42 protein-coding genes (1 of these 42 running past the window's edge) are annotated in these 57,671 nt (G+C 34.7%); 31 read left to right on the plus strand and 11 right to left on the minus strand.

Translation table 11 applies throughout. From position 1 onward, the window contains the following. The 5 genes from J3U66_RS01435 to J3U66_RS01455 form a co-directional block, all read left to right on the plus strand. On the plus strand, nucleotides 1-1,684 hold a 1,684-nt coding region (locus J3U66_RS01435; RefSeq protein WP_267347660.1), incomplete at its 5' end, for a hypothetical protein. A 763-nt stretch (nucleotides 1,685-2,447) separates the two neighbouring features. Next, on the plus strand, nucleotides 2,448-3,839 hold the full coding sequence (locus J3U66_RS01440; protein WP_267347662.1) for a hypothetical protein: 1,392 nt from the start codon (nucleotides 2,448-2,450) through the stop codon (nucleotides 3,837-3,839). 1,479 nt (nucleotides 3,840-5,318) lie between these two features. Continuing rightward, nucleotides 5,319-6,707 carry a hypothetical protein gene (locus tag J3U66_RS01445; protein ID WP_267344076.1) on the plus strand — a complete coding sequence of 463 codons (1,389 nt, stop codon included), beginning with the start codon at nucleotides 5,319-5,321 and terminating at the stop codon, nucleotides 6,705-6,707. Nucleotides 6,708-7,657: 950 nt separating this feature from the next. After that, nucleotides 7,658-9,139, plus strand: a complete 1,482-nt coding sequence (locus tag J3U66_RS01450) for a hypothetical protein (RefSeq protein ID WP_267347664.1) — start codon at nucleotides 7,658-7,660, stop codon at nucleotides 9,137-9,139. Between the two features lie 1,470 nt (nucleotides 9,140-10,609). Beyond that, nucleotides 10,610-11,989, plus strand: a complete 1,380-nt coding sequence (locus J3U66_RS01455; RefSeq protein WP_267347665.1) for a hypothetical protein — start codon at nucleotides 10,610-10,612, stop codon at nucleotides 11,987-11,989. A 542-nt stretch (nucleotides 11,990-12,531) separates the two neighbouring features. On the opposite strand, the gene J3U66_RS01460 is transcribed toward J3U66_RS01455, so the two are convergent. Continuing rightward, nucleotides 12,532-13,413, minus strand: coding sequence for a LysR family transcriptional regulator (locus J3U66_RS01460; RefSeq protein ID WP_267332890.1), 882 nt, complete (start codon nucleotides 13,411-13,413; stop codon nucleotides 12,532-12,534). 204 nt (nucleotides 13,414-13,617) lie between these two features. Between J3U66_RS01460 and J3U66_RS01465 the strand changes: the two genes are divergently transcribed. The 8 genes from J3U66_RS01465 to J3U66_RS01500 all read left to right on the plus strand — a co-directional run bounded on the left by J3U66_RS01465 (nucleotide 13,618) and on the right by J3U66_RS01500 (nucleotide 22,078). Then, on the plus strand, nucleotides 13,618-14,580 hold the full coding sequence (locus J3U66_RS01465; RefSeq protein ID WP_267332889.1) for an aldo/keto reductase: 963 nt from the start codon (nucleotides 13,618-13,620) through the stop codon (nucleotides 14,578-14,580). Nucleotides 14,581-14,666: 86 nt separating this feature from the next. Next, entirely contained in the window at nucleotides 14,667-15,368 is a 702-nt protein-coding gene (locus tag J3U66_RS01470) for a hypothetical protein (protein ID WP_267347667.1), read from the plus strand. Nucleotides 15,369-15,571: 203 nt separating this feature from the next. Beyond that, nucleotides 15,572-16,399, plus strand: coding sequence for a MetQ/NlpA family ABC transporter substrate-binding protein (locus J3U66_RS01475; protein WP_267332887.1), 828 nt, complete (start codon nucleotides 15,572-15,574; stop codon nucleotides 16,397-16,399). A 233-nt stretch (nucleotides 16,400-16,632) separates the two neighbouring features. Further along, the gene (locus J3U66_RS01480; protein ID WP_267344081.1) at nucleotides 16,633-17,568 is read left to right on the plus strand and encodes a hypothetical protein; all 936 of its coding nucleotides are present in this window, start codon (nucleotides 16,633-16,635) and stop codon (nucleotides 17,566-17,568) included. 337 nt (nucleotides 17,569-17,905) lie between these two features. After that, nucleotides 17,906-18,694, plus strand: coding sequence for an acid phosphatase (locus J3U66_RS01485; protein ID WP_267344082.1), 789 nt, complete (start codon nucleotides 17,906-17,908; stop codon nucleotides 18,692-18,694). 173 nt (nucleotides 18,695-18,867) lie between these two features. Then, nucleotides 18,868-19,794, plus strand: coding sequence for a hypothetical protein (locus tag J3U66_RS01490; protein WP_267347668.1), 927 nt, complete (start codon nucleotides 18,868-18,870; stop codon nucleotides 19,792-19,794). A gap of 280 nt (nucleotides 19,795-20,074) precedes the next feature. After that, nucleotides 20,075-20,974 carry an endonuclease/exonuclease/phosphatase family protein gene (locus J3U66_RS01495; RefSeq protein ID WP_267332883.1) on the plus strand — a complete coding sequence of 300 codons (900 nt, stop codon included), beginning with the start codon at nucleotides 20,075-20,077 and terminating at the stop codon, nucleotides 20,972-20,974. 198 nt (nucleotides 20,975-21,172) lie between these two features. Beyond that, the gene (locus J3U66_RS01500; protein WP_267347669.1) at nucleotides 21,173-22,078 is read left to right on the plus strand and encodes an endonuclease/exonuclease/phosphatase family protein; all 906 of its coding nucleotides are present in this window, start codon (nucleotides 21,173-21,175) and stop codon (nucleotides 22,076-22,078) included. A gap of 22 nt (nucleotides 22,079-22,100) precedes the next feature. On the opposite strand, the gene J3U66_RS01505 is transcribed toward J3U66_RS01500, so the two are convergent. Then, on the minus strand, nucleotides 22,101-23,063 hold the full coding sequence (locus J3U66_RS01505; RefSeq protein ID WP_267347670.1) for a hypothetical protein: 963 nt from the start codon (nucleotides 23,061-23,063) through the stop codon (nucleotides 22,101-22,103). Between the two features lie 508 nt (nucleotides 23,064-23,571). On the opposite strand from J3U66_RS01505, the gene J3U66_RS01510 reads away from it, so the two are divergent. The 5 genes from J3U66_RS01510 to J3U66_RS01530 all read left to right on the plus strand — a co-directional run bounded on the left by J3U66_RS01510 (nucleotide 23,572) and on the right by J3U66_RS01530 (nucleotide 32,861). Continuing rightward, nucleotides 23,572-25,086 (plus strand): hypothetical protein, encoded by a 1,515-nt coding sequence (locus tag J3U66_RS01510; protein ID WP_267347672.1) that lies wholly within the window; start codon nucleotides 23,572-23,574, stop codon nucleotides 25,084-25,086. 939 nt (nucleotides 25,087-26,025) lie between these two features. Further along, entirely contained in the window at nucleotides 26,026-27,939 is a 1,914-nt protein-coding gene (locus J3U66_RS01515; protein ID WP_323849534.1) for an enterotoxin, read from the plus strand. 513 nt (nucleotides 27,940-28,452) lie between these two features. Next, the gene (locus tag J3U66_RS01520; RefSeq protein ID WP_267347674.1) at nucleotides 28,453-29,541 is read left to right on the plus strand and encodes an RNA ligase RtcB family protein; all 1,089 of its coding nucleotides are present in this window, start codon (nucleotides 28,453-28,455) and stop codon (nucleotides 29,539-29,541) included. Further along, complete coding sequence (gene prfH / locus J3U66_RS01525) at nucleotides 29,541-30,155, plus strand: peptide chain release factor H (RefSeq protein WP_267347676.1); 615 nt, start codon at nucleotides 29,541-29,543, stop codon at nucleotides 30,153-30,155. The genes J3U66_RS01520 and prfH overlap by 1 nt, the downstream gene beginning before the upstream one ends. A 357-nt stretch (nucleotides 30,156-30,512) precedes the next feature. Further along, nucleotides 30,513-32,861, plus strand: coding sequence for a TonB-dependent hemoglobin/transferrin/lactoferrin family receptor (locus J3U66_RS01530; protein ID WP_267347677.1), 2,349 nt, complete (start codon nucleotides 30,513-30,515; stop codon nucleotides 32,859-32,861). 65 nt (nucleotides 32,862-32,926) lie between these two features. Here the strand turns inward: J3U66_RS01530 and J3U66_RS01535 are convergent, their stop codons facing one another. Next, nucleotides 32,927-33,670, minus strand: coding sequence for an SDR family NAD(P)-dependent oxidoreductase (locus tag J3U66_RS01535; RefSeq protein ID WP_267347679.1), 744 nt, complete (start codon nucleotides 33,668-33,670; stop codon nucleotides 32,927-32,929). Nucleotides 33,671-33,812: 142 nt separating this feature from the next. Beyond that, the gene (locus tag J3U66_RS01540) at nucleotides 33,813-35,132 is read right to left on the minus strand and encodes an MATE family efflux transporter (protein WP_267347681.1); all 1,320 of its coding nucleotides are present in this window, start codon (nucleotides 35,130-35,132) and stop codon (nucleotides 33,813-33,815) included. Between the two features lie 1,152 nt (nucleotides 35,133-36,284). Here J3U66_RS01540 and rhlE point away from each other — a divergent pair. Both rhlE and J3U66_RS01550 read left to right on the plus strand, forming a co-directional pair. Beyond that, nucleotides 36,285-37,589 (plus strand): ATP-dependent RNA helicase RhlE, encoded by a 1,305-nt coding sequence (gene rhlE / locus J3U66_RS01545; RefSeq protein ID WP_267344091.1) that lies wholly within the window; start codon nucleotides 36,285-36,287, stop codon nucleotides 37,587-37,589. Between the two features lie 26 nt (nucleotides 37,590-37,615). Next, entirely contained in the window at nucleotides 37,616-37,957 is a 342-nt protein-coding gene (locus J3U66_RS01550) for a YggL family protein (RefSeq protein WP_267347683.1), read from the plus strand. A gap of 67 nt (nucleotides 37,958-38,024) precedes the next feature. Here J3U66_RS01550 and J3U66_RS01555 read toward each other — a convergent pair whose 3' ends face one another. Beyond that, nucleotides 38,025-39,617: an ABC-F family ATPase gene (locus J3U66_RS01555; RefSeq protein WP_267347685.1), complete on the minus strand. Its 1,593-nt coding sequence runs from the start codon at nucleotides 39,615-39,617 to the stop codon at nucleotides 38,025-38,027. Nucleotides 39,618-39,866: 249 nt separating this feature from the next. Between J3U66_RS01555 and J3U66_RS01560 the strand changes: the two genes are divergently transcribed. Beyond that, complete coding sequence (locus tag J3U66_RS01560; protein WP_267332872.1) at nucleotides 39,867-40,724, plus strand: carboxylate/amino acid/amine transporter; 858 nt, start codon at nucleotides 39,867-39,869, stop codon at nucleotides 40,722-40,724. Nucleotides 40,725-40,729: 5 nt separating this feature from the next. On the opposite strand, the gene J3U66_RS01565 is transcribed toward J3U66_RS01560, so the two are convergent. Further along, on the minus strand, nucleotides 40,730-41,683 hold the full coding sequence (locus J3U66_RS01565; protein ID WP_267332871.1) for an AEC family transporter: 954 nt from the start codon (nucleotides 41,681-41,683) through the stop codon (nucleotides 40,730-40,732). Between the two features lie 19 nt (nucleotides 41,684-41,702). After that, on the minus strand, nucleotides 41,703-42,473 hold the full coding sequence (gene yaaA, locus J3U66_RS01570; protein WP_267347687.1) for a peroxide stress protein YaaA: 771 nt from the start codon (nucleotides 42,471-42,473) through the stop codon (nucleotides 41,703-41,705). A gap of 75 nt (nucleotides 42,474-42,548) precedes the next feature. Here yaaA and J3U66_RS01575 point away from each other — a divergent pair, with 75 nt between their 5' ends. The 3 genes from J3U66_RS01575 to rnz all read left to right on the plus strand — a co-directional run bounded on the left by J3U66_RS01575 (nucleotide 42,549) and on the right by rnz (nucleotide 44,349). Then, the gene (locus tag J3U66_RS01575; RefSeq protein ID WP_065633582.1) at nucleotides 42,549-42,776 is read left to right on the plus strand and encodes a YccJ family protein; all 228 of its coding nucleotides are present in this window, start codon (nucleotides 42,549-42,551) and stop codon (nucleotides 42,774-42,776) included. A 115-nt stretch (nucleotides 42,777-42,891) separates the two neighbouring features. Next, nucleotides 42,892-43,344, plus strand: a complete 453-nt coding sequence (locus J3U66_RS01580; protein WP_267347689.1) for a lysozyme inhibitor LprI family protein — start codon at nucleotides 42,892-42,894, stop codon at nucleotides 43,342-43,344. 87 nt (nucleotides 43,345-43,431) lie between these two features. Continuing rightward, nucleotides 43,432-44,349, plus strand: a complete 918-nt coding sequence (gene rnz, locus J3U66_RS01585) for a ribonuclease Z (RefSeq protein ID WP_267347691.1) — start codon at nucleotides 43,432-43,434, stop codon at nucleotides 44,347-44,349. A gap of 253 nt (nucleotides 44,350-44,602) precedes the next feature. Here the strand turns inward: rnz and J3U66_RS01590 are convergent, their stop codons facing one another. After that, on the minus strand, nucleotides 44,603-45,163 hold the full coding sequence (locus J3U66_RS01590) for an NAD(P)H-dependent oxidoreductase (protein WP_267347692.1): 561 nt from the start codon (nucleotides 45,161-45,163) through the stop codon (nucleotides 44,603-44,605). A 107-nt stretch (nucleotides 45,164-45,270) separates the two neighbouring features. Here J3U66_RS01590 and J3U66_RS01595 point away from each other — a divergent pair, with 107 nt between their 5' ends. Continuing rightward, the gene (locus J3U66_RS01595) at nucleotides 45,271-45,618 is read left to right on the plus strand and encodes a winged helix-turn-helix transcriptional regulator (protein WP_267347693.1); all 348 of its coding nucleotides are present in this window, start codon (nucleotides 45,271-45,273) and stop codon (nucleotides 45,616-45,618) included. Between the two features lie 45 nt (nucleotides 45,619-45,663). Here the strand turns inward: J3U66_RS01595 and argE are convergent, their stop codons facing one another. After that, complete coding sequence (argE, locus tag J3U66_RS01600; RefSeq protein WP_416379705.1) at nucleotides 45,664-46,821, minus strand: acetylornithine deacetylase; 1,158 nt, start codon at nucleotides 46,819-46,821, stop codon at nucleotides 45,664-45,666. A 538-nt stretch (nucleotides 46,822-47,359) separates the two neighbouring features. Between argE and J3U66_RS01605 the strand changes: the two genes are divergently transcribed. The 5 genes from J3U66_RS01605 to J3U66_RS01625 all read left to right on the plus strand — a co-directional run bounded on the left by J3U66_RS01605 (nucleotide 47,360) and on the right by J3U66_RS01625 (nucleotide 54,322). Beyond that, nucleotides 47,360-48,433, plus strand: coding sequence for an HlyD family secretion protein (locus J3U66_RS01605; protein ID WP_267344098.1), 1,074 nt, complete (start codon nucleotides 47,360-47,362; stop codon nucleotides 48,431-48,433). Between the two features lie 13 nt (nucleotides 48,434-48,446). Beyond that, complete coding sequence (gene rbbA / locus J3U66_RS01610) at nucleotides 48,447-51,245, plus strand: ribosome-associated ATPase/putative transporter RbbA (RefSeq protein WP_267347695.1); 2,799 nt, start codon at nucleotides 48,447-48,449, stop codon at nucleotides 51,243-51,245. A 5-nt stretch (nucleotides 51,246-51,250) separates the two neighbouring features. Beyond that, complete coding sequence (locus J3U66_RS01615) at nucleotides 51,251-52,381, plus strand: ABC transporter permease (RefSeq protein WP_267347696.1); 1,131 nt, start codon at nucleotides 51,251-51,253, stop codon at nucleotides 52,379-52,381. Nucleotides 52,382-52,649: 268 nt separating this feature from the next. Further along, a complete protein-coding gene (locus J3U66_RS01620; protein ID WP_267344100.1) occupies nucleotides 52,650-52,847 on the plus strand; it encodes a hypothetical protein in 198 nt (65 codons plus the stop codon). 80 nt (nucleotides 52,848-52,927) lie between these two features. Continuing rightward, complete coding sequence (locus J3U66_RS01625; protein ID WP_267347697.1) at nucleotides 52,928-54,322, plus strand: hypothetical protein; 1,395 nt, start codon at nucleotides 52,928-52,930, stop codon at nucleotides 54,320-54,322. A 532-nt stretch (nucleotides 54,323-54,854) separates the two neighbouring features. Here J3U66_RS01625 and J3U66_RS01630 read toward each other — a convergent pair. Both J3U66_RS01630 and J3U66_RS01635 read right to left on the minus strand, forming a co-directional pair. Beyond that, complete coding sequence (locus tag J3U66_RS01630) at nucleotides 54,855-56,120, minus strand: Y-family DNA polymerase (RefSeq protein WP_267347699.1); 1,266 nt, start codon at nucleotides 56,118-56,120, stop codon at nucleotides 54,855-54,857. Continuing rightward, complete coding sequence (locus J3U66_RS01635; protein ID WP_267332860.1) at nucleotides 56,117-56,566, minus strand: LexA family protein; 450 nt, start codon at nucleotides 56,564-56,566, stop codon at nucleotides 56,117-56,119. Before J3U66_RS01635 ends, J3U66_RS01630 begins: the two co-directional genes overlap by 4 nt. An 899-nt stretch (nucleotides 56,567-57,465) precedes the next feature. Between J3U66_RS01635 and J3U66_RS01640 the strand changes: the two genes are divergently transcribed. Next, nucleotides 57,466-57,671: the 5' end (the start) of an AEC family transporter gene (locus tag J3U66_RS01640; RefSeq protein ID WP_267332859.1), read on the plus strand. 778 nt of this gene lie beyond the right edge of the window; 206 of the gene's 984 nt are visible here — the first part of the coding sequence; its start codon is at nucleotides 57,466-57,468; its stop codon lies off the right edge, out of view.

Here is a 57,671-nt window from a genome sequence, read left to right on the forward strand (position 1 = left end):
GACACAAGACACAAGACATTGGCAGCCTTACGTCAAAAATCTATATCAACACACTTTAGCTGATTTATTACACCTAAAGCTTAATATAAAACTTAGTTTAGTATTCGATTTAGTCTCTCGTTTTTTGCTCAAATTAAAGTGTGATTGCGTATCTAATTTAAGGCAGAAGTTGCTATCTGGTTTAGTATCGCACGTTCGCCAACCCAGCTCCCAACATCATTGTCGACGACAGCTATTATTGGTTAATTGTCCGCCATATATTGTTTTCAATATAAAACGCTATTTAGCTTTAATACCTTTGTTATTATTACCTTATGCCACTACGACTCAAGCATTGTCGGCAACGACGGCGAAAGTCATTCATGGTAGCGAACCCTATTTAACTTTTGACAATGGTAAGACTAAAGTTAACACGACTGAAGGGTTGTTCGGTATTACGTTATCCGATGGTACCCGCATTACTCCACAAAATAATATTTCAACCTTCGATAATCCAATAGTGTTACCTAAAGAAAACCAAAGCTTTATTGATATTGCTATGTTGGTGCCCCCCACTGCTGATGCTATCGCTTTGAACACCTTAATTGGGGAGCCTTACAATTATTGGGGAGATGATGATGGTGATGGTCAGGGTACTAATGGTGTTACTGCTAGCGGTAATTTAAGCGTACGTATTACCGATAAAGCCAATCATGCTGTGAATCGTAGTGCTACTTTAGATATCTGTGATGCGCCTTATAAAGTGGAATTAACCACTACTGCTGGTAGTTTAACCACCCAGTATGGGCTACCAAATAGTCGTAATTTCAGCAGTGGTACTGCCGCCTATTATATCAATCCTAAAGCCGCACCAAAAATCTGTTATGCCAAACCGAATCTGAGTATGGGCAACGACACCTACGCCGGTCCCGCTAATATCTGGAATCCGAGTAAAGGCTTCCTGGTGCAGTCCACTGAGCCATCACAGTACATGCTCAACTTCCCGACTACCGGTGCTAATAATCTGTATTTTGATTTAGACATAGGTGGTATTAGCGGTTCAGCATTGACATGGCCAACAGTCAGCCAAGGCGGTATTACCGCCACCGTGACGCCATCGCCCGATAATACTAATAACATTCGCGTCACCCTCACAGGTCCGGCGGCAACAGCATCGCAACAAGAATCAGCCACATCGGGTAGTGTCGCTACTCCTACCTTGCCGCAGACTTTTGTGATAGAGGGGAAAGATAGTCGTAATAAAACGGTATTAAGTTATGGCTTTGAGTTAAAGCAGTGGTTCGTCAACCGCGGAGATAAATTTGATACTTATCCTAACACCTCATCCTGGTGTAGTAGTTTAGGCGGTGGTTACCGCCTGCCGCAGGTCAAAGACTTAACTAACGCGGTGTGTTCGGGAGCTAATTCAAACATTTTTTGCGAAGGAGCAGTGGGCGCCACGCCGTCATCGAATTGGAATGGTTACCAGCGTAATATTGGTGTGGGTTTGTTTACCGAATGGGGCATGATGAGTGATTATACCGCTGCCAGCTTCGTCAAACTCATCTACTGGACAAGTGACTGGACAAGTCGCCGATACGGTTCGATACTGTTGCAGTACCAGTTCGTTGTCTTTGCGGTCTACGGCAACATTAATAGCAACCAACCTAGAAACGACGCCTACGGGCTTTGCGCCTATCCTTAGTTCTTAATCCTGAAGTCGCGGGCATTTAATAAGGCGTAATAAAGTTTTTAAGCAACAAAAGGTCAGTTGCAGCGGCAGGGCAGCCCAGGCCGACTGAATCGGTGAGCAAAAATGGACGGTACGAGTAATTTGGGGGAAGGGCACATAAACCCCTCTTTACTCGGGCGTTTTCACCGAAAATAAAACGTTACAAACCAAGCAACGTCCGAAATTTTATCCCATTTAAATTCCATAAAATCTATTCAGAACTTTAATAAACAAGCGGGTGATATATTTTTGAATAGAAAAATATTCCGTTATATTTCAAAGATATCTGACTATTTAAAGGCTATTAGCGCTTATTATTTATGGTATTAATTTACATTTCTTTACAAATAATTCGGCTGAATGAGTGGCTTTTTTTTATCATAACCTTATAATTTCAAAAAATTAAGCTTATTTAAGCTTGATTTATAGCCATTTAACATAAAAAAATCAAATAAAATAACAGATTAGTTGACGGATGGAACGCCATGCAGTATAATTATAGACACCAGACACCAGACACCAGCGCTGGCAAAACAATGTTTTAAAAACTCCCCAATCTCTCTTTAGGCTGAAGCTTAATTCAACTCTTACTTCTACACCTAACTTATTTCATCAAAGCAAGGTAACTTACCCTCGTTTTTTAGCAATTAGTGTAAGCAAAAGATGCACATTTAATTTAGCGTTATGCTATCGCTTACTTAAAGCGATAAATTTAAGGTTAATCTTACGTCCAACCTTGTTTTTTACGCAAACTCAAGCATCAGGCCCGTTATCTAAACTGGCTTTAGCATCGATGCCATGGTTACTATTGCTGTATGCCACTACGACTCAAGCGTTATCGGCAACGACGGCGCAAGTCATTCATGGTAGTGCGCCCTATTTAACTTTTGATAATGGTAAGACTAAAGTCACCACGACTGAGGGACTGTTAAGTATTACTTTATCCGACGGTACACAATACACACCTTCAACCAACCCTTCAACTGTAACACCAATCGTCTTACCTGATGCAGATCAGAGTTTTGCTGATATAGGGATGTTGGTTCCTACTGATACTAATTCCGTCGATTTAAATACTCTTATTGATTCAAATTATAATTATTGGGGAGATGATGATGGTGATTCTGATGTTACAGCTACAGGCAGTCTAAGTTTGTCTATTGTTGATAAAAATAATAGAACTGTATCACGAAATACTGTACCAATGTATTGTAACGCGCCTTATAAAGCTACATTAACTAGTACCGAAAGCACATTGACCACTCGTTATGGCTTTCCTAATAGCATTAAGTTCGGTGCAGGTAATGTTAGCTATTATTTTAATCCTAAAGAATCACCAGGGGTTTGTTTTGCTAAACCGAGTATTTGGGTATATAACATAGGTATCTATGCAGGTCCCGAAAATATCTGGCATTATAATAAAGGTTTCCTAACTCAAACAGCTACACCATCATCTTATGGTTCAAATTTCCCGACTACTGGAGCTAATGGTTTGTTCTTTGATTTAGAAATTAGCAATACTGATCAGGCATTAACTTGGGAGCCGGTTTCTCATAGTGGAATTACAGCGACGATGACTAATTCAACGAATACTAGTGTTCGCGTTACCTTAACTGGTCCTGCTGCAACCTCATCACAATGGAATTCTCGAGTGCCGGATAAAATAGCTAAACCATCTTTACCCCAGACATTCGAGTTAGTTGGTCGTGACAGTAGTGGTAACGCTGTCGCTAAATATGGATTTGAATTAAAGCAGTGGTTTGTCAATCGTGGAACCGTTATGGGAAATTACAACGACCAACTATCTTGGTGTAAAAATATAGGTTATGAACTTCCTAATATAAGGGATTTAACCAATGCTGTTTATCCAACAGATGACGATATAATTACTGCTACGCCTGTATCATCGGGTAATTATTTCCAACGTCAAATTGGGGCTGGTTTTTTTTCTGAGTGGGGCTATATGCTATATTACACTAATGCTAACTTTTATTGGTATTATTGGACTAACGACAAATACTCCCATGGTGACTACTGGTATTATGCGCACGCCGACTACGGACTTATTCATTGGGTAACGCCTGCAGGTTTCTACTACGGGATTTGTGCTTCAGAACTCAAACCTTAGTTCTTATTTTGGGGGAGAGAGTAAAATAGCGTAGGTTTTTGTAACAAATTTATAGTGTCGAAACTTAAACCATTCGCCTTGATTGAGGCGAATGGTTTGTGTGTTTATCGCAAAAAAGTTGAGTAGCGGGGTTTTGAGGTCCTAAATTCCGCTTAAAAATTATTAAATGATCAAAACCACGATTTTAAAGACTAAAATAAATTTTTTAGGAAAAATAATCTTAATTTTAAAGATTTATAATGGAAATATATTCATTTAAAACAGTAACTAACTGATTATATTTTAGATCTTCCTTACAAACGTTAACGTTATTGAGTGAAAAAAGTGTTGCATTGTGTTTCTTCAGTTATTTTACTTTTTACATCGTTTTAGATGAACGACTAAAAATCAACCTGAATCAATAAAATTAATAAATTAATCAAATGATTAATTGATAGAGTTGTCACATGGGGATTATAATTTTCTACAGATCAAAACGATAATTTAAATTTGTTAAAGTTAAGATCACAAAATACATTTTCCACAGAATTCTATTTTTACACGAAGATAAGTAAAATATCACGAGCTTTCGTGCGATCGTTTTTCCTATTCTTGCGTCAATCTTTTTATCAAACCAAATTATCCTGACAGATCTTTTTAGTGCTATTGCTTGTTTTTTTGCTTGTAACTTCCTATTTTAGCCAAGCGTTAACGTCTAGAACATCAAATTAATTCTTAAATTATGGATAGTACATAAGAGGTAATAAAGGCTAAGCTGCTAATATAAAATTGCTGCGGAAAGGGTAACCCGAACCGACAGAGTTAGTTAGCAAAAATGGATGGTGCGAGTAATTTGGGGAAGGGCACATAAACCCCTCTTTACTCGGGTGTTTTCACCGAAAATAAAACGTTACAAAACAAGCAACGTCTGAAATTTCAACCCATCTAAATTCCATAAAATCTATTCAGAACTTTAATAAACAAGCGAATGATATATTTTCGAATAGAAAATAATCCGTTATATTTCAGAGATATCTGGCTATTTAAAGGCAATGAGAGTTTATCATTTATATTATTCTTTACATTTCTTTACAAATAATCCGGCTGAATGAGTGGTTTTTTTTTATCATAACCTTATAATTCCAAAAATTAAGCTTATTTAAGCTTTATTTAAGTTTCATTTAAGTTCATTAAGCTTAAATTATGACCATTTAACATAAAAAAATAAAATAAAATAACGGATTAGTTTACTAATGGAGCACCATGAAATATAATTATAGCCCCCGGCGATGGGAAAACAATGTTTTAAAAACTCACCAATCTCTCTTTAGGTTGAAGCTTAATTCAATTCTGACTTCTACTCTTAACTTATTTCATCAAAGTAAGGTAACTCACCCTCGTTTTTTAGCAGTCAGTGTAAGCAAAAGATGCACATTTAGTTTAGCGTTATGCTATCGCTTACTTAAAGCGATAAATTTAAGGTTAATCTTACGTCCAACATTGATTTATACGCAAACTCAAGCATCAGGCCAGTTATCTAAACTGGCTTTAGCATCGATGCCATGGTTATTATTGCTGTATGCCACTACCACTCAAGCGTTATCGGTGACTACGGTACATGTCATTCATGGTAGTGAACCCTATTTAACTTTTGATAATGGGGTAACTAAAGTCACCACGACTGAGGGGCTGTTAGGTATTACTTTATCCGACGGTACACAATATACACCTTCAACCAATCCTTCAACTGTAACACCAATCGTCTTACCTGATGTAGATCAGAGTTTTGCTGATATAGGGATGTTGGTTCCTACTGATACTAATTCCGTCGATTTAAATACTCTTATTGATTCAAATTATAATTATTGGGGAGATGATGATGGTGATTCTGATGTTACAGCTACAGGCAGTCTAAGTTTGTCTATTGTTGATAAAAATAATAGAACTGTATCACGAAATACCGTACCAATGTATTGTAACGCGCCTTATAAAGCTACATTAACTAGTACCGAAAGCACATTAACCACTCGTTATGGCTTTCCTAATAGCATTAAGTTCGGTGCAGATAATGTTAGCTATTATTTTAATCCTAAAGAATCACCAGGGGTTTGTTTTGCTAAACCGAGTAATTTGGTATATAACATAGGTATCTATGCAGGTCCCGAAAATATCTGGCATTATAGTAAAGGTTTCCTAACTCAAACAGCTACACCATCATCTTATAGTTCAAATTTCCCGACTACTGGAGCTAATGGTTTGTTCTTTGATTTAGATATTAGCAATACTGATCAGGCATTAACTTGGGAGCCGGTTTCTCATAGTGGAATTACAGCGACGATGACTAATTCAACAAAAACTAGTGTTCGCGTTACCTTAACTGGTCCTGCTGCAACCTCATCACAATGGAATTCTCGAGTGCCGGATAAAATAGCTAAACCATCTTTACCCCAGACATTCGAGTTAGTTGGTCGTGACAGTAGTGGTAACGCTGTCGCTAAATATGGATTTGAATTAAAGCAGTGGTTTGTCAATCGTGGAACCGTTATGGGAAATTACAACGACCAACTATCTTGGTGTAAAAATATAGGTTATCAGCTTCCTAATGTAAGGGATTTAACCAATGCTGTTTATCCATATGACGATATAATTACTGCTACACCTGTATCATCGGGTAATTATTTCCAACGTCACATCGGGGCTGGTCTTTTTTCTGAGTGGGGTTATATGCTATATTACACTAATGCTAACTTTTATTGGTATTATTGGACTAATGACAAATACTCCCATGGTGACTACTGGTATTATGCGCACGGCGACTACGGACTTATTCATTGGGTAACGCCTGCAGGTTTGTACTATGGGATTTGTGCTTCAGAACTCAAACCTTAGTTGTTATTTTTTGGTGGAGAGAGAGTAAAATAGCGTAGGTTTTTGTAAAAAATTTATGATGTCGAAACTTAAACCATTCGCCTCGATTGAGGCGAATGGGTTGTGTGTTTATCGCAAAAAAGTTGAGTAGCGGGGATAGAAGGTCCTAAATTCCGCTTAAAAATTATTAAATGAGCAAAACCACGATTTTAAAGACTAAAATAAATTTTTTAGGAAAAATAATCTTAATTTTAAAGATTTATAATGGAAATATATTCATTTAAAACAGTAACCAACTGATTATATTTTAGATCTTCCTTACAAACGTTAACGTTATTGAGTGAAAAAGGTGTTGCATTGTGTTTCTTCAGTTATTTTACTTTTTACATCGTTTTAGATGAACGACTTAAAATCAACAATCTTAACCCATCTAAATTCCATAAAATCTATTCAGAAATTTAATAAACAAGCGGGTGATATATTATTTGAATAAAAAAATAATCCGCTATATTTTAACTATATTTGACTATTTAAAGGCTATTAACATTTATTATTTATGGTGTTATTTACATTTCTTTACAAATAATTCAGCTTAATGAGTGACTTTTTTTTATCATAGCCTTATAATTCCGAAAATTAAGCTTAATTTAAGCTTGATTTATAGCCATTTAGCATAAAAAAATCAAATAAAATAACAGATTAGTTGACGGATGGAACGCCATGCAGTATAATTATAGACACCAGACACCAGACACCAGCGCTGGCAAAACAATGTTTTAAAAACTCACCAATCTCTCTTTAGGCTAAAATTTAATTCAACTCTTACTTCTACACTTAACTTATTTCATCGAAGCAAGGTAACTCACCCTCGTTTTTCAGCAATCAATGTAAGCAAAAGATGCACATTTAGTTTAGCGTTATGTTATCGCTTACTTAAAGCGATAAATTTAAGGTTAATCTTACGTCCAACCTTGTTTTTTACGCAAACTCAAGTATCAGGTCAATTATCTAAACTGACTTTAACATCGATACCATGGTTATTATTGCTGTATGCCACTACGACTCAAGCATTGTCGGCAACGACGGCGCAAGTCATTCATGGTAGTGCGCCGTATTTAACCTTTGATAATGGGGTCACTAAGGTCACCACGACTGAGGGGCTGTTAGGTATTACCGTCTCTGACGGCACGACTCAAACCATCTACACATCGGACAATAATACTTCAACCGCAGATAATCCAATCGTTCTCCCAGAAGCTAATGAACACTTTAGCGATATTGGTATGCTGGTCCCTGCCACTGTTAACGCTATCGCCTTAAACGATTTAATTGGTGAGCCTTACAATTATTGGGGGGATGGTGATGGTGATGGTCAGGGTGCTAATGGAATTACCGCGACCGGTAATTTAAGCGTGAGCATTACCGATAAATTGAATCGAGCCGTGACGCATAGTGCCAACATAGATAGCTGTATGGCACCTTATAAAGTAGAATTAACCAGTACTGATGGTAGTTTAACCACCCAGTATGGGGTACCAAATAGTGGTAATTTTAGTGGTAGCACGGCTGCCTATTATATCACCAGACCTAAATCCGTGCCTAAAATCTGTTACGCCAGGCCGAATCTGAACCCTCTTTCCCAACTCTTCGCCGGTCCGGCCGATATTTGGAATCCAGAACGAGGTTTTGTAAAGCAAGCAGCTGAGCCATCACAGTACAAGCTTAACTTCCCGACTACCGGTGCTAATAATCTGTATTTTGATTTAGACATAGAAGGTATTGATGGTTCTACATTAACCTGGCCAACTGTCACTCAAGGTGGTATTACCGCTACCATGACACCATCACCCGCTAATCCAAATTTCATACGTGTCACGCTTACTGGTCCAGCAGTAACAAAAGCCCAACAGGATTCAGCATTACCGGGTAGTGTGGCTCCACCTAGCTTGCCGCAGACTTTTGTGATAGCGGGTAAAGATAGTCGTAATAAAACGGTATTAAGCTATGGTTTTGAGTTAAAGCAGTGGTTTGTTGTCCGCCCATTAGGCGTAGGCGATATCACAGTTGATAACGCCTTATCCTGGTGTGGCAGTTTAGGTGGTGGTTATCGTCTGCCACTGGTAAAAGAGTTAACTAACTCAATTGGACGTTCTGATTGGTGTGGGGCGACTTCTGTGTGTAGTGGTGGGAAGTCGCCGTTACCGACACTCGGCATACCGCCATCCAGTGGTAATTATTTTCAGCGTAATATCGGTGCTGGTCTCTTTACTGAATGGGGAGATATGTACTACTGGCTTTACTATCGCTCTGCCGGTTTCAACAGGGGCGGCTACTGGGCTACCGCTAGCGATGGTTCGGACCTGTTGTTCGGTGCTTATGCTGGCAATGGCGCCGTTAACTTTATTGGCAATGCCAAAAATACTACCTACAACTTGGTTTGCGTCTATCCTTAGTGCTTAATCCTTAAGTTGTGGGTAGTACTACATAATAGGTAATAAAGGATAAACTGCTAATGTAAAGTTGCAGCGCAGGGGAGCCCGAGCAGACCAAGTTGCCGATTCCAAAAAAGAGCAATCGAACGCTGTATAAATAAAATTAAAAAAATTAGCATTAAGAGAAAGTGGATTCTTGTCTTGATACAAGAAATGCTTTTAAAAGCATTTCTTCAATCGTTTTATGTGATTAAGTAATTATTGTCGTATAAGTTTGAATCAATAATTTAATTTATGAAAAATTTGATCAAATTATTATTCATGGTGATTTTTAGGAAAATTTCATGAATTAATGCTGTCCAAATGTAGCCCTCTATCATTTGTACTTACGAGTCAATAACGAATGATGATTTAGATAACAGCGGTGGATTTTAAATCCGCCGCGGCTACTAATCTCGCTACTATGGCATTTGAAGTATAAAGAAGTAAACGATTAGCTATACCAATATCACCAACTACAATGTTAAATAAAAAATCAAAGCAATCCAATATTCAGCAAACAAGCAAAACGGTAACAAATGATGAATTAATCATTCAATCATGATCTAAAATTATTGCTCATTATCAACAGACAAATAAAATAGGGGGGAGTAACATAAATCATAAATAAGGCTTTAACCGTGTAACATTAATTATTTTATCCTCATGGCAACCGAACAGATATTCCTCTATTGCTATTAATACACTTAGAACTAGACGATTATTTTAATTTCACCAATGAATGGTAAAGCACATGATCATTAGTAAACTAGCGCACAGACTTTAATTGTAAAAACCGCTCCGACGGTAGGTTAAACTACCAATACAGTCAGCACAGTTTGTAAGTTAAATGATCTGTTACTTTGTTGGTCATTTTAAGTGAATCCCGTTTTGTTGCAAGCCGCTAGTTTCAAGCTTAAGGTGTGAAAATAGACAACATAACAATTATGTAGATGCTGGCTGCTTTTTAGCAATAAAGAATAATATTGAAGAGCCTAAAATGCTTGATATAGTTAAATTTCTAATTTTTTCAGTATGTAATAATAAAAAAGCATCCTTAACTTTGACCGGAAAATATTATATTTATATAAATATTATTGAACGCTTTAATCTAAAAAGTTGATTACACTAATCACTTAATTTTGATTACTACTAAATAATTATCTAAAATTTACATTTCTTTACAAATCTATTGTGTTAATAGGTGATTATTTTTTATTAAAGAATTATACTTTTCAACAAATGGATTTAGATATTTTTATAAATAATGGAAGGTAAAAAAACTTAAATAAAACAATAACAACTGACGGATGAAATGTTATGCAGTATTATTATGGCTACAGGCATTATCAGATCTATGTTTTAAGTTCCAAATTCTTTTCAGTATTACTTTTATCTTGTTTATTTTCTTTAATATCACGTTTGTTTTTTAAGCTTTTTTTTGTAGTTGTATTGATATTATTGTTTTGCTCATTTAATGTAAAGGCACTTTCGGCTGTTACTATTAAAATCATTCAAGGTAGTGAACCGTATTTAACCTTTGATAAAGGTAAAACCAAAGTTACAGATGCTAATATTTTGTCTGTTATTACCTTTTCTGACGGTACTACCATGAGTTCAACAACCAATACTTCATCTTCTGAAAACCCTATAGCCTTACCCAAGGAAGGTGAAACCATTAAAGACATTTCTATGATGATTCCCATCATCAATAGGTCTATAAACTTAAAAACTATAATTGGACCTCCTTATAGTTATTGGGGAGATGATGATGGTGATGGGCAAGGTGCCGACGGTATTTCTGCTACAGGAAACATAAGTGTTAATGTTACTGATAAAAATGGTAGTATTGTCAATGCTGATACGGCGTTAGATATTTGTAAAGCACCTTACCTTATTGATTTTGATACAAGTGGTGTTTGGAGCTTATCTACCAAATATGGAATTCCTAACATAGCCACGTTATACATGCGCCCTGTCAAATATTATATTAAGCCTAATTCTGCTCCGGCAGTGTGTATGTTAGTACCGAGTTTATTTGCGTCACCGGCTAATACCGAGGTATGGCGTTGGTCAAAAGGGTTTTATGCTCAATCTCGCGATCCGGCAACTTATGAACGCAATTTCCCAACTACAGGGGGAAATAATTTGTTTTTCGATTTAGAAATTTCTGGTATTGATGAAAGTGAGTTAACTTGGCCTCCAGTTACACATGAAGGAATCACGGCCACTGTGACCCGATCTGAGCATAATGAACTTTGGCTAAATCCTACGCCCAAAGTTGTGACGCGAGTAACCTTAACGGGCCCGGCTGCAACGACTACACAACAAAGCTCTAATTCACCAGGAGCAATATACCGACCACAATTGCCACAGACATTCGAACTCGTTGGATATGATCGTAATAACAAACCGGTGATAAAATATGGTTTTATATTAAAACAGTGGTTTATTGCACGTGGTAAAAAACTATCGAATATGGCAAATAATCAAGCTTGGTGTAATAGCACTGGTTATCGCGTGCCACGCGTTAAAGATTTGACCAATGCCATTCCAGACCCAAATAGTCCTGCAGAGAATCAAGGATTTGTAGGTGCCAAACCTGAATCACACGGAAACTATTTTGAACGTCAAATTGGTGCAGGGTTTATGTCCGAATGGGGAGTGCTTGATTTTTACAACGATGCAGTATTTAGCGGCGCGATGTTAATCACCAGTGAATTTAGTGATGCCTCTGGAGTGTGGCCGTGGATAGTCAATATGGCAGGTGGAGGCGTTTACCCAAAAAGAAGCCAAGATCCTATCTTTACTGTTATTTGCGCTTACCCATAGCGAGGTGAACTAACCGTTAGCGATAATACTATATTTAAATCAATAAGCTATCAAAATATCATGTCTTTTATTAAAGACAGTTAAATCAAATTATGGGCTTTTGCCGTTATGAACGACAAAAGCTTTTTTTATATGAGAATGATGACATTAAATAATTGTGAACAGTATGTTTTTCAAAAAGCGTTATTGGAATAGTGATAGGTTAACTTATGTTAAAAAAGCATATTTTATGCGATGTTATCGTCAACTTACCAGCAAGTAAAATTGCAACTTTATGTTCTCAAGTTTTGAGTGTTTATAAAATCATGTTAGTTGTGTATAGGTAGCTTAGACAAGCTTTTTAACTGAATTTATCTGTTTTAATTTTCATTCAAATTCCATAATGGTATAGATAGATTGATTTAGTTGATCGTTAATCGATAGCAATAAAATTGAAGTTAAGCGCGATCATATTTAATAACACAAAAATTTTTATTTTGTGTGATAGCGGTTATACACAGTTTTAAGCCATGTATTAATTTATTGAGCACATAAAAATTTGATTAAAATTTTAATGCATCTAACACTAATTTAAATACTTGAGAATGTCCTTTACGACTAGGATAATAGATATAAAATGGTTCATAAGTGATAGCAAAATCCTCCAATAATTCTATTAAATTGCCTTTGGCCAGATCGTCTTCTACCGTTGGTCTACCTATCCATGTGATACCTAATCCATCTAAAGCCACTTGTTTACGTAAATTACTATTGCTTGATAATTGAGAAGAAGGTTGGTATTTAATAATATTGCCATTGTCATTGAATTCCCAAGCTAATTCTGTTGCATGTTGAGCAGAAATTTTCTTACCGATTAATTGGTGCTTATCAAGATCTTTAATTTGCTTAGGTAGAGGTCTGTTTTTTAGATAATCAGGACTGGCAACGACAGCCATCGTTAATGGCGCAGAGATTTTTACTGCAATCATATCATTAGCAATATCATTACCCAAACGGCATCCCATATCAAAACCTTGTTTAACTATATCTACCCAATTATTGTCTGCTTCAATTTCGATCTTGATTTGAGGATAACGGGGTAAAAATTGACGTAGTTTAGGATAAATAATACTCTCAACAGCTAAATGTGGTGCATTAATTCTAATGGTTCCAGACGGCGTGCTTAGAAAATCTGATAATGCACTAACTTGCTGATTTAACGATTGAAATAGTGGGGCTATTTGCTTATATAACTGCTCGCCAGCTTCGGTTAATGACATACTTCGTGTGGTTCGATTAAACAAACGTAGATTTAGCTTGGTCTCTAAGTTGCTCATACTATGGCTTAACGCTGAAGATGAAATACCTAATGCCTTTCCTGCTTTTACAAAACTAGAAGCTTGTGCGACGACAACAAAATAGTGCAGTTCGTTAAAATTATACATAAGCACGCATGTAATTAATGAATTTATTTCATCATACTATAAATGAATACCATATTTATCTCAATAAAACCTGTGCCTAAAATAAATCATCGACATTAATTTATTTGCGTTAATTTATATTCGAAAGTTATCCATTGTGGCGTGAATATTAATGTTATTAAACATCAATGTATTTAAAACTAATGTGGAACAAGAGGGGCTTTTATGGATTATATAAAACTTGGCAATTCGGATATTAGCGTATCACGTTTTTGTTTAGGCTGTATGAGCTTTGGCGATCCTGCCAGTAAAATGCATGCATGGACACTTAATCCAACAGAGAGTGAGTCAATTATTAAGCATGCCTTGGATTTGGGGATTAACTTTATTGATACTGCAAATATTTATTCAGCGGGTACCAGTGAGGAGTATGTTGGGCGAGCAATTAAAAATAACATAGCTCGAGATAAAGTCATACTCGCAACAAAAGTCTATTTTAATCCAGGTAACTTATCTAAAAATGCGATAGAAACAGAAATCAATGGATCATTAAAACGGCTTGGCACCGATTATGTTGATTTATATATCATACATCGCTTTGACTATAACACCCCTATAGAAGAAACAATGGAGGCATTACATAATTTAGTAAAAGCAGGTAAAGTTAGAGCATTAGGGGCTTCAGCCATGTATGGTTATCAGTTTTTCAATATGCAACTTGCTGCTGAGCAAAATGGCTGGACTAAATTTGTTTCAATGCAAAACCATTATAATTTACTTTATCGTGAAGATGAGCGGGAGTTAATTCCAATTTGTAAACAATTTAATGTTTCGTTAACGCCATATAGTCCTCTAGCGGCAGGCCGACTTGCTCGCTCACAATGGCATACAGATACCTTACGTAGCCAAACCGACAAAACCGCTGTTGATAAATATGATAGTACAGAAAAAACAGATATGGGTATTGTCGAGCGAGTATCGGAAATTGCTGAAAAACATCATGCCTCAATGACTCAAATAGCATTAGCGTGGCAATTTGCTAAGGGCATTACCGCTCCAATTATTGGTGCGACTCAAACAAAATATTTAGACGATGCGGTTGGCGCATTACAAGTATCATTAAGTCAAGACGACATTGATTATTTACAAGCGCTTTATATTCCTCATCGTATTGTTGGTGCAATTTAAAAGCAAACTAAGCAAAACAAGTTGTTATAGTTTAAAAATATCACTTATTATAGACCGATATATTTTCAAAACTTGTTTTGCTAATAATGTTAAACGATCAAAATCACTCTTTAAGACCGACTCTACTCGCTATTGAATCTCATCGCAAATGGCAGAGTTATGCCGAATATTGTAAGTTACGTGAACAGGGATTGCGAAAGCAAGCTTTTTCTTCACTTGATATTTTTTTAGCCGATAGCCTGCAATGGTGTTTTAATGAGCAGAAGGAGTTTGTAGCCTTTGTATTCAATCTTTGTGAGGACGATCTTGAGCTTCAACTTATTTATCTATGCTACCCGCTAATGAGCAAATTGATAAAACCGACGCTTGATAAGTGGTGTAAGCAAGAAAAAGTCAATAGCCAGCCTTTTCGTTGGTATGGAAAATTCTTTTGTGACAGTTCTTATATCTATCACGCACTTCAAATCGATCCTTGTGATGACAAAGCAAGAAAATGGATTATCACTAACTTGCTAGAAAAAATTGACTTTGCAACGCATCATTTACCTGACTATTATATTGGCGATCCTTTATTGGCAATTGAGTGGGGAAAGGAAGTACAGCAACATATCAATTTATTAATTGACAAAAAAGCCCAACCGTTTTGGCAAAAAGAGTTAGAACAATTACTTATACTTGTTAATAATTATATTCAGTGGCAGGCAAGTCATCATCCTGATTTTGAACAATGGGGTAAAGAAAATAAATTACAAGTCGATTCAAACGATGAAACTTATTATTATCAATAATAGTTAAGTAATGCTCAGAGTGCAATGAGGATTAGTTGTTTTTAGTTTATCATCATTACCAAACTTAATATAACTAGTTTGAATATAGTTATAATTTTTTTGTATTATCGCTATTTAAAATAGCTGCCTATAATGTGGTGACTAAAATAATAGATATTGATTGTAATTAGTTAATTTAACTAGTTAAAAAAAGAGGAGTGATAATGAAAAAACTTTTTAATATATTAGCAATAATAGTGACGGGGTTTATTTTATTTGGTTGTGAACAAAAGTCTGAAACAAATGCTAATAATTTAGAAAAAAAAGAGATTGTCGTCGGTTTACCGCCAAGTATGCATAATATTTTAATGGAAAGGGTGGTCAAGCCTGAATTAGAAAAAAAAGGTTATACGGTCAAGTTAGTCAATTTTAGTTCATTACGAGATTCCAATACAGCATTGGTTGAAGGTAGTATCGATATGAATGCTGCTCAGCATCAAGCTTATTTAGATGTTTATAATAAAGAAACGAATAACGATCTAGTTTCGTTAGTCCACATACCTTCTATTTCAGCAGCACTATTTTCACAAACTCATCGATCTTTAGACGATATTGCTCAAGGACAAACTATCGCTATACCAAATGATCCTTCGAATACCGCTAGAGCATTGTTATTACTGCAATCTTTGGATTGGATAAAATTAAAACCTCAAGCGCAATCGGGCACTGTCAGTGTTAATGATATTGCTGAAAATAAATATAACTTAAAATTTAAAACATTATTATCCGAAATTATTCCTCGAACGCTTAGCGAAGTTGATTATGCGATTATGCCCGGCGGTGTTGCTTGGTTAAGTAAAGTGCCTGCTGATAATGTGTTATTACAAGAAAAACTGTCACCTAATTTAGAGTTAATGGTGGTTGTTAAAAAAGAAAATTTAAATACTCAGTGGGCTAAAGATGTGAAACAACTTTATCAATCTGATGAACTTAAAACGTTTATTAATGAAGATCCTGATGCTAAAGGTCGATTTATTTGGCCACAACAATAGTAGAAAATTGTTATCAGGTGACCCAATATCCTAATTAATTGATTAGGATATTTTTGTCGTTATTGTAAACTATGATTGGTTATCTTATGTAGATAAATAATCAATATAAAATTTTTCTTAATTTTTTTCATCAATATTAATTAAAAGATTTTAAATCTATTAATTTAATTGGAATTATTGACTTTATTTTGATAAAGTTACTGTTCGTTTAATAGACATGAAATTTGCAAATAATGGAAAAAATTAAATATATTTTAGTATTTTTTTGTAGCATTGCTTTAGCGGGATGTTTTGAAAAAAATACTTTAGATCGTTTGATCGATAATCCAACAGCCAGCGACATTAAATTAATAATTGATGGTACAGAATTAACTATTCCTGCTAAGTCAGAAGTTAATTATAGTTTCGAGTATGGTAAACATACGATGACTTATAATAACGATTCAATCAATTTTATTATAAAGCCCGCTAAATTCGGCGGAACTACAATTATTAATCCTACCCAAAGTAACTATATTTTACATACTAATGTTTACGTTACCTCGGCTATGAAAGAGAGCGAATCTGATAAAGTTATTGAAAAACAAATTAATAATATTCCCATCATTATTAATGGGGAAGTTACCGAAATACCGCTTACCGCAAAACTAATTAATGATGTATTTATTGATCAACAGGATTATGATTGGGATTATGGACTTGATCAGGATTTACCTGAAGAAATAACGCGAGAAATGTCAAAAAATTATGCTTACTCAGAGACACTTACAAAACTTTATCGTGAAAGTGAATATATCAAACTTTTAAAACAAGATGATATTGAAGAAGAAATCAGTTTTCCCTATCAACCTAAAAAATTTAGTGAAATCAGTTCTACTCATTTTTTCCCAACAGTTGATCTTAATGCAATAGAATGTGAACCAGGTCGAGAATATATTAAAAATCTTTACGATCAATGGCAGCATCTTTTTACCCTTAAAGGGGGGGATTTTGTAAGTAAATATAATAAGTTAATGGACGATAGTGATTTTGATAAGCAAAAACAATTAGAAAATATTTGTAACAACCAGATTGATCCTAATCGTACCTATCATACAGCTATGACAGATTATAATTATAATATCCTCAGAGATGCTAGAGATTTTAACTTTTTTCTTATTAAACAATAATATTATCTAATTGCTTTGTTTAAGATAAGCTTTATCTAAGCTATTTAATAAATAAGCATAAAATTATTTTTAATAGTTTTATGCTTTAATTTTTTGTGTTTTCTTTTATTTTTTTAACACATTGTTTTATCGATTTTAATTTTATGATTAAAAAAACAATTCGTGTACTTCTTCACCAGAAAGTCATTTTACTTTGGCTATAAAATAGTTATAAAAAATTGATTGAGCTCTCATTTTTCATTTTCTTCCTTATGTAATATTAACATTACCTTTAAGAGGTAATAGTACTGGTTAGTCTAGAAACTAAACATAATCGTATACTAAGGAGAGCCTATTTATGTATAACGTCAATAAATTGTTTAAATTGACTATGATTAGCTCGGTAGTGAGTTCATTTTTTATCTCATGTCAGGTATGTGCTTTTCAAAAAGGTTCGACTGAAGACTTTTTAGGGCATGAAGTTGGTATTACTTATCATACCGCCGAACAAGCTGTGAGTAGTAAAGATTATTTACCTCCTTTCCCTGATAAAGATAGCCCTGAATTTGAAGCCGACAAAATCGCTTACTTACAAGGTTATCAATTAAAAGATACACCGCGCTGGCAACAAGCAACGTCTGATGCTGATTTACATACAGATAATGTCGCTAAGATATTTTCAATACCATTAGGTATAAAAATCTCACCAAAAACAACACCGACACTTTACAAAATGTTTGGTGATTTGCTAGTTGATTCTGCCGATAATGCCACAAAAACAGCGAAAGAATTTTATAAACGAACCCGTCCATTCGTTTATTTTGGCAACCATCCTTGTCAACCTCAAGATGAAGAAGAGCGATTACTGCAAAATGGTTCATTTCCTTCTGGGCATACTTCATACGGTTGGACACTAGCTTTAGTTTTGGCACAAATATCACCAGATCATGCGGCAGCAATAATTAAACGTGGTTATGAATTTGGACAAAGTAGGGTGATTTGCGGTGCTCATTGGCAAAGTGATGTTACTGCCGGTAGAATGGTTGGTGCTGTTGAATACGCTTTTTTACAAACGCTTCCCAAATTTCAAACGGATCTAAAACAAGCAATGGCAGAAGTTAATTATCAATATAGTTTATTAAAATAGTTTTAGATAGATAATTTTGTTGATATTGTTAGCTATACTTCAATTGGTGATGTTAGATAACTCTATGTTTAACATCCGTTAATTATCATTTTTTTGACAAAAATAAATATCAATTTTTGCATAGGATATGATAAAGTGTATGCCCGATTTAAATATTAATAGAAAAGAATGTGATGAAAAAAATACAATATACGTTATTACTTACTTGTAGTTTAGGGTTGGTTGGTTGTTTTGATTCTAACCCTATTGAATCAGGCTCAGTAGACCGTTGGATAGATAATCCAACTGCTAATGAAATCAAAGTGTCTATAGATGGTAAAGAGTTAATTGTACCGGCTAAATCTGGTATAAATTATACATTTGACTATGGAAAACACAGTTTATCTTATAATAATCAGACACTTAACTTCATGGCTAAACCTGCAATAGTATCTAATTCAGGATTTATTAATCCAACACAGAGTAATTATATTTTGTTAACGACTTACTATACGAACAACCAACAAGTCTACGAAAAAATGATTGCTTCAAAACTTAAGAATGTTCCTATTATTATTAATGGTGAACAGACTGAGATTGAATTACCAATAAATGTGGTTAATGACGTATTTATTGAAAGAAATAAAACGCCTTGGGATTATTCTATTGATGAAGCATTACCTGACTCGGTTACTGTAAAAGGTGAAAACCAATATCAATCTCAGCGACGTAAACTCTACCGCGAAGATGAGTTTTTGAAAACGTTAGATATCCCAGAAAATGAGAAGGTCAGTTTTCCTTATCAGCCTAAGAATTTTGCAGATTTACCAAAAGTTGTGATGCCAACCATTTCGTTAGATTCGATTACATGTAAAAAAGGGCGCGAGTTTGTTGACACACAAGTAAAAGATTGGAATAAGTTTTTCAATTCAACAGGGAAAGAGTTAGCCAACGTTTATAATCAATTAACTTCAAGTGAAACATTCCAAACTAAACATGCAATCCTAAGTGAATGTTCAACTAATGGTGAAGATAAAAATAGAACTTACGCAACAGAAATTGATAAGATAGATGAAACAGTCAAACCACAAGAACAAGTTAATCTATTTATCACACAATAATAATGTCTTTAGTCTAGTGTAAAAATTAGATAATACGTTACTTAATTCTGATTAATAAGACATAGAATCGATTCTATCAATTTTATGTCTTACATCTCCTCAATCAAACTTTTATCACTTCGTTAGTTAAATATAATAATTGATTTGCCAGATGACAAAGTCAAGTAACATTATACTCGTTGAAATTATTGAGCTATATCACATAAATTACATAAAAATCTTGGCGGGCTCAAGATTCAGGATAATATCTATCCATGTATAAAAAAACAAGGAATCGGTTATGAATAAACCTAAATTAAAATTAGCTGCAATTATTGGCAGTATTATTTTAAGTACATCGACTGCTTTTGCCTCGCTTGAGGATGTGAAGAATTTAAAAATTATTAGCTACAATGTCTATAATGGAATGAAATTAGACGAAAGCGAAGGTAAACAAAAATTTATTGATTGGGCAAAAGCACAAGATGCTGACATTATTGCTTGGCAAGAGATGAATTTTTTTACGCGTGAAAAGCTTGAAAAATTTGCAGCAAGTTATGGACATAAATATGCTGTACTTTTGAAAGAAAAACCAGATGATGCCGCTTTTTTCCCTGTTGCAATTACCTCAAAATATCCTATAGTTAATGTCAATAAAGTCGTTGATAATATGTGGCATGGCGCTTTATATGCCGATATTGGCAATTATCATTTTGTTATTACTCACATGAATCCATTTTGGACGGCAAAAAGAATCGATGAAATAAACTTAATTATTGATTCAATTAAGTATAGTCGTGATCCCAATGGCAAATGGATTATAGCTGGTGATTTGAACTCTTTTTCACCTGCTGATAAACAAACCTACGATAAAAGTAATCTGTTAAATGATATTAAAGAAAAGCAGAAACAAAGACCAATATTAGAAAATCTTGTTAATGGACAATTAAGTTATACCGTGCAACAAAACTTATTGGATGCAGGTTTTATTGATGCCTTGAAAATTAAAAATAAACAATTTATCGCAACAGCGCCAACGAAAGTATTTTATGATCAAGCTTCAACGCCACTACGTTATGATTATATCTATATTTCTCCTCCCCTCAAAAAGGATGTTATTGACGTTAAAGTGCTAAAAGATGATTTTACAGATAAATATTCTGATCATTACCCAGTGCAAATGATAATTAAAAATAAATAGTTTTAACCAAGATCGGTAAAGCCATGCATAAGCTGCATGGCTTATCGTGTTATTTTTATATGGACGTTTTTTTATTATTGATAAACACTAAATTGTGATTGCGATCGCAATGTATCAATTTGAATTTAATTAATATCAGCTATAACGTCAAATAATCAATATGAATGAATTTAACTAAAAAAGCAGTAGGATAAATATATGAAAAAAATTTTTTTTGTGTTCAGTTTTCTGGGATTGTTTTCACTGTCTTCAAGTGCACTTGCTACAGATGATTTAGTGGTTTCTCAATATCAAAGTTCACCGAATAAAGTGTATGCCGATAATGCTCAACCGCAGATTACTGTTGCTAATTTTAATATTGCAGGGGGACTTAGACATCACAAGGTCGATTTAGACTTGGTTGCTAAAGCAATTAAAGCGATGGATGCTGATATTGTCACACTTGAAGAGGTTGATCAAAATACTACCCGTAGTGGCGGCGTAGATCAAGCTAAAATCATCGCTGAAAAAACAGGAATGCACTATCTATTTGGTAAAGCTACCGATATGAAAGGCGGCAATTATGGTAATGCTATACTTTCGAAATATCCTATTGAAACAAGCAAAACCTTTTTGTTACCGTCTGGCTCTTTTGAACAAAGAGCATTGATGTTAAGTAAAATTAATGTTCCTGGCTTTGATTCGCCTATTTATGTATTTAATACCCATTTTGATTGGCATGAAGAAGATGAAGTAAGAATGGCACAAGCAAGGTTTATTAATAGCATTGTGTTTGATGATTTAGATTTAGATACTGAATTTCCTAATTTGGCTTCTGGTATTATGTTGTTACTCGGCGATTTTAATTCAGTCAAAAATGATAAAGTGATAAAAGAGCTTGAAAAATACTGGACGTTGGTTAAAAAAGATTATGTAGATACTCGCACTTGGCCAGCAGGAAATCCGGGATTAGATTTAGATCATATCTTTACCAGTCGCAATCAAATATGGAAAGTTGAACAATTAACGATTCCTAATGATGGTAACGAATGGAATGGTATTAAATGGCCATTAGTCAGTGACCATATTCCCGTTATTGCTAAATTAAAATTAATTGAACAATAACCTGTGGGCAATATGCCCACTTTTACTTCGATGATCTACCTAATTTAGCAATCAAATAAATATAGACTAGCTCACTGAATAATTCGACTAGTGTTTGGGTGACGATTACTGCCGGTAAAATTGGCATGATGTCTGCAATAGCCATTGCTATTGGCAATATCACTAACGCATTGCGTGTACCAGCACTAAAGGCGATAGCTCGACTTTCTGCGATGGAGACACGAAATAAACGACCAACAAACCACCCAATTAAAGGCGCAAAAATAGCAAATAGTAGATAAAATGGAATAACTGATATGACTTGTGACAAATTCCCTTTAAGCTGAGGTAAAACCGCTATAATTACAATAAATAAGGCTAAAGCGGTGGTGGGGACCGGTAGTATATTCAATAGATTGACTGTTTTTGTCATAATTTGACTTCGACTAGCACATATCTGGATTATTACAGCGATGGTAAGTGGAAGTAAAATTAGCCACACAAAAGCATGAATAAATGGTGTAGGTTCAATGAGTCCTTTAACCTGTTCACCAATAAATATATTTAGATAAAAAGGTAACAAAAACAGTTGAAGCAATAACAGTAAAGGTGTCGCCATTAACAGTGATCGGGCATCAGCATGACCAATATGTGCAAAAGTGACAACGTAATCAATGCAGGGGGCTAACAATACAAATAAGATACCAAGCTTAATCAAAGGCTCATTGGGTATAAAAATAGACAATATCCCTACAAATAGTGGTATAACAACAAAATTGGCAATGACTAAAGCAACAATAAATCGCTTATAAAGCAAAAATTTTGTTATATAGGCAATTGGAACTTGTAGAAAAGTCACAAATAGCATGACCCCTAAAGCAGGAGTAATGGCTGTCGCAAAAACTGAGGTTCCATTTATACAAAAAACAACAATCATTGCGATAAAAACCGCTAAAAAATAAATAGCTATTTGTTGTTGCTCTAATTTTTGTTTGAGGTTTTGCATATTAACCAAATACTTTTATCAATTCAAAATTAACCTTTAGCATACTGTTGATCTTCAATTAAATAAATGGGATTGTTTTAACAAGAAAAATATTTATTATTTTTCGAAAAAACGATCTTAATATAGAAAATATTGATCATTCTATTTGAACAAGTTACGTTTAATAAAATCAGTTCATTGATCTGCTTAACAAAACTTAATAAAAAAGGTGTAGCATGTTTTTTAGGTGTGGTTATAATTCTTGTATTTCAACTAGATATTGTTGGTGTGGTTTTAAATAAAAATTCATTAAAATCAAACAATTGCTTGACAAAGGGATATTTATGAAGTATACTATAAATGGAACAGCACACAGCACACAGCACACAGCACACAGCACACAGCACACAGCACACAGCACACAGCACACAGCACACAGCACACAGCACAAATTAATTATTTAACTTTACTCTTTTATACACCGCTTAAATTAGCTAAGACTTCAATCTGTTATCTACCGTCTTATTTTGTGCGTAAAACTATATTTTTGAGTTTATTATCGACATTATTGTTTAATTATTCATTTACAGCGCAAGCGCTATCAACCAAAACCGTGAATATAATTCAAGGTAGTGCTCCATATATTGAATTTAATGGTAATGAAATAAACGATTTGACCGAATTACTTAGTATTCGTGTCGGCAATGATGTTTATGTCAGCGATGAACAAGGCAATATGAAAAAGAAAAATGATGATGGAACCCTAACTGATGTTACATCTATCATGTTTGCTAATGTTGACGATATATTTAAAAATGTATCTACTCTTTTACCTGCGGATAACACTTTGCATGCATTTAATGATTTATCAATCATCCCATCATCAATGCATAAGGATATCGATGGTGATGATAATTTTACTTTAACTGGTAATTTTAAAGGGGAGTGGAAAGATAAAGAGAATGTATCATTAGATAACAAAATAGTTAAATTACCTGATATTTGTAAGTCACCTTATACACTAACTTTAACTACTACAGAAAATCCTTCAATTAGTACTTTATATGGTATTCCATCTACTAAAATTTATGGTAATGGTAGTGCAAAATATACGATAGATATTAATCCAGATACTCCAGCAAAAGTTTGTTTTGCTAGACCTGGTAGTTATTTACAACCACCTGATCTAGCCGAAGATATTTCTGGTCCGCCTAATATGTGGAATAAGGAGTATGGTTTTTTAATACAGTCGACAGATTCCAATAGTTATAATCTTAATTTTCCAACAACAGGTGGGGATAAATTATATTTTGATATGATAATTATTGGTTCGCCAAATGTATTAACTTGGCCCGATGTGACAGTTGGAGGTATAACGGCAACTATGAGTAATATTACACCTACAACAGTAAGAGTGACGCTATTAGGACCAAGTGCAAGTAAAGAACAAATGTTAATAGCAAATGCAGCTACTAATCCGACAGGCCCTGTTGATAAACCAATTTTACCTGCAAAGTTTGAGTTAAAAGGTATGTTAAATGGTGAGGTTGTTGTGAAATATGGATTTGAAATTAATAAATGGTTTATTACTAAGGGAAGGCGTGAATCAGCAGTTCGTTACGAGTTGGGTAAACCTTCCTCTTGGTGTTCAACAACAGGATATCATTTGCCTCAAATTATGGAATTGACCAATGCATCAAGTTGGGATAGTAGTAGCGACTATGAACCTTATCCGCCTCCCGTTCAAACACCAAGTCCGGATAATTTTTATAAGCGAATGATTGGTGGTGGTTTTTTAACTGAATGGGGTGATTTGGTAGATGATTATACAAGTAGCGGTTCGGCTTTTGCAAAAAAAGGATTTAGTTTTTATTGGACAACTTTCTTTACGCCTAAAACAAATGATGAATATAAATATTATGCATATGCTGTTGCTGCATATGGGGCAGGAGCTGTTGTTCCTCAAACCGTTGAGCTTTATTCTTCGCCAGGGGGTTCATCTACTCAAGACGTGGGCGTTGGAACAGTATGTGCTTACCCTTAGTTTCATGGGCGACAAAATTTAAATATAAAGTGACATGTTAGCAATATTAAAACCTAGATATGTCGTTTTATCTCAATCAGATGAAAGCCAGCGTAGCTGGAAAAAAATCACTCCGCTTCACCGAAGGTGAAGCGGAGTGAATAAAATTTATACAATCAGGTTCAAAACTTCAATAAATTTAAATTAGAATGTATTTTATCCCTATTAGATAACTATTAGTCGTATGCTATCCTCATCAGGTAAAGCCAATTATTTATTGTTAAGATATATTAGAAAATTTAAGTGTTCAGTGTAAAATTGACTTTAGATTCGAGTGTTAAAGCGAATTGAGTATAGGGTGTTTTATAGTTAAATCTTTTTCTGGGGTGATGATTAAGCTGATTTTCAATGACATTAATCTTTTTATCGCGGTTATTATCAAAGGTCAGTTGTACTGTGATTTAAATCAACCTAAATACGCGGTCAATAGACAATCGTCTATTCATTAATTTATCCGTTCGAATATAATGAGTGGTGTTATTGTGTTGTTATACTTTAATGCTTAATCTTAATTTTTTAAATTAACTATCTGTTTTAACCCATTACTATTGGTTAATTTTGGTAATTAACTATTCCAAACTATTCTTAATTATTAGAATTGTGAGCTTTATCACATCGTATAATAAAAGAAGTGCAAAGTTAATTGGTACAAAATACTTTCGTTAAAATTATCAATTTTGTTTTTAACCATAAGTTAAATTGAATTAAATTAGATAAAATCACTATTTATTAACGCCAGTCTGTTATTTCGTTTTGAACCAAACAAAAGTCATTTATACCAAATTTTAATAACCAATAAACTGCAATAAAGATCACAATTTATGGTTATTTTACTGCCTATACTGATATTAATACTTCGGTTAATTTTTTTCCGAATTTTATATTTATCAGGAGGTAGTAATGAAAAAATATGTCAAAAATTGGATCACAATCGGATTACTCACTGCATTTTGCCTGCCTATTGGTTCGGTATGGGCTAAAGAGTATCAATTAACGGGGAAAAATACACAAATCACGCTATCTGATAATGATAATCACAAAAATGTCACATCTTTTAATATTACTAACCCTATAACCCATGATTCAATCAATGTTAATACGCTATTTGAGATTACTTTGAATTCCGGACAAAAATTGACCGATAAAGATTTCCAATTAGATAATTTGCAACAAAAAGACAATCAAATTTATATAAATTTAAGTGGTCATGATATTGCGATTCAAACCCTATTGATTCTCAATGACGATAAACATTTTGCCAGTTATGAGCTGCAAATCACCCCTAAAAAACAAGCACTTTCAATGTCAGCCGTTTCTTTAATGCCATTCCATTCACAAGCGCCATTTGTTTATGGTTCTGTTGTGAGTTCACCTATTATCAGTGATACCTTTTTTATCATTCCCGAAAATCCATTAACTAATACGGTTGCCTATGAAGGCGGTGTTTTGCAAAAAATTCCGCAAGCGATCCCGTTACAAGTTAATCATACCTTGAGTTATAAAACCTATATTGGTACCTATGAAAATGGGCAATTAAGACGCAATGTAAATGAATTTATTAATCACGTTCGAGAACGACCATATAGCCCATATTTGCATTATAACTCTTGGCTAGATATCGGTTTTTTTAATCCTTATACCGAAAAAGAAGCTTTACAACGCATTGATCAATATGGTGAGCAATTGGTTGAAAAACGTAAAGTCAAACTTGATGGTTATCTGTTTGATGATGGATGGGATAATTTACAAGGAAACTGGGGATTTAGTGCAAATTTTCTTAATGAATTTAATAAATTAAAAACTGCATCTGAAAAATATGGTGCGGCACTTGGTATTTGGTTGTCACCTTGGGGAGGATACAATAAACCACGTGATACTCGTGTTGCCAATGCGTTAAAACTAGGTTATGAGACAATGGATGGTAAACTGGCTTTATCTGGTCCTAAATATTATGCTAATTTCCATAAACGGATTTTAGAATTAATCAAAAATCAAAATATTACGATGTTTAAACTTGATGGGACAGGCAATGCGGATAAAGTGATTGCTGGTAGCCAATTTACTAGTGATTTTGATGCGGCGATCCATTTAATTGAAGATATGCGTAAAGCGAGTGATCATTTATATATTAATTTAACAACCGGAACCCAGGCTACGCCATCTTGGCTGTTTTATGCCGACTCCATCTGGCGAGGAGGCGATGATGTCAATTATTATGGGCCTGGCAGTAAAGTTCAACAGTGGTTGACTTATCGTGATGCAGAAACTTATCGATCAATTGTACTTAAAGGTCCATTGTTCCCATTAAATTCTTTAATGCTGCATGGCATTGTGTATGCTAAACAAGCAAAAAATTTGCAACAAGAAACCGAAAATGATTTTGCCGATCAAGTTTGGAGTTATTTTGCAACTGGAACGCAATTGCAAGAAATGTATATCACCCCTGAACTGATGACAACAAACAATTGGGATACGTTAGCGTCGGCGGCTAATTGGGCAAGAGATAACCAAAAAGTGTTATTTGATACCCATTGGATCGGTAAAGATCCCACAAAATTAGGGGTATATGGTTGGGCTGGATGGATGCAAGATAAATCCATTATTACTTTACGTAATCCGTCAGATAAACAACAAGTGTATTATCTTGATTTACAGAATGATTTAGAGTTACCAGCAACGGCAAACTCGAATTTTACCATTCAAATTGATTACAATAGTCAATCACATGCACCAAAACCAGCTGTTATTGATAAAACAGCGATGATCACCCTTGAACCATTTGAAACCGTTGTGATGTCTTTAACGCCTCAATAGTAATAATATGCCTTGTATGCGACTTACAAGGCATTAAAAATTGTTTTAAAATAGACGTGTTAATTGATGATGTTTTAACTATGATTTAGCGCATATAGTTAAAAGATATTATGATTAGGCTATTTACAATAGTAAAAAAGCTCATTATGATACGCGCCATTATTAACTGCAAAGGAGAACTGATTATGATTTATTTAGATGACCTTTGCAGGCTTATCGCACAATAATTGGGTGATTAACTTTTCCATTCTTGCTTCAATTCATTCTGCTGATCTTAGCCTGCCAATTAGATGCATACCTATAATTTAAAACCAATCTTAGTTTATTGATGTAAATTAAAGAGTTTTACAACCTAAAAATGATTTGATAGTTAATTTATCGCTTTTATTGGCGACAAAACAATAATGTTTTGACCATGGTGGTTTTTCTTACTGGTGTGGTTGTTATTTATCTGTTATATCGCATTTAAATTATAGGCACTAAACAATAAAAATATTTTTAATGGATTGATATATGGACAATTCTATACAGATACTATCTAAAAAAGTGTCATTAATTGCTTCAAACAAAACATGGATTGATGGTTTAGCTATTGAGCAACTAGAGGTAACGGCTGCATTACCCAATATGGTTAAAGTGGTTGGAATGCCTGACCTGCATCCCGGAAAAGGTTACCCGATTGGTGCGGCTTATTTAAGTCGTGAAATAATTTATCCTGCATTAATTGGCAGTGACATTGGTTGTGGTATGGGGTTTTGGCAAACCGATATTAGTATTGCTAAGTTAAGCATAGATAAATTAACACGCCAAATAGGCAATATTGATCAACCCGATATGCGACATAAATATAATCTTGGTACGATTGGCGGTGGGAATCATTTTGCCGAGTTACAAAAGGTTAGCAAAATTTTTAGCGAGCAACTTTTTGAGCATTACCAACTTGATGCTAAAAAATTATTTTTGCTAGTGCATAGTGGTTCACGGGGATTAGGGCATGCAATTTTGCAAAACCAAATATCACGATTTGGTTATCAAGGTTTAGCAGATCAAAGTGCACCCGCACTTGAATATTTAGCAAAACATGATAACGCTGTCGCATTTGCTATGCTAAATCGTCAAGTGATAGCTGAACGGTTACTCAATAACCTCAACGGTCATGGGCGTGAAATACTCAATGTTTGTCATAATTTTTTGCAACAAGTGACATTAGACCATAATGACTATTGGTTGCATCGTAAAGGTGCATCTTCAGCGCTGGATAAGCTTGTTATCGTACCAGGCTCTCGTGGGGATTATAGCTACTTAGTTAAACCGATACCGAATGAAGCGCTACTCTTGTCACTAGCTCATGGGGCAGGGCGAAAATGGCGCCGAGCAGACTGTAAAAGCAAACTCGATACTCGTTACACAATTGCTGAATTAAAACGAACAAAATTAGGTAGCCGTGTCATTTGTGAGGATAGTCGTTTAATTTTCGAAGAGGCACCACAAGCGTACAAATCAATAGATAGTGTGATTGAATCGATGCAACAAGCCAATATTGTAACAGTTATTGCTCAACTTACACCAATATTGAATTATAAAACACAAGGAGATCACTAATGGCATTACTGCTTTTTTCGTCTGCCAGAGGGCCTGATGAATGCTCATTGATGGTTGCAAAGGCCATAAAACAATTTTTTATCGAAGCGAATAAATTATCGTTATCGATTGAAATGTTAGAAAGTATATTGGGCGACAAGCCCAATACATTTCGTTCAGTATTGATTTCTGTTGAAGGTTGTCTAAGTGAACAATTAATCTCACGTTGGCTTGGCACCGTACAGTGGGTGTGTCAAAGTCCTTACCGACCACATCATAAACGTAAAAATTGGTTTATTGGTATTACTTGCTTACCTAATCCTGTTCCAATACAAGATAGCTCTATTGCGTTTTCGACAATGAAATCTTCCGGAGCAGGCGGGCAGCATGTGAATAAAACGCAGTCAGCTGTACGTGCAACACATATTGCAACCGGTATGACTGTCAAAGTTCAATCAGAACGTAGCCAACATGCCAATAAACGTTTGGCAAAACTGCTATTGGCTCATAAATTGGCTGAACATAAAGAAGAACAATATCAACAACAAAAAGAGATTCGTCAACGATTTCATGATGTTATTCCTCGAGGTAATAGTTGCTTAGTGTTTTATGGTGAAGCGTTTTGTGACAAATAAAAATGATTTTATCCAATTAATCATTGAATTTTTTGTTATTTTTTAAGCATTCTAAAAAAATTATTAATTTTATTATTATCAATAAAACAAAGGCGCTAAATCAGTCTCTTTTGACTAAAAAGCGAGCTTTAGTGCCTAGTCTTTCTGCTTTTTTAATGGTAAATCCAATTTTTTGTAACCTTTGTATTGAATAAAACTATTACAAAATAAATTCATGTTTTTCTTTGTATTCTTTCATAAAACACATATACTTTGCAGTCCACCTAATTGATAATGATTATCATTACTAATTGTGTGGTTAATGTTATTTTATCTATTTAATTAATTATTCAGTATTTTTTATGAAAGGAATTTAATATGATTTACAAAAAGGTAGGTTTGCTACTATTTCTAACCAGTTTTACTGTTCAAGCTGATCAGTCAATTAATGAGAATAATGAAACAAGTAAAAATGAAGAACAAGAAAAGCAATATAAAAAAACTAAAGCTGACAATCAAAGTAGTAGCGAAGATATAAATGATGTTATTACTGTGATTGCCAGTGCAAATAAACAAAATGAACTGAAAAAAATAAATAGTGTTATTGCTGGTCGTTCAACGCTTTCTTCGGGTTTAATAGAACAAAAACAAGCTGACAATGTTGCGGAATTATTAAATACATTGCCTGGCGTAAGCTCGGCCGGTTCAGTAAGGCCGGGTGGGCAAACATTAAATATCTGGGGGTTTGGTAAAGTTGAGGATGTTAAAATTATTGTTGATGGCTCACAAAAAGGGTTCCAAAAATATCAACAAGGTTCAGTTTTTATTGAGCCTGAACTACTTAAACAGATAGAAGTTAATAAAGGTCCCCATGATGTGAAATTTGGTAATGGGGGATTTGGTGGGGTTATTAGAATGGAAACCAAAGATGCAATTGATTTGCTTGAACCCAATAAATTAGCTGGCGCATTAGTTAAATATAGTTTTCATTCTAATAACCATCAAAATATGGTTACCTCTGCTGTATATGGCAGAACCGAAAATGATATGTTTGATGGACTCGTTTACTATACTAACCGTAATAGCGGTAATTTTAAACGTCCAGATGGGTCAAGATTTGAGTTTTCGAAAGATGACATGGACTCTTATATGGCAAAACTTAACTTTAGGCCCAATGAAGAAAACACATTCACTGTGTCAGGCATTCGTTCTAAAGTTGATTCATGGCAACCATGGGCGGCAAAGTACGTTGAAAAAATGACGCCTCCGACAGCTGCACAAATTGAAAAATATGGTTATCGAGCAGCTTGGTTAAGAAAATTAGTTAAACGCGATCAAACCGATGAGTCGGCGCAATTTGAATGGAATTACCAACCAACGTATAATCCTTTGGTTAATTTTACTTTACACACAACCTATTCCAAAACAAAGCAAAATGATAATCGACCAGAAAAATACAATCCAGTAGCTGCGCTAGGAACAATGGGAAATAGAAGTTGGACAAGTTATACCGATAAAACTGTAGAACTTGAAAATATTAGTATTTTTACTACTGGTGCTATTGATAATGCATTAAAAATTGGTGCTCAAGTGCATTTACATGATCGTGATACGTTGATGTATTATAAGAATTACGCCAATAAGCCTAATTATCATAATGGTTATTTCCAACCAGCTTATATGCCTTCCGGTAAACAACAAAATTATAGTTTTTATATTCAAGATGAACTTTCTATTGATAACTTTGTCTTAACACCAAGTCTTCGCTACGATTATGTACGTAATCACGGACAAAAAAATTATGCATCAGCTTATAATGATCCTGATCCTCGCTTTGGACATGATTATTCTCCGGTTAGTTATTCTGGTTGGACACCAAGATTTGGGGCTTATTGGCAAACAACTGAAAATGTTGGGTTCTTTGGCGATATCAGTTATGCTTGGCAAGCACCAACAATTGATGAAACTTATGAGGTTCAATTTACACCTAAAAATGGTGGATCAGGTAAGATTACAGCGACCAGCCGAAATCTTAATAAGGAGCGTAACTTATCAATTAGAGTAGGGAATATACTCGACTTTAACAACTTATTATTAGAAAACGATAAATTACAAGTTCGTAGTACCCTGTTTAGACAGCGTGTCAAGGATGAAATTTTTGTTACTCGAGGATTTAATAACTCAATTTGTGGTCCGGGTAGGGCGTGCCCGCTAGGACAACCTAATTATCGTAATTTACCGGGTAAATTAGTGGTAAACGGGTTTGAATTAGAAACTTTCTATGACAGTAAATATTGGTTTGCAAGTGCCACCTACTCAATTCAAAAAGGAGAAAGAGATACGGCGCCTCAAGCACCATGGATGCATCATAAAACCTATGTCGCAACAATTGCACCACGCACGGCAACATTAACAACGGGTTTTAAAATCCCAGAATGGAATCTTCGAGCAGGTTGGAATGCGCAATTTGTTAGAAAGCAAGATCGCACAGGGCATGAAGATAGAAATCATGACGGTTTTGCTGATCTTGGTGCTTATTCTTTATCACCTTCGTCGGGTTATTCACTACATAACTTATTTGCCACTTGGCAACCAACCTTTTTACCAAAAGCAGAAGTAAGATTTTCTGTTGATAACCTATTTAACAAGGATTATCGGCTTTATTTAGGCGAAAACACCTATGGGCTTGCACGTAACTTTAAAGCGAGTGTTTCATACCGATTTTAAATTTTGTTAACATCCAAATACTGCCAGTTTACTGGCAGTTTAACCAAATCGGCCGTTAAATCTGTTTACCACTTACCAGCAGTTGAGCCGCCATCAACAACCATAACTGTGCCTGTCACAAAATTGGAATCAGTTAAGTACATCACCGCGTTAATAATGTCTTGCACATGTCCAATCCGATTGACAGGCGCCATGGATTTTAAAACTGTTTGAACTTGAGGATCCGTTGGGTGCATTGGAGTTTCGATAATGCCTGGCGCAATGCCGTTAACCATAACCTGACTTGATGCTAATTCTAACGCTAAGCCTTTTATAGCACTATTAATACCACCTTTGATCATAATCGGTAGTAAAGCCGGAACAGTCAAATTGGGTTGCATAGCAATGGCAGCAGTGATATTGATGATATGCCCAGATTGATTTGCCATCATATGTTTAGCGGCAGTTTGTGCAGGGTAGAAAAACCCTTTAAGGTTTGTATCAATAATGGTGTTTAAATCATCTTGCGTATAATCAATAGCGGGTTTAGAAATAAATATGCCTGCATTATTGACTAAAATATCGACTTTACCAAACCTTGCGATAGCGTGTGAAAAAAGTAACTCTGCTGTTTGCGGTTTTGCAATATCCCCAGCAACAAGTAATAGATTGTCGGGCTCACCTAAGTTTATGGCAGCCTGTTCTAAACGGGCTTTATCTCGACCATTTGCAACGACATTGAAACCTCGTTCAAGGTAGGCTTTAGCAATCGCAAAACCAATTCCACTTGAAGCGCCTGTTACAATAACGGTTTTGTTTCCTTTATTCATTTAATTTAATGCCTGTTTTGTCTCAAAAATACGGATAATTATATAAGAGATGGATTGAAATAGGAATTCGATTGCAGAAAGTAAGTAACGATATTTACCTGTAGGCAACCAATAAAATCCATTTGCTGCTGGTCTGTTTAAATCAACGCATAAGATATTGTTTCGATCGATTAATCCAAATCACTAGAAATAAGGTGCGCCCTAAACTGAACAAAATATAGGAAAACCACAAACCATTATTTCCCCAAATTGGCACAAAAATAGATTGAGCAATCAACCAAAGTAAAAGGGCAAGAATCATGGAATCTCGAATAGCAGAGGTATAACTAATTCCCGAAAAAACGCCATAATAGATCAATCCACCCGCGACGACAATCGGGAAAATGATTAACCATAATTGATATTGGAGGCAAAGATCAATAATGTCGGTTTGATTGGTTAATAATTTTATTATGGTGGTATCTAACGCAAACCAAATTGTAATTAAAATTACAGGGCAAATAATACATGCTTGTAGTGACCAACGTAAGGTTTGATTGTATAGGACTATATCTTTGGCTCCTTTAGCTTTACCACTAAACACACTTGACGCATTAGCAAAACCATCAAATAAATATGCCATTAAATAATGAATTTGAAACAATACCGCATTGGCTGCTAACACGTTAGTACTAAAACTTGAACCAATTGAAATAAAATGATTGGTAACTACCAATAGGCAAATAGTTCGAATCATTAAATTGGTATTAACCAACATGACTTCTTTCAATGATTGCCAAGAAAAAACCGATTTCAAATCAGTTTTTTGGTGTGATTGGGGTAAATAGCGAACAATAAATCCGATCCCTAACAACGTACAAATCACTTGCGCACTGAACGTTGCCAACGCCACGCCTTGAATATCGAAATGAAACCCCCATACCAAAATGGCTGCCATAAGAATATTGAGCACATTAATTAACACCTGCAAAAACAGTACAGCTTTTATTTTTGATATCCCCATTAACCAACCAACAAGGACATAATTGATGAGTACAAACGGCGCACCCCAAATTAAAATCGAAAAATAAATATCGGCATAATGTCTAACCTCATGATTAGGTTTGATGACTTGCATCGACACGCTAAAAATGAATTGCTGAAAAATAATAAATAATATGCCCAACACAATAGCAATAAACAGGGGACGGATCAGCGAAGAGCGCAGTAATCGTGGATCGTTTAATGCTTGAGCTGCAAATCCTGTGGTACTCACACGTAAAAAGCCAAACAACCAATATAGCGTATTAAAGATAACTGCACCAACCGCTATACCAGCAATAAATGCTGGATTAGATAGATGACCGACTAAAGCGGTATCGACCACACCTAATAATGGGGTTGTGATAGTTGCAATGATAAAAGGAATAACCAATGCTAAATAATCTTTAAAACTAAGCTGGCTGTTTGATTGTATTGTCATAAATTCAGAAACCTAATATAGATTCTAGAAGTTGTTTAAAATACGCATGTTAACATCACCTAATTGTTCAACAATTTGTCCTTGATAAAAAACAGTACTCGATCATATAGATAGGTGATTGTCGTTAAATCAGCGAAATAAAGCTACTGGTTAAATGTAATTGTTTTTATAAATCGGTCAATAACGATAATATTTGCGTTTATGCGAACAATACAAATACGCTGTAATTGGGCCGCCACGCATTTTGTCAACGAATTGATAAACAAAAATATAATTTAAACCAATGTGCTTTGACAATTATCCTAAATATTTTACGTTAGTTAAACGGCTAGTTTTAGAGTAATAAGTTATATAAAATTACCTATAACAAGGATGGTTTTTAATCACTTTACAATATTAACATTCAATTGCAATCGTATAAAAGTGTGAAATTAAAATCCAAGCTTCAAGGATAAATGATATATGGAAAAACTGGTTAGAAATCGAAATTTAGTTTTATTATCTCTGTTTTTTTTACTTTATGGCGTAAATGTTTTGTTCATTATTTACGTATTAAATATGGACTCTCGTTGCCCCGATTATTTATTGAGTATTGAGTTGGTATTGGTGTGCACGATGTTATTAATCCAGCTTCTTTTATTTTGTTCTATACTATTTGATATAATTATTTTACCTGATCATGATCGTTTTTCTTCTTATATTGGGTTGTTTTACGGATTAGTCGTTTGTTTCATCGCTTTTTTTCTTGCTTTATTTGTGCTTTCAATGCTAATTGTTGGTTTGGATGTTTTAGCTTTCGCTTTAGTCATACCATTTCATTTCTGCCTAGGCGTTATAGGTTATTTTGTCCTACTTCTCATTAAACTTTTTAAAAGTCTTTACTTGACGTATAAACAAAAAAATAGACTTGAGCATTGAATTACTGTCCTTTTTACTAGTCTACTATTGAATAAAAAAGGACTAGTTCTATCTAGTTTTGATTTATCTATCTAATTTCAATTGAGAAAAAAAATTGTTCCTGATATAAGCCGTGAAAGCTAAACCGTGTTAGGTTTTCCTTAATGCATGGTTAAATAATCAAACATTTAATATTGAATTGCTTTATAATACACATGAATAATTCATTTTTTACGTTTATTTAGGAATCCTTTCATGTCATTTGACTCTCTTGGCTTAGATGCCAAGATTTTACAAGCTATTGAAGAACAGAACTATACCGATCCGACCCCTATCCAACAACAAGCTATTCCGGTAATATTGTCAGGTAAAGATTTAATGGCCAGTGCTCAAACTGGTACGGGTAAGACGGCAGGTTTTGGCTTACCGATTTTGCAGAAATTAGTCGAACAGCAAGCAAAAACAAATAATCGATCTGAACCTAAAAGGGGCAAACGTCCTTTATATGCCTTGATCTTAGCACCAACTCGTGAACTTGCTGCGCAAATTGGGGAAAATATTCGTGACTATAGTCGCTATCTAGCTGTTCGATCATTAGTGGTGTTTGGTGGGGTAAGTATCAATCCACAAATGATGAAACTTCGCGGTGGTGTAGATATTTTAATCGCCACACCCGGACGATTATTAGATTTAGTTCAGCAAAATGCAGTTGACCTTTCAACCGTTAAAATATTAGTTCTGGACGAAGCTGACCGTATGCTTGATATGGGCTTTATTCATGATATCCGTCGTGTGATCGCAAAGTTACCAAAAAAACGTCAAAATTTATTGTTTTCAGCGACATTTTCGGATGAAATTAAATCATTAGCCAATACGCTTTTGCATTCACCCGAATCGATCGCTGTAGCCAAAACTAATAGTGCATCAGAACAAATTACTCAATATATTCATCGAGTTGATAAACGCCGTAAACGTGAACTTCTTTCTTATTTGATTGGCAAAAATCAATGGCAGCAGGTGTTAATTTTTACCCGGACGAAATATGGTGCTAATCATCTTGCTGAACAGCTCACCAAAGATGGTATTAAAGCTTCGGCAATTCATGGTAACAAAAGTCAAGGAGCAAGAACCAAAGCCTTAGCGGACTTTAAGTCGGGACAAATACGAGCGCTGGTTGCTACCGATATCGCAGCCAGAGGTTTAGATATTGAATTATTGCCTTATGTTGTTAATTATGAATTACCTCAAGTGGCAGAAGATTATGTGCATCGAATTGGTAGAACAGGACGAGCTCAAAATCAGGGGCAGGCGATATCATTAGTTTGTATTGATGAGCTTGCTCAATTAAAATCAATTGAGAAATTGATTAAAAAAACCATTCCAGAAATTTTTACTCAGGGATTCGAAGTCGATCCTCGAATTAAAGCCGAACCCGTAAAAAAAGTGACAGCAAAACAGGTTCCGGCAAAAAGAAGACGTGTTAATCAAACGCGAACTTCAAAAAATAATCAGAATAGTATGACGCAATCTAGCCATCATACATATTCTAAAACTCACTAAATTTTCTAAAGTAGAAGGATATTATTATGGCTAAAGTTAATCGCAGTCGTCGTTTAAGAAAAAAATTACATATTGAAGAGTTTAAAGAGTTAGGTTTTACTGTCAGTTGGTCTTTTGACGAAGGGACGAGTGAAGAAACCATCGATTCTGTTGTCGATCAATTTATCATTGAAGCGATACAAGCAAATGGTTTGGCCTACGAAGGCAGTGGGTATTTAAGTTGGCAAGGTATCATTTGTACGCAAAAATTGGGTAATTGTACCGAAGAGAACCGTGACGTTGTCACTAAATGGCTTGAAAACCATGGTTTAAAAAATGTCAAAACTAGTGAATTGATTGATATTTGGTGGGATGAACTAGATTTTTAATCATTTAATTCGTTAAATAATAAAATAGCCACTAACGTGGCTATTTTTTATTAATGAAACAATATTATTATTCAATCCCTTGGCTACGCAAGTAATCTTCATAATTACCGGTATAATCAATAACTTTTTCTGGGGTGATTTCGATAATACGAGTTGCAAGTGAGCTAACAAATTCACGGTCATGCGAAACAAAAAATAGCGTTCCTTGATAAAGCTCTAATGCCATATTTAACGATTCAATCGATTCCATATCAAGATGATTGGTTGGTTCGTCCATGACAATGATATTTGGACGTTGCATCATTAATTTACCAAATAGCATACGACCTTTTTCACCGCCAGATAATACTTTAACTTGTTTCTTTATATCATCTTGTGAAAATAGTAAACGCCCTAAAATACTTCGAACCGCTTGTTCATCATCGGTTGGTTGTTTCCATTGACTCATCCAGTCAAATACCGTTAAGTCTTCTTCAAATTCATATTCATGATCTTGGGCATAATAACCAATATTGGCATTTTCTGACCATTTAATATCACCTGATTCAGGTGTCAGTTTGCCCATTAACGTTTTAAGTAAGGTTGATTTACCAATACCATTAGTCCCCAAAATAGCCACTTTTTCACCGACCTCAACCATTAAATTAAGATCTTTAAATAGTGGTCCGTTATCAAATCCTTTGGTGAGATTTTCAACGACAAGTGCATTACGGAATAATTTTTTATCTTGCTCAAAACGGATAAATGGATTTTGCCGACTAGAAGCTTTAACTTCTTCTAATTTAATTTTTTCAATCTGCTTTGCGCGTGATGTCGCTTGTTTTGATTTTGATGCGTTAGCACTAAAGCGACTAACAAACGATTGTAATTCATTAATTTGTGCTTTCTTTTTGGCATTATCGGCTAATAAACGCTCTCTGGCTTGCGTTGATGCCGTCATGTAATCATCGTAATTACCTGGATAGATGCGCAATTCACCATAATCCAAATCTGCCATATGGGTACAAACCATATTGAGAAAATGGCGATCATGCGAAATAATAATCATGGTACTTTCACGTTCATTAAGGGTATCTTCTAACCAACGGATAGTGTCAATATCAAGGTTATTGGTTGGTTCATCTAATAATAAAATATCGGGATTAGAAAACAGTGCTTGTGCTAAAAGGACTCTTAACTTCCAACCTGGCGCTATCTCACTCATTAATCCATAATGTTGTTCAATGGGAATACCAACGCCCAATAATAATTCGCCTGCGCGAGCTTCAGCACTGTAACCATCCATTTCGGCATACTGCGTTTCTAAATCGGCAACTTTAAAACCATCTTCTTCACTCATTTCGGGCAGAGCGTAGATGCGATCACGCTCTTGTTTAATTTGCCACAGTTCAGTATGGCCCATAATGACAGTATCAAGAACCGTGAATGTTTCAAAGGCGAACTGATCTTGACGCAATTTACCTAGTCTTTCATGTGGATCTAAAGCAACATTACCTGAAGTTGGAACTAAATCACCACCAATAATCTTCATAAAAGTTGATTTACCACTACCATTGGCACCAATAAGACCATAGCGATTACCATTACCAAACTTAACAGAAATGTTTTCAAATAAAGGTTTACTGCCAAATTGCATTGTGATGTTATTTGTACTTAACACTTATTTATACTCTCGAATTGTTAAGGCTATTTTGCTCAAAGCCATGTTGTAAAATAGCCAAAATATAATTTGGCGCACATTATGCCATAATTAATCGTTATTGAGGATTATTGTTTAGTGTTTTATATCTCCCTTTTATTGGTTATTTAATGTGGTCAATGATGGTAAACATTTAAGTTTAAATTCTGTTTACATTCAAGGCGCGGATTGATACCATGCCTGCCTGATCATTATTACTTTAGATTAATTATGCTATATCTTATTATTGTGACAATTGTCTGGTCGTTTTCTTTCAGTTTTATTGGCATTTATTTAAGTGGACAAGTGGATACTTGGTTTGCTGTGGTAATGCGTGTACTTTTAGCATTTGTTACTTTTATTCCTTTTTTTCGTATCAAAAATATTTTGCCAAAACAGATGGTATCGTTAATGGGGGTTGGCGCATGTCAATTGGGCATTATGTATTTTTTTTATTATAATTCTTTCCAATATATTTCAGTCCCAGAAGTATTACTCTTTACTATTACTACCCCTATTTATGTCACAATTATTTATGATTTATTGCAGCGCCATCGGTTAAGACTGTCGTATTTATTAACGGCTGTTATTGCTGTTATTGGTGCAGCAATAATTCGTTATGATCATATTAGTAGTCAATTTATTATTGGATTTTTATTGATTCAAGGCGCGAATATTGTGTTTGCATTAGGGCAGGTTGGTTATAAACGAATCATGGAACTCTATCCACTGCCGCAACATCACGCTTTTGCGTGGGTCTATTTAGGCGCGATTATAGTTGCAAGTATTGGCTGGTTAATATTTGGCAATTCATCTAAATTGCCGACGAGTAGCATACAATGGTGGATTATTGTATGGCTTGGAGTTGTGGCATCGGGGTTATGCTATTTTTTATGGAATTATGGTGCGACAAAAGTCGATTCTGGCACCTTAGCCATTATGAATAATGTGGTTATACCAACAGGTATTTTAGTGAATGTTGTTATTTGGCATCAATCGATTGATTGGGGCCGTTTTTCACTAGGTAGTGTCGTTATTGTTTTTGCTTTGATTTTGCATCATAAATTCAAAAAATTAGAGGCAAATTAATTTTTCTAAGCAAGCTGTAACATTATGGATAGAATTAACGGTGTTGTCACGGATGATAATGCCGTTGATATCAACAAACTTGAAGCAATTGGACCTTGTAATACAGCAAATTGCCTTGCCATCATATAACAATTGATGGCAATCGACACAGAACTTAATAGCACAACGACTTGTAATTCTAAAGTTGGTAGCCCAATGAGTTTACCTAAAATATAGGTAACAATGGGTAACACCGCTAATTTTAATGTACAGATTGCTGTCGTAATCAAAATATTATCGCGAAGCTTATATTCGGCAAGCCCCATGCCTAATACGATTAGCGAAAGTGGTGCAGTCATATCGCTAACCATTTGGCTTGATTGGTTAATAAATTTTGGCAAAGGAATTCCAGAGTAATTTACAATAAGACCAAAAAAAATGCCGATAATGATAGGGTTTTTTGATACTTTTTTAAACGCTTGCAGTATGCTCTTAAACGATAGTTTACCTATTTGGACAAATTCAATCGATACACTAGCCAATGTCCATAAAATTAATGCATTAAATATAACAATGATGGCAACGATTGGGATAGCACTATCGCCTAACAACATTTTAATAATGGGGATGCCGACAAAAACCGTATTTGTGTAAATGCCGCCCATTGCAAACATCGTACTTTCACTGCCATTTAATTTAAATAATTTAGATGCAATAACGCAACCAATAGCAAACACTATAAATGTACCACCAAAAAAGACTAATAATAGCTTAATATCAATATGCGAGTGCTCAGAAAAATGACTCATTATCTGAAATAGCATAATTGGAAACGCTATATAAAATGTAAATTTGGTTAAGCTATCAGTCACTGTTTTTTGCCATTTACCCAATTTAATGGCTAAGTAACCCAATAAAATTAAAATAAATAGAGGCAGCGTTGCTAAAAATTGTAACCATAAGGTAAAAAGGAATTCCATTTGATCATTCTACATTAAGTTAATGCTTTCGCGTGAAGTACCATTCTAATTCAGTTGAACGTTTGGCATCAAACTGATAGCCTTCCAAATTAAAATTTTTAATATCCTCGCTGTTATCAATGCTATTTTTTATAATAAAGCGACTCATTAATCCACGTGCTTTTTTAGCATAAAAGCTGATCACTTTATATTCATCTTTGCTTTTATCTAAAAAAACGGGTTGAATAATTGTCGCCTTTAATTGTTTTGGTTTGATCGCTTTAAAATATTCATTTGATGCTAAGTTGAGTAGCGTTGGTTTTGGTGTTTTAGCTAATTCTTTATTTAGGCTATCAGTTAATTGTTCACCCCAAAATTGATAAAGATTGGTATTTTTACCATTTTTTAAGCGAATTCCCATTTCGAGGCGGTAAGGTTGAATTAAATCAAGCGGCCTTAAGATGCCGTACAGTCCCGACAAAATTCTTAAATGAGACTGAGCAAATTGTAACTCTTTCTCATTAAAATCCTGAACATGAAGTCCTTCGTAAACATCACCTTTAAATGCCAAAATAGCTTGCCTTGCATTTTCAAGATTAAAATCACTATGCCAATTTTGAAAACGTTCATAATTAACTTCAGCTAAGTTAGAACTTATAGCCATTAATTTAGACAAATCTTCAACGTTCAATTTTTTACAATCCATAATGAGTTTTTCTGATTGATGTAAAAATTGCGGTAAAGTATTTTGTTTGGTAATAAGTGGACTTTGATAATCAAGTGTTTTTGCAGGGGAGATAACTGTAAGCATATATTCATCACCTATTGAATTTTGTCTGATTTAGGTTTATTTTACACATAATCTTATCAAAGAAGGAGCAATAAGATGAATTTAATTAAAAAAGATATACATGAAATTCGTGCGTGGGCTAGTGTTCGTGAAACTTCAATTGAAATTGCAGAAGCTATTTTTGAATTAGCCAATCACGATGAAAAGTTAGCTGAACAAATTTGGTCAGAAGGGAGTGATGAGGTTTTAAAACTTGCTTTTTCTAAAACTAAAGCAGACAAGCTATTTTGGGGTGAGCAGACTATTGAGCGAAAAAATATTTAGTATCTCATCATCTACATCGTTATTCATCAATAAGATTGCATAAATCAATTGATGTTGTACCTTCATTATCAGATATGAACAATATGTTAGGTATGTGATGATAAATAATTAAAAAATGAGAATAGTTACGTTAATTGTAGTGTTAACATTGAATTTATCATCCTTTGGTATCTTTGCCTCTACAACTACTGACTTGGCCGATAAAATGATAGCCCAGCTTGACGAGTGTGAGGCTTTTTCACAATCAGATCGATTAGTGTGTTTACAAAAACAGGCTAAACAAAGCCAACTTGCTTTACAGCAGGCGGAGCAAAACGCTTTTAATTTACTTTCAAAATGGGATGACGATGAGCAGTTTACGCTTTTAGCTAAACGCAAATTGACTCTATCTAACGAAGCGTTTGCTCATTATCGTGATGTACATTGCCAATATTTCAAATCTTTAGGCGGTGGTGCAATAACTAATGCACTTGAAATGCGGCGTTTAACTTGTGTAACCAAACTTAATTATCGCCAAGCCGATCACCTTGGTCATGAACTTTCTGATCTGAATTTAAAAAATAAATAAACCAAGGTTACTATAATAAATAGTTGAATAGCCAACAGTTGAGCTATTCTTATATTGAGTACAAAACAAAAATAATAGATAGATTTTATGAACATAACCTTTTTAGGCACCAGTGCCGGCTCACCAACGGCTGAACGTAATGTTAGTAGTATTATGCTAGATGTTAGGCAAGAACGAGGGCGACTCTGGCTTTTTGATTGTGGTGAAGCCACACAAATGCAGATGCAAAAAGCGAAATTTAGCTTGGCTAAATTGGAGGTGATTTTTTTAACCCACATGCATGGTGATCATCTGTTTGGCTTACCGGGTGTGTTAACCAGTCGTTCTTTACTGCAGAATCAATCACCTTTAACTTTAATTGCTCCAAAAGGGATCAAGCGATTTATTGAGACAGTAATTGAAGTCAGTCAATCTTGGTTAACTTATCCACTAAATATTATTGAATTAGAAGCGGATGGCACTGTTTTTGACGATGATCAGTTTTGTGTTGAAGCTAAATTATTACAACATCGTATACCGTGTTTTGGGTATCGAATAATCCAAAAAGATCTACCTGCAACGTTAGATATTGATAAATTACAGCAAGATGGGATTCATATTGGTTCGCTTTACTCATCCTTGAAGGAAGGAAAAACCGTCACGCTTGAAGATGGGCGAGTAATTGATGGGCGTGATTATCAAGGCGATATTCGAAAAGGTAAAAAACTGGCAATTTTAGGTGATACAATACCTTGTGATGCGTCAGTTGAATTGGCTAACGATGTTGATTTGCTGGTGCATGAAGCTACACAGGAAGATGCCTTAAGTGAGAAAGCCCTTGAGCGTGGGCATTCAACTACTGTTCATGCCGCCACAATTGCAAAACAAGCTAACGCTAAACGCCTAATCATAACGCATATTAGCCCTCGTTATAACGCAAAAGATAATCAAAAATTAGTGGAGGAAGCGAAAACAGTATTTGCGAATAGTGAGATCGCGACTGATTTTGCCACTTTTCAAGTTTAATCTGGTTTACCGTTATTGCCGGATTGTTCGCTACGGCATCAATTTGGTAATAAAGGGCAATTAGATCTAAAAACCTTAAATATTTGTAAACACTATTTAGGTGCCTTGGTTGTTTTATTTTTCTGTTTAAAAATAGAATCATATGTACCAATTTCAATGAAAAATTCGCTACATTGTTGGTAATTTAAGTTATATTTTTAACCGTTAATAGCTTTATTTAATGATAGGCATGAATGTACTTTAATTAAATAATTTAAATTAGCATTCCTAAATTTTTCATCCAATTTACATAATTATCGGCACTTTTTTCGATATCGTTTTGTGTAATTTTATCTGGGTAGTTTGGCTCATTATTTGCGCCATAAATCGCAAAAAGGGGCTGATAATCAGCTTGAACATAATTCATTGTTAACTCAAATGGTCTTAGAATTTGCTCGAGCGTATATTTATACTGTCCCGATTCGCAGTAGTCAGCTTTTTTTATGCCCGCTGAAACCGCTAATCCTACTTTTTTATTTTTTAATTTATTTCCCGAAGAACCAAATGCCCAACCATAAGTCATAACCTCATCGAGCCACTGTTTTAATAATGGCGGACAATTAAACCAATATATTGGAAATTGAATAACTAAGTTTTGATGATTTTCAATTAAGTTTTGCTCAAAACTCGGATCTATTTTATGTGAGAGGTAGTGTGAATAAAGATCATGTAGGGTTATTTGATCATGATATTGATTTAATCTATTAAACCAACATCGGTTAACCTTTGAAGAAGCTAAATCTGGATGAGCAATAATCACTAAAGTCTGTTTCATTGTAAATATCTCTTATCTATTTATAATTGAGCCATAATAGTCTTGATACCATTATTTTTAAAGTACGGTAATTACAGTTATGTACTATCGTTAGGGAGAGTGTAAACATGGAAAATCATCATTGTGCCGAAGATCATTTTGAGAATAGTGGATTTAATTACACACTTTCAATGATTCGAGGTAAGTACAAGATTGTTATTCTTTATTGGTTAAACGAAAATCAACCATCAATGCGATTTAATGAACTTAAACGGAGTATCAATAACATTTCGTTTAAAACGCTAAGTAATACTTTAAAAGAGATGGAAAGGGATAAATTGATTTTCAGAAAAGAATATCCGCAAATTCCCCCTAAAGTGGAATATGGGTTATTAGACCGAGGTAAATCTTTGGTACCGATTTTAGATATGCTTTGCCAATGGGGAAATAACCATAAAAATGACACATTAACATAATTCAAGATAACTTTATTCGCCGACGGAGTCGGCGTGTTTCTATGGTTAGATGCAAAAATCTTTAATCAAATTTTCAATCGTTACTTTTGTTGGTTTTATAAAGTCCATTGAAATAAACTCGTCTGGTTGATGAGCTTGTTCAATCGAGCCAGGACCTAAAACTATGGTTGGCGCAATTTGATTTAAATAAGGCGCTTCAGTACTGTAATTGACAGTTTGTGCTTGATGACCCACTAAATTTTCAATGTGCTGCAATGCAGGGTGATCTTTTTTACATTCGTATCCTGGAATGGGTGATACTTCATATTCTACTGAAATACGATTAGGGTATTTATCCATAACGGGTTTTAATGCTTCACATAGCGCATTATATAATGTGTCAACATCATTATCTGGTAATACCCGAATATCAATAATTAATTCACAACAGCCACAAATGCGATTAGCCGCATCACCGCCATGAATCACACCTAAATTCAAGGTAGGATAGGGCACACTAAAGCCATCATTATGATATTGTTCTTTGAATTTTTGTTTAAGGATTAATAGACGTTCAATAGCTAAATGCATCACTTCAATTGCATTAATGCCTTTGTCCGGATCGCTTGAGTGCCCAGACTTACCAATAACTTTAATTGAATTGGATAAAAAACCTTTGTGAGCTCGGATAGGAATTAATGATGTGGGTTCGCCAATAATTGTGCAATCAGGTTTTAATTGAGTTTGTTTAGCAAAAAATGAAGCACCAGCCATTGAGGTTTCTTCATCTGCGGTGGCTAGTACATAAATTGGTTTGGTGAGTTTTTTTAGATCAATATCTCGCAAAGCATCGAGAATAAAAGCAAAAAATCCTTTCATATCAGCGGTACCAAGTCCATATAACTTATTATTTTCTTCAGTTAATTTGAATGGATCTTTTGTCCATTGCCCATCATCAAATGGCACTGTATCACTATGACCACTTAATAATAAGCCACCTTGAGTTTTATTGTTACTATTTGAATACGTTGCGAGCATATTAAACTTATGACGCGTATTTGGGACAGCTTGAATTTCGATAGTAAATCCAAGCTCTTCAAACCAATTGGCTAATTTATCTATGAGTGGTTTATTGGAATAATCTAATTTAGCATTGGTTACATTACTAATGGTTGGAGTCGAAATAAGTTCGTTATAAAGTGTTAAAAAAGAAGGAAGTGTCATAAAAATCACCTTGTGAAAAAATCTTAATGTCGAATAATCGTTCTCGCAAGCATACCACTTACATTATCATTTTCCTATATACAACTAAATGGTTTCATTAATTATTTTATAAGATGAATTTCAATTTTATAAAGTTTTAGTCAGATAATATTAAACGTTATAGTCGATAACGTGCTTTGATACAAAAATAGTTAATTTGTAGATAGCGGATTAATACATTATTTGAAATAAATTAGATAAATCCATGGCGTAGATAATAAATACGTATTTATCAAAGAGGGTTAATTTACCAATAATTGATTAATAAGCTTTCTGAATTGAAGTACACTTTTCTTTATGATTACTCATGTTTTTTAAACATCCTTGATGTTTTAAATTAAATTTTTTAGCTTTTACTGCCTTTGTTTTTATAGTTGATTTTATTTATAAAAAACATCTGATATTATTTAACCCATGTCGATGCATTATGCATATAAAACAGACATTAACGTTATGAAATTTATAATATAAATAATCAGTTTAAAATGGGATGTAGGTCATGAAACAAATAAGTAAGAAATGGGGTCTTATTGTTGTTGTCGTTGTTATTGGTGGTGGTATCTTGTGGCAACAATTAAAAACTGATGGATTTGGCCCAGATTTTGTAAGTGGCAATGGTCGTATAGAGGCGACAGAAATTAATATTTCAACAAAGCTTGCTGGCAGAATCGAGAAAATTAGTGTTAATGAAGGTGATTTTGTTAAAGCAGGCCAACCATTAGTTATTATGCAAACCAATACCTTGCAAGCTCAATTGAACGAAGCACAAGCTCAATATCGACAGGCCATAAGTAATGAAGCAAGTTCCAAAGCCCAAGTCTCACTAAAAATGAGTGATAAAGTCGCTGCTCAAGCTGATGTGAATCAACGGGAAAGTGATCTCGATATTGCTCAAAAGCATTTACAACGAACAACAACTCTTTACCAAAAAGGGGCATTATCTATCCAACAATTTGATGACGATACCGCAAAAGTGAATAGTGCAAAAGCGGCGTTAGATTCTGCAAAATCCCAAGTGACAGCCGCTGATGCTGCTATTGAGGTTGCTCAAGCAGGTGTGGATAGTTCTCATTCAGCGATTAATGTTGCTAGTGCTAATATTACAAAAATTCAAGCAGATATAGATGATAGTACATTAACCGCCCCTGTTGATGGGAGAATTCAATATCGTATAGCACAAGTTAGTGAAGTATTGCCTGCCGGTGGAAAGGTTTTGAATCTGGTTAATTTATCCGATGTTTACTTAACTTTCTTTTTACCCGAAACCATAGCTGGAAAAGTAGCGATTGGTGATGAAGTTAGATTAGTCTTAGATGCGCTTCCAGATGTTGCGATTTCGGCTAAAGTTTCATTTGTCTCTAGTGTGGCACAATTTACCCCTAAAACTGTTGAAACCAAAGATGAGCGTCAAAAATTAATGTTCAGAGTTAAAGCTCAACTAAGCCCAGAATTATTACAATGTTATCTTACTCAAGTTAAAACTGGTGTGCCTGGCGTTGCTTGGGTACGGATCGATCCTAAAACTCCGTGGCCAGCTAAGTTATCTGATGTTGCTAAATGTCCAACTAAATAATTGGAGATAGCTCATGTCAGAATCAGACAATAAAGATTTATCTATCGCTCATAATGTTAAATCGATAGATGACGCAGTGGTAACCGTTTCAAATGTGACGTTGCATTATAAAAAAACCTGTGCGTTGAATAATGTGAGTTTACAAATTCCACCAAAGTGCATGGTAGGATTGATTGGACCTGATGGGGTAGGTAAATCAAGTTTATTGTCACTCATTGCTGGTGCACATGTTATTCAAGAAGGGTTGGTGTATGTTTTAGATGGTGATATGCACGATAAATCACATCGCAATAAAGTTTGTACCCGTATTGCTTACATGCCTCAAGGCTTAGGTAAAAATTTATATCCAACATTATCCGTTGAAGAAAATTTACAATTTTTTGCTCGGCTTTTTGGTAATGATGCGGCCGAACGGCGACGTCGCATTGATGAATTAACGCATAGCACAGGACTTTATCCATTTTTATCCAGACCTGCCGGTCGTTTATCCGGTGGGATGAAACAAAAAGTTAGTTTATGTTCTGCTTTAATTCATGATCCTGATTTATTAATTCTTGATGAGCCTACAACAGGGGTCGATCCGCTTTCACGTGCTCAATTTTGGCAACTGATTAACAAAATTCGTTCGCAAAGACCACAAATGAGCGTGATTGTAGCTACTGCTTACATGGATGAAGCACAAAATTTTGATTGGTTAGTTGCTATGTATGGCGGAAAAATCCTTGAAACTGGAACGCCTCAATCGCTATTAAACCAAACTGGAAAAGATAATTTAGATGATGCTTTCATCCAATTAATGCCAGAAGATGCAAAACAAGGTTATCAACCCGTCGAAATTCCACCCTTAGATCTTTCAAAAGATTTACAAGTAGCCATCGAAGCAAAAGATTTAACTAAACAATTCGGTGATTTTATCGCGGTTGATCATGTTAATTTTTCGATTAAACAAGGGGAAATTTTTGGCTTTTTAGGATCTAATGGTTGTGGCAAATCAACAACCATGAAAATGCTTACTGGTTTATTACCGATTTCGTCAGGGCAAGCATGGTTATTTGGTAAGCCAGTTGATGCCAGTGATATTAATGTCAGGCGCCACTTAGGTTATATGTCACAAGCTTTTTCATTGTATAGTGAATTGACGGTTGAACAGAATCTTGTGTTGCATGCTCGCCTATTTGGTATCGCAGAAAGCAAAATACCAGAACGCGTTGAACAATTAGTTAAACGTTTTGGACTTGAACAACATAGGCAAAGTTTACCTGATAGTTTACCTTTAGGCGTTAAACAGCGGTTATCACTCTCTGTTGCTGTTGTGCATAATCCTGAAATTCTTATTCTCGATGAACCCACTTCAGGTGTCGATCCTATAGCCCGTGATGACTTTTGGCGTTTAATTATTGAATTATCAAGACAAGATAAAGTTACTGTCTTTATTACTACCCATTTTATGAACGAAGCAGCAAGGTGCGATAGAATATCGTTAATGCATGCTGGTAAAGTATTAGCAAGTGATACCCCAGATAATATTATTGCGTCAAAAAAAGCTAAAACACTAGAAGAAGCTTTTATTGATTATTTAGTTGAAGCAGGTGCGGATGATAGTCATTCCGATGAAAATTCAGCAACGAATGCTAAAACGGTTACTAATGATCAAGATCATACTCAAGAGCAGCATCACCTTCGAGGCTTCAGCTTTACTCGCATGATTGGTTGCTTATGGCGTGAAACTTTAGAATTATCACGTGATCCACTTCGCGCATTATTAGCCTTGTTAGGATCAGCGATCTTAATGCTCGTGATGGGATATGGAATAACGATGGATGTTGAGGATTTACGCTTTGCAGTATTAGATCGTGATCAGAGTGAGCTTAGTCAAAATTACACGCTTAATTTGTCAGGATCTAAACGCTATTTTATAGAACAGCCTCCTTTAACTGACTATAATGATATGGATGCAAGATTACGCAGCAATGAGATAGCGCTAGCTATTGAAATTCCACCAAATTTTGGTCGAGATGTGCAACGTGGTGATCCCGTTGATATTGCTATATGGATTGATGGTGCTATGCCAATGCGAGCTGATACCATTAAAGGCTATGTTCAAGGCATGCACCTTGCTTGGTTAAGTGAAAAAAACAAAGAAAGCTCCAGTTCACAATCATCCAGCTTAGCTAATATTGAAACTCGATATCGCTATAATCCCGATATTAAAAGCTTACCATCGATGGTACCAGCCGTTATTCCAATTTTATTGCTAATGATTCCTTCTATGTTGGCGGCATTATCTGTCGTTCGTGAAAAAGAGATGGGCTCAATCATTAATTTATATGTCACGCCGGTAACACGGGCTGAGTTCTTATTAGGTAAACAAGTTCCTTATATTATTATTTCTATGTTTAGCTTTCTATTGCTATTGATTATGGCAATTACAATATTTGGGGTGCCAATTAAAGGTAGTTTGTTTACTCTATGTTTAGCTGCTTTTGCTTATTGTATTATTTCTACAGGATTTGGATTGTTAGCATCAACCATAACACGCAGTCAAATTGCCGTTATCTTCTTAACTTGTGTTGGAACCATGCTACCTGCTATACAGTTTTCTGGATTGTTAAATCCCGTCGCCTCGTTAGAAGGGAGTGGTCGATATATTGGTGAAGTTTACCCTACAACCCATATGCTAATTATTGCGCGTGGGATATTCAATAAAGCATTAAATTTTGTTGATTTGCATAACTCTATTTTGGCTTTATTAATTACCATTCCAATAGTGCTTGGTGCTAGTATTTTTCTGCTTAAAAAGCAGGAGGGGTAGATCTTATGCAAACGTTAATGAACATTTATCGTCTAGGTATAAAAGAACTATGGGGATTATTACGCGATCCTATTATGCTCTTATTAATAGCCTATTGTTTTACCTTTGATATTTATATTGCTGCAACTGCGACTTCAGATTCCTTACATCATGCGTCAATTGCGATTGTTGACGAAGATGACTCGCCCTTGTCCAGGCAAATTACTGCGGCGTTTTATCCACCTATGTTTAATAATCCTGTTAAATTATATTCAATGAAGGATGTGGATCGGGGTATGGATACGGATAATTATACCTTTGCATTAAATATTCCGCCTAATTTTCAACGAGATGTACTTAATAACCAAAATCCAGAAATACAACTTAATATTGATGCAACGCGAATGGGACAAGCTTTTGTTGGTAATGGTTATATAACACAAATTATTACAGGTGAAATTACTGAATATGTGAATCGTTATAGCAAAGCGACAAATCTACCCGTTAACATTCAAGTGCATACCGCTTTTAACCCAAACTTAACCCGATCATGGTTTGGTTCTGTTATGGAAATCATTAATATAGTCACTACGTTATCGATTATTTTAACGGGGGCAGCTTTAATGCGAGAAAGGGAACATGGCACCATTGATCATCTTCTTTCTATGCCTGTCACACCATTTGAAATTATGCTTTCTAAAATTTGGTCAATGGGATTAGTTGTGCTGGTTTCAACTTGGGTCGCTTTATTATTGGTTGTACATAGTTGGTTAAGTGTACCTATAGCAGGTTCAATCAGCTTGTTTCTTATTGGTGCTGCTTTACATTTATTTGTGACAACGTCACTTGGTATCTTCATGGCAACAGTAGCAAAATCAACAGCTCAATTTGCGATGTTGCTTATCTTAATTTTGTTACCATTACAAATGTTATCAGGCGGAAGCACTCCTCGAGAAAGTATGCCAGAGATTGTTCAAAATATTATGATGATTGCGCCAACTACTCATTTTGTTGAGTTAGGACAAGCTATATTATATCGTGGGGCTGGTCTAAGTGTGGTGTGGACTTCTTTCGCGTGGTTATTAGCTATTGGTAGTGTGTTTTTTATCATCTCCCTCAAGCGTTTTCGAAAATCAATTGTCAATATGGGATCGTAATTACATATTTTATACCCCAGTTTCTGGGGTTAATAACATAAACCCATTGATTACCTTAACATTTCACATTGTGATTATTCAAAAAATTACTATTATTGAAATATATAAATGCAATTAAACTTTCTTTACCAAATTGTGTTTCATCTTTTTATTACTGTTATGCTATTTTAAAAAAATAGCTAGTCCAGCTCGTATTTATTAATACATTAATTTCTTCAAATAAATTAATGTATTATCTATGGATTTAACTTGTGTAAGGGTGTTTTTTATGGTATTATATAGTGGTAAAGCAGGCAGCAGGCAGCAGGCAGCAGGCAGCAGGCAGCAGGCAGCAGGCAGCAGGCAGCAGGCAGCAGGCAGCAGGCAGCAGGCATACATTTGTTGTATAACAAACAGTCTGTCATTGAAAAAGGCTATTGTTGTAAATTATTTTATTCTTTTCTTAAAAATCTTGATCAAAAATTAATACGCTTACTTTATCGTCTTATTGTCCATCACTTTTGTCACAAAATTAAATTTTGTTTTAAGGTATTTTTACTGTTAGTCATGACATTAATGTTTAGTCAGTTAAGTTATGCGCTAACTTCAAAAACGGTACAAATAATTCAAGGTAATAAACCCTATCTAGATTTAGATGATTTGTTTAGTTTCAAAGCACCGATAACTAAACAAGGCGTTATTAATATCACGCCTTCAAAATCAAATGAAATACTTTGGGTATCGGCCAATACTAAATTTAATCAGGTCGAAACGAAAGTCATTGCTGACGGGGTGGCAAAAAATATTTCTACCATAGAAGGATTACATTATGGTGATATCGATGGTGATGAATTTACATCAATAAAAGATGTTAATGAAAAACCACCCGTCTTGGGAAAGCTGACAGCTATTTGGCGTTATAAAGATTATGATGGTACGACTAAAACAGTGACCGCAGATCAATTAAATAGCATTATGGATTCATGTCTAAGCCCTTATACTTTAACCATTAGTTCTAATAATATTAGCGTTCAAACAAAATATGGCATTCCCTATATTAATGACTATGGTACTTTCAGCAAAATCTATACAATAAAAGTTGATGAACAACAAATCTGCCATATTAAACCAGGTAGTTTGAGATTTTTTGACTCTTCACGACGAGATCAATATAACACATGTAATTCAACCAATTGTAAATTTGCCAATGGTTATAATCCAGCGGTTTTTCAACCTTATCGTGGTTACTCTCCTACAGCATCAAAAAAATTTCCAACAACAGGATTCAACTACGCAAATTTCACACTCAAAATGAGTAATGCACAGACTGATTATAGTTTTTCTTCAAGTAATCCATCTTTAGCGCCAATTACGAGTGAGGGGGTTGTTACACTTAGATCTGACAATCGTCCTACTATTCCATTTACCATAACATTAACCGCTAGAACAAAAGTTGGTGCACCGCTCGAACAAAGAACATTTAGCTATACGTTTACAGTGAATAAATGGGCTCGCCCACTTCCGAGTACACAGTATAAAATGTCAGATACCATGAGCTCGGGCGATAATATATTTCCTGCTGCCAATGCTTGTTCAGGAAAACCAAATGGATTAGGTGTTATTAGTGCCTCTGTTGCAGCGAGTTATTTCTATCCAGTTACAGATTTAACCAATGTACCTAGTGCTAAATACGCTGTCACAGGACATGGAACAGGTTCCTTACCTGCATGGATTAAAAATAACGAAGAACGTTTATCAAGAGATATTGATGGTACGTTTGCTGGAGAGTGGGGCGAGTTATATAAAGCTTATCCTAATAGTAACTTTGATACCTCAACAGGTTGTACTTGGACTAATCAAGTATACATGGACAAAATGATGTTTAGTACTGATATTGAAACAGGAGCCATAGGTTATAACTTATTACAGTTAGCACAGGGATGTACACCGATTTGTCGATAAAAATATTGTGAAACTATATACTTAGTTCCTATTTTATAGGAACTAAGTTGTAATGGTTAGTCAGGTGTATTTTTAGATGCCTCATTAGTTGCAAGTTAGTTACTATATAGGTTTAAAGCAAGAGACTTACACCTATATAGTCTTTTTATTGGAGCGACTATTTTGTATACAAACTTAAAAATCGCTACATAGCTGTATGGATTATTAATATTAGATGCGATTTTAATTAGATTTGAAATATTGACTTTCAAAACATGAATAACACAATTGAATAATTGTTCTATTAACAACATCTGCATCTTAATATTTACCATCTAATCATGGTGATAATTTGCAGTGATTTGATTTTTCGACGCTAAAGCCTTTAAAAAGGTCGGTTCTGATTGATTAAGCAATTAACTATCTAGTCTGTGTTTTATATCTCTTAGCAACAAAATTTAAGCAAACGTAAACCATTTATTTATTATTTTATTGAGAATTTTAGTTAATATGTTACTCAAGTTATAAATTGATTATGATGTAAACTTTATGTTTATTTAACTAGTGGTAATTCATCCCAGCGCGTAGTGTAACGTTTACTGAGCAGTTCCCTTTTAATTTGCCAAGGTGCCGTTTTTCTATTACCCCCTAATTGAATGGTATTTTTGCCCATTTTTTGATTAATGTTATCGATTGTTTTCATTAATTGATCACTTTTTTGTTGTAAGTTAGGCGTAAGCTCAGAACTAAATAAATCAGTTTGACAGAAGCTATCTTTTACCTTTAAATCAAGTAACATTACGCCCGCTTTCATAAACAAAAAACCTTTTCTATAAATAGCCTGTAACCCTTTTTGTGCAGTGTGAATAATTAGTCTTGTATCATCAGTTGGTGTTAATAAAGGGACTACAATTGAAGGATTATATTGCATTAAATCTTGACGAAAGCGGTTGGTTTTCAAAAAGACTAGCACCGCATTAGCAATAGCGTTTTGCTGTCTTAGTTTTTCAGCTCCTCGACTGGCATGAATGCGAATGGCTTCTTGTATATCAAATAATTCCCCAGTTAGTTGTCCAAAACTTCGCGATGTCATGATGTTTTGTTTAGGCGTGTTGAGATCATCTAATTCAATGCAGTTGACACCTTGTAGCTCGAGTGCTGTACGTTCAAGTACGACTGAAAATTGTTGTCTAATCTGTTTTAAATTTGCTTGACGTAGATCCCATGCGCTATGAATATTTAACGCTTGTAATTTTTGGGCAATACGTCTACCCACACCCCAAATCTCTTCTACTGGAAATGTTTTTAAAATTTTATCCAATAAAACAGGCTTATCAGGAAGGTGGTAGACTCCTTGATATTTAGCTTGTTTTTTCGCTATATGATTTGCTAATTTTGCTAAAGTGTGGGTTGTTGCAATACCAATACTGACAGGAATACCAGTATCTCGTTTTACAATTGTTCTTAAATTTTGGCAATGTGCTATCACATCGTTAAACCCATTTAATTGAATAAAGGCTTCATCAATGGAGTAGGGTTGAATATCGGCAGTATAATGACCGACTGTATTAAAAACCCGTTGGCTCATGTCGCCATAAAGTTCATAGTTAGAGCTTAATAAGGTAATGTGTTTACGGATTTTGGGTTCAATTCGATATGCGGGCATACCCATTGGTACTAATGGCTTAAGTTCATTTGAGCGAGCAATAACACAACCATCATTATTGGACAAAATACCAATTGGTCTTTTTTCTAGTTTTGGGTTAAAAACTCGCTCACACGAAGCATAAAAGTTATTACAATCAATCAAACCAATCATGTGTTGCCACGCTTTCGTAAGGCGTGAATCGTATGTATTACTACACCCCAAATATGTACCTCTTTACCCGCTAGTGAAATAGGCGGATAAAATTCATTGCCCGATAATAAATGGTGTTGCCCATTAATAATCCCTAAACATTTACAGGTTAATTCACCATCAACTGCGGCGACCACAATATCTTCTATCTGCGGCATTAAAGAGCGATCTACAACTAGCAGATCACCACTATAAATGCCGTAATTAATCATTGAATCGCCTTGTGCTTTGATATAATAGGTTGCGCTTGGATGTTTAACTAAGTGATCGGTAAGATCAAGCTTAGTTTCCAAATAGTCATCCGCTGGAGAAGGAAAACCTGCTCTGACGGGCGTATCAACCAAAGGTAAATGTTTTTTTACTGAACCATCTACCATGCCAAGCACAATAATAGAAACTTTACGCAAGCATACTCTCCTAACATAATTTATCGATACTAACAGAATTACATCTATTTAATTCGTGATAAAAAACGAATAATACTGTATAAATATACAGTTTATTTTTGAGGATTCAATAAAAACTAGTGTAAATAGATCGAAATGGACTAAATAATAGCCAAAAATTAATATGTTTACTGCTAGGTTAGCCGATATAGTAAATGAAAAAATGATGGCTAAATGATCTTAATTTAAATTGAGTTAAACAACGAATAATCGATAATTTGCCTATAAAATTTATGCCTTATCTTTGCGTACCAATAAATAATTTACATTATATTGATTAATCGTTAATTAATTTTAAAGATAATTGTCATAAATACTGTTACCTTTTGATGATTATTTTGCGGTTTTTTTGTAAAATAACAAACCAGCTTAATGATAAATAAATAGATATAAGTCAATTAAATAAATTGATTTATTATCGACTGAACATTTACACCAATAATCTATACTTAGGCTATACTTTAAGGCCTTTTTGTATAGATTTTATTTTTACTATAATTTAACACTCATCTTTTTGATTTTAATAACATTATATTTTATATTGATTTAAAAAAATTCCTTTGACATAAATCGGACTAAGTTTTAATGGTTTTTTCTTTTTTTAAGAATCTTACTAGGGCTTGCTTAACACAAGGTAGATCGGAATAAGCTATAATAGCGCCCAAGTTATAGTGTGACCAATAAAGATGCTGTGGATTTTAATGTTAACCATGTCTTAAATATACCAAGCTTACATCAGGTATGTTCAGCTTTATTGTCTAATTAATTTAATTTGGTTTATAAAAATAAGCGTTCATCCAAAAATCCAACCAAATACCGAATATGTATTTTAAGTAATATTATTTTAGGAGTTTTAAAAAATGAATTTGATTTGGTCTGCCGTTTGGCAAGTTGTAAGTTCTTGTCTTCCCGTTTTTTTATTGATCTTTCTGGGGTGGTTTTGCGTTCAACAAAAAATCTTCACAAAAGATTCAAAAAAACTATTATCTGGCTTGGTATCAAACTTTGTCTTCCCAGCATTACTTTTTGTCCACACTGCCCATGCAAAGCCATCAGAGATATTTAA

Source organism: Gilliamella sp. B2969 (assembly GCF_026536195.1).
GTDB lineage: Bacteria > Pseudomonadota > Gammaproteobacteria > Enterobacterales > Orbaceae > Gilliamella.

What these genes read in the sequence shown, in the direction of transcription:
- prfH (WP_267347676.1), top strand. Translation starts at nt 29,541, where the DNA reads ATGGCATTACTGCTTTTTTCGTCTGCCAGAGGGCCTGATGAATGCTCA.
- J3U66_RS01615 (WP_267347696.1), top strand. Translation starts at nt 51,251, where the DNA reads ATGCAAACGTTAATGAACATTTATCGTCTAGGTATAAAAGAACTATGG.
- J3U66_RS01560 (WP_267332872.1), top strand. Translation starts at nt 39,867, where the DNA reads ATGCTATATCTTATTATTGTGACAATTGTCTGGTCGTTTTCTTTCAGT.
- J3U66_RS01490 (WP_267347668.1), top strand. Translation starts at nt 18,868, where the DNA reads ATGAAAAAAATACAATATACGTTATTACTTACTTGTAGTTTAGGGTTG.
- J3U66_RS01530 (WP_267347677.1), top strand. Translation starts at nt 30,513, where the DNA reads ATGATTTACAAAAAGGTAGGTTTGCTACTATTTCTAACCAGTTTTACT.
- J3U66_RS01500 (WP_267347669.1), top strand. Translation starts at nt 21,173, where the DNA reads ATGAAAAAAATTTTTTTTGTGTTCAGTTTTCTGGGATTGTTTTCACTG.
- J3U66_RS01495 (WP_267332883.1), top strand. Translation starts at nt 20,075, where the DNA reads ATGAATAAACCTAAATTAAAATTAGCTGCAATTATTGGCAGTATTATT.
- J3U66_RS01620 (WP_267344100.1), top strand. Translation starts at nt 52,650, where the DNA reads ATGGTATTATATAGTGGTAAAGCAGGCAGCAGGCAGCAGGCAGCAGGC.
- J3U66_RS01605 (WP_267344098.1), top strand. Translation starts at nt 47,360, where the DNA reads ATGAAACAAATAAGTAAGAAATGGGGTCTTATTGTTGTTGTCGTTGTT.
- J3U66_RS01460 (WP_267332890.1), bottom strand. Translation starts at nt 13,413, where the DNA reads ATGTATAATTTTAACGAACTGCACTATTTTGTTGTCGTCGCACAAGCT.
- J3U66_RS01580 (WP_267347689.1), top strand. Translation starts at nt 42,892, where the DNA reads ATGAGAATAGTTACGTTAATTGTAGTGTTAACATTGAATTTATCATCC.
- J3U66_RS01565 (WP_267332871.1), bottom strand. Translation starts at nt 41,683, where the DNA reads ATGGAATTCCTTTTTACCTTATGGTTACAATTTTTAGCAACGCTGCCT.
- J3U66_RS01625 (WP_267347697.1), top strand. Translation starts at nt 52,928, where the DNA reads ATGACATTAATGTTTAGTCAGTTAAGTTATGCGCTAACTTCAAAAACG.
- J3U66_RS01535 (WP_267347679.1), bottom strand. Translation starts at nt 33,670, where the DNA reads ATGAATAAAGGAAACAAAACCGTTATTGTAACAGGCGCTTCAAGTGGA.
- J3U66_RS01465 (WP_267332889.1), top strand. Translation starts at nt 13,618, where the DNA reads ATGGATTATATAAAACTTGGCAATTCGGATATTAGCGTATCACGTTTT.
- yaaA (WP_267347687.1), bottom strand. Translation starts at nt 42,473, where the DNA reads ATGCTTACAGTTATCTCCCCTGCAAAAACACTTGATTATCAAAGTCCA.
- J3U66_RS01575 (WP_065633582.1), top strand. Translation starts at nt 42,549, where the DNA reads ATGAATTTAATTAAAAAAGATATACATGAAATTCGTGCGTGGGCTAGT.
- rbbA (WP_267347695.1), top strand. Translation starts at nt 48,447, where the DNA reads ATGTCAGAATCAGACAATAAAGATTTATCTATCGCTCATAATGTTAAA.
- argE (WP_416379705.1), bottom strand. Translation starts at nt 46,821, where the DNA reads ATGACACTTCCTTCTTTTTTAACACTTTATAACGAACTTATTTCGACT.
- rhlE (WP_267344091.1), top strand. Translation starts at nt 36,285, where the DNA reads ATGTCATTTGACTCTCTTGGCTTAGATGCCAAGATTTTACAAGCTATT.
- J3U66_RS01515 (WP_323849534.1), top strand. Translation starts at nt 26,026, where the DNA reads ATGAAAAAATATGTCAAAAATTGGATCACAATCGGATTACTCACTGCA.
- J3U66_RS01540 (WP_267347681.1), bottom strand. Translation starts at nt 35,132, where the DNA reads ATGACAATACAATCAAACAGCCAGCTTAGTTTTAAAGATTATTTAGCA.
- J3U66_RS01595 (WP_267347693.1), top strand. Translation starts at nt 45,271, where the DNA reads ATGGAAAATCATCATTGTGCCGAAGATCATTTTGAGAATAGTGGATTT.
- J3U66_RS01630 (WP_267347699.1), bottom strand. Translation starts at nt 56,120, where the DNA reads ATGATTGGTTTGATTGATTGTAATAACTTTTATGCTTCGTGTGAGCGA.
- rnz (WP_267347691.1), top strand. Translation starts at nt 43,432, where the DNA reads ATGAACATAACCTTTTTAGGCACCAGTGCCGGCTCACCAACGGCTGAA.
- J3U66_RS01505 (WP_267347670.1), bottom strand. Translation starts at nt 23,063, where the DNA reads ATGCAAAACCTCAAACAAAAATTAGAGCAACAACAAATAGCTATTTAT.
- J3U66_RS01590 (WP_267347692.1), bottom strand. Translation starts at nt 45,163, where the DNA reads ATGAAACAGACTTTAGTGATTATTGCTCATCCAGATTTAGCTTCTTCA.
- J3U66_RS01475 (WP_267332887.1), top strand. Translation starts at nt 15,572, where the DNA reads ATGAAAAAACTTTTTAATATATTAGCAATAATAGTGACGGGGTTTATT.
- J3U66_RS01480 (WP_267344081.1), top strand. Translation starts at nt 16,633, where the DNA reads ATGGAAAAAATTAAATATATTTTAGTATTTTTTTGTAGCATTGCTTTA.
- J3U66_RS01550 (WP_267347683.1), top strand. Translation starts at nt 37,616, where the DNA reads ATGGCTAAAGTTAATCGCAGTCGTCGTTTAAGAAAAAAATTACATATT.
- J3U66_RS01470 (WP_267347667.1), top strand. Translation starts at nt 14,667, where the DNA reads ATGTTAAACGATCAAAATCACTCTTTAAGACCGACTCTACTCGCTATT.
- J3U66_RS01520 (WP_267347674.1), top strand. Translation starts at nt 28,453, where the DNA reads ATGGACAATTCTATACAGATACTATCTAAAAAAGTGTCATTAATTGCT.
- J3U66_RS01485 (WP_267344082.1), top strand. Translation starts at nt 17,906, where the DNA reads ATGTATAACGTCAATAAATTGTTTAAATTGACTATGATTAGCTCGGTA.